This window comes from Glycomyces paridis (genome assembly GCF_004912155.1).
Lineage (GTDB): Bacteria > Actinomycetota > Actinomycetes > Mycobacteriales > Micromonosporaceae > Glycomyces > Glycomyces paridis.
Map to the genome: position 1 here is coordinate 1 of NZ_STGX01000014.1, position 55,951 is coordinate 55,951.

The window sequence follows — 55,951 nt, forward strand, 5'->3', positions numbered from 1 at the left end:
CATCTGCTGGCGCCGCCTCCAAAAGAGTTAGGAACTCTAAGAGGACTTCTTGTTCTGCTGGTAATAGCGGGCGACCCGGACCCGGTTGCCGCATCGCTCCGCCGAGCACCAACGCCGCCGCGGGTGGGTCTGCAGGAAGACCAACCTGCAGTCGTCGGCCTCGCATTGCTTCAACTTCCCGATGCCCGGATTCGCCAACAGCTCTGCGGCCGCCTCCGCCAAGATCGCCGCGAGCCGTTCCGCGCTCGTGCCGGACCGCTCGGTCGTCACCACTGCGATGCCGTCTTCCATCGCCAGCCGCTTGTGCACAGGGGCCGCCCGCAGCGCGCGGTTCAGACCCTCAACGACCCCTGGCGGCACCGGCCGCCCCTCCAAGAGCGCGGTCACCGACTCGTCAACGAGCTCGCGCACTGCGCCCGCCGCCGTCACCGCAGCCGCGGGTATCGCATCGAACCCCGCCAGCTCAGGGTATCGATCGGATTGCCGTGCAAGCCAGTCCGCCAAGCCCTCGGGGCCGTCCAGCAGATCGGCGTCTGCCGGCCGAGTGTTGACCAGGTCCAGGGCGAGCGGCTCGCCGATCAGTGCATCGTGCCTCTTCATGAGGCTAATGGTACACCCACGGAATCATCCATTAGAAGCATGCTATCGTCTTTCTAACGCATGAAACCGAGAAGAAAGCATGTGAATTATGTACGCGGCCCTCCCTCAGATCCACCACCGGCACCTCGACATCGACGGCGTGCGCGTCTTCTACCGCGAGACGAACCCCGGCCCCGACGCTCCCGCCCTCCTGCTCCTGCACGGCTTCCCCTCCGCCTCCCACCAGTTCAGGCGCCTCATCGACGCCGTCGGGAACCGCTACCGCGTCATCGCCCCCGACTACCCCGGCTTCGGCCACACCGAGGCACCTGCCGACTTCGCCTACACCTTCGACAACCTCGCCGACGTCGTCGAGCGCTTCGTCCTCCGCCTCGGGCTCGAACGCTTCGCGCTCTACTTGTTCGACTTCGGTGGCCCCGTCGGCTTCCGCCTCGCCCAGCGCCACCCCGACCGGATCACCTCGCTGATCGTGCAGAACGCCAACGCCTACGAGGAAGGCCTCTCGCCCCTCGCCCGCGACTTCATCGCACTCAGCCCCGAGCAGCCCGGCGCCGAAGCGACCGTGCGCGGGCTCTTCACCCTCGAGTCCACCCGTGGGCAATACGAGGGCGGCACCGCCGACCCCGCCCTCGTCTCGCCCGACGGCTGGACCCTCGACCAGCACTTCCTCGACCTCCCCGGCCGGGCCGACGCTCAAGCCGCGCTCGCGTTCGACTACAAGTCCAACGTCGCGCGCTACCCCGAATGGCAGTCCTGGATGCGCCGACACCAGCCGCCCACGCTCATCCTCTGGGGCGAGAACGACATGTTCTTCCCCGCCGACGGCGCCCGCGCCTACCTCGCCGATCTTCCTGACGCCGAGTTGCACCTGCTCGACACCGGGCACTTCGCACTCGAAGACCGGCTGCACCGCATCGTGCCGCTCATGACCGCATTCCTCGGTCGAACCTCCACCGCCACGACCGTCAAGGAGCACAACGTGAAGCCTAAGAAGATCGCCCTGTTCGGAGCCTCCGGGCGACTCGGCGGCGCCATCGCCGCCGAAGCCGTCGCTCGCGGACACCAGGTCACCCCGCTCGGCAGCGCCGACGCCGACATCACCGACCCGACCGCCGTCGCCAAGGCCGCCACCGGACACGACGCCGTAGTCGCCGCCGTCAAGGGCCCCGACCGCACCGTCTCCAAGGGAGCCGCCGCGCTCCTCGAAGCCCTCCCCTTGGCCGGCGTCGACCGCATGGTCTTCATCGGCGGCGGCGCAAGTCTCGAAGCCGCCCCTGGCACTCGCTACCTCGACTCGCCCCAGTTCCCGGAGGCGTACCGCGACACCGCCACCGACCAGGCCCGCGCCCTCGAACTCCTGCGCGCCACGGACTCAGAGGTGAACTGGACCTACGTCAGCCCGCCCCCGATGCACCTGGTCCCCGGCGACAAAACCGGTCAATACCGCACCGAAGCACGCGACACACCGGTCACGGATGCCAACGGAGAGAGCCGCATCAGCATCGGCGACTTCGCCTCCGCCGTCCTCGACCAGATCGAGAACAGAACCTTCCCGCGAACCCGCATCACTGTCGGCTACTGACCGACGGACCACCAGGACGGCATGAACCCCGTACCGCCACCGACCGCTCGGATCCCCGAACCCCACCCTCCCGACCCTGAGGAACCGCCGTGAACCCTGAACCACGCCCCAACACCCGCCGATGGCCGCGCCGAACCGCGATCAGCGCCGCCACCGCTCTCGCGCTCCTCGCCGCGTTCGTCCTCGGCGCCGCCTACCTCTGGCGGCCCTCGGCCTCCGACTACGACTCCGTCTACCTCGACCAGGTCGCAACCCGGTACGCCGACACCGACCTGGCCCGCTTCCATTACACCGTCACAGGAAGCGGATCCCCGATCGTGCTCATCGCCGGTGGCGCGCTCTGGCAGTACTCCTGGCGCAACACGATCCCAGCGCTCGCCGAACACCACACCGTCTACGCCGTCGACCTGCCCGGCCAGGGATACACCGAAGTGCTCCAAGAGGACTTCGCCTACGACCTGCCGGCGATGGCCGACGCGATCGAAACCTTCCTCGACGCGGTGGGCCTCGACAAGACAGCCCTGGTCGGGCATTCCTGGGGCGGGGCATGGAGCCTCTACTTCGCCGAGACCCGGCCCGACCGCGTCACCCGCCTCGCCCTGCTCGACGCGCCCGCACTCGACGTGGAGCACGCCGACCAGATCAAGCCCTTCGAGATCCCAATCCTCGGCAGCGCCGTCGCGAACCTCACCACCCGCGACCTGTTCGCGGACAGCCTCAAGAGCGCTTTCGTCCACGACGACAGGGTGACCGACGAAATGGTCGACGAGACCTGGGCCTGGTTCTCCCGCCCCGGCCAGCGCGACGCGTTCGTCGCGCTCGCCCACGGTATGGACTACCGGCTCACCGACGCACTTCTCCACCAGGTCTCGGCGCCCGCACTCGTCCTCTGGGGCGGCGACGACGAATGGCTCCCTGCCGCACAAGCGCAGGATCTCGCGGGAAGGCTCCCGCACGCTGACGCCGTCATCCTCGAAGGATGCGGCCATAACGTTCACGAGGACTGCCCGGAACTCGCGATCCCCCTGATCGATGAATACTTCGAGGACTGACCCCGTACCGCGATGACGCGACCGGCCCGGTGCACTGCGCGCCGGGCCGCGCCTCCACACCAACCGCACCTGACCTGCGTTCAGGCCATGAACGAACCCGAACTCCACCCCACCGGCGGCTACGAGCACGTCACCATCGTCGAAGCCAATGCGATAGAGCGGTCGGGTCGACACCGGGGAGTTCATTCAGGGTGTGGCCCTCATGGCTGAGGATGTGCTCGCCCAGTGCGGTGGCGTCGAGTCGTATGTCAAGGCGTGGGGTGGGATTCCGTTCCCTGCCGGCGACCTGGAGCTCCTCCGGCGAGAGCTGTTATTAGGCAATGGGGGAGGACGGGGAAGCGGGCGGGGCGCCCCCACCGACGGCTTGAGCCGTGTGCGCCCCGCCCTGGTCCTCAAGGGTTGCCGGCGCCCTCGTGGAGGTCTGCGGTCTTCGAGGCGATCGCGTCGCGGAGTTCGCGCTGGCCGATGGCGAAGCCGCCGACCCAGAACGGGCGGGCCTCGGGTTCGAGACCCCGGGTCATCACCGTGATCGGCTTCGGCCCCAGTAGCCGGACCTTCAGTTGCGGATCGCCCGGCCCGCCTCGGTATTCGGCGAGTTCGTAACGCGCGCCGGCCACCTCGAAGGTCCTCGGGTCGATCGGCTCGACGCGTGGACGCATCTTCAGCCACTCCCGATCGGGTGGACTCGGAGGCGGCATCGCTCACCCCTCGCAGACTCGGGCTCGGCCGATGTAGCGGTCCGGCAGCTCGGCCTTTCCGGTGTAGAAGACCGTGAATCCCTTGACCTGCATCCATTCATGCCATTCGGGCGACTGCGAGCGCCAGGCCTCTCCCCACGATGCTCGAAGGTTCTCGGAGTTGATCCCCGAGACGATCAGCACCAGGTCGCCTCCCGACTGCTGCTGGTAGACACGGAACGACTCGGGTGCGCACTCTGCCGGTGCGGCGCACACCGAGAACCAGTCGACGCCGTCCGTGAACCGCCCCCGCTCGACTTCCGGCGGCGGATTGCGCCGCGCTTCGGCTGCTGTTGACAAGTCCGATCCTCCCTGCTCTGACTGAGACCGAGACCGGTCTCGCATGCCAGTGAAACCCACCATAAGTGCAGGTCAGGGCGGCGCGCCATAATCACATTCGCCGTCGAATCCGGCCGTCGAATCGACCGGTCGAGAATCGCGGACGGGAAATCCAGTTGAAGTTTCCGATTTCGACTGACCGATAGCCGACAGAATGTTTGTGGCGGTTGGTGGCAGGATGAACCTATGAGTAGCGTGAAATTCCTGAACGGTGAGCTCGCGAAGCTTCTGGTGGAGTGGCGACTCAAGAAGGGGCTCAAGACGATCAAGGATGCGGCGTTCTTTCTAGGAACCTCGCCGGAGATACTGTCCGGGCTGGAGAGCGGTACCCGGCAGTACATGGATGCACCGCTGATTGACGGCATTCTCAGCGCTTACGGTGCACCGCAATACATTCGAGATGACGCTGCAGCCAAGGCCCGCCAGATCCGATTCGGCGACCCGCAGCGGTGGCAGGAGTCCGGACCCTCCTGGTTCAATCGGATGACCCAACTGGAGCCGAGGGCGACGGCGATCGACATCTTTGAGGACACCTACATCACGGGCCTCTGCCAGACGGTGCAGTACGCGCGCGCGATCATGGAGACCAACCCGGATCTCAAGGAGGAGTCGATCGGGACGGCTCTTGAGTTCCGGAGCCATCGCCGGAGAATCGTGGTCGAGAAGGCGGACAACGGCGCGAGGCTCCGCATCATCCAGGCCGAACACTCGCTGTCGGTGATCGAAGGCACCGACCTGTACGCCGAACAGCTTGAGCGCCTTCATGAGGACAACGCTCGCGAGGGCATTGACATCTTCGTCATGCCAACGAAGGTGCTGCACCCTTCGATGGAGGGGCCGTACATGATCCTGTCCTTCGACGACCCGAGCACGCCGGATGTGGTGTATCAGGAGAGTGTCCTTGGCGCTCAATACGAAGCGCGCATCGATCAAGTGGACCGGTGTCGCGGTGTATTCTCAGCCACGCTGGCATCTGCCGTACCGCTAGATGAGTGGAGTAGCAAGAAATGCTGACAACGGAGTGGAAGAAATCTTCCCGCAGTGGCAACCAAGGTGGGGCTTGCGTTGAGACTCGCCTGCTCGGGGCTGGTGTACAGGTCAGGGACACCAAGCTCGGGGAGGATTCCCCCATCTTGAACGCTTCGCACTCGGATTGGGTCGCCATCATCGGCGATCTGAAGCGCTAAAAAGTCCGCAATATAGACGGCCTCCGGCTTGCCGGGGGCCGTTTCGCATCCTCTGCGAAGACGCACATGGCGTCCTTTTTGCGGTAGTACGCTCTCGATGTCTGATCGGCCTACGGCAGTGGAGGCAATTGATGTTGACGTCCGAATGGAAGAAGGCCTCGCGAAGCAGCAACCAGGGGGGCAACTGCGTCGCGGCCCGGGTGTTCGGAACAGATGTGCAGGTCAGAGACACTAAGCTCGGCAGGATCTCTCCAATCCTGAGCGCTTCGCCCGCTGACTGGGCCGCCCTTTTGGGCGGGTTGAGGCGCTGACCGGGAATCGGCCCCCGAGCGCTCGGGGGCCGATCGTCGGCCATTCCATCGAAGCTTCTCGCCGCGTTCTTCGCTTGCGGCCCTTGAGGGTCACAGATTTCGGAGGCCGTGCTCGAAAGCGATTCGTCTACGCGCCCAACGACTTCGGCACCGCAAGATCCTCACTCGCATAGAGCCTGGCGATCGATTCGGGGTCGTGGGCTGCGCAGGTCGCCGCGATGAGGTCCATCAAGGCGTCGTAATCCGGGCCGGTCTCACCTTCGTATGAGGCGGTCATACGGCCCCACTCGTCCCAAGGCAGCGTTTCGACGCGCATCAGCGCGGCGAGGTCGCGGACGGCGTTGCCGCGGATTTCGGCGACTCCCCAGGCGTGGTCGGTGCCAGCCACACCGAAGGCATCCGGGTCGATCGATCCGTCGCGGTAGCGATGCCAGGCCTCACCGCCCGTGAGGAACTGACCTTCGACCAGGTCGGCGTCGTGCTCGACCCGGCCGAGGCCCACGTACTGGGCGTCGATGCGGACCCAGCGGTCCTCGCGCTCGTGGCGGTATTCGAGCACCCAGTGGTCGATGCCCTCGCCTTCCTTGAAGTACGTGGCGAAACCGCAGCGGGCGCGCGCCGCGATGCCGCGCAGACGAAGCAGGGCGCAGCTGACCACCACGAAGTCCCGGCAGGTCCCCACGACGCGTTCGGTCGGCGGTCGCGCGACATGCAGCGGGGCCGGGTTCTGGCGCAGCAGCGAACCGAGGATCTCCTCCGCACCGCGGAGGTCTTTGTCGGCGATGCGCTCGGGCGGCAGGTCGAGCGGGCCGATGTCGATCATGTGGAGCACCAGCTCCTGCACCGTCCGGCAGACCTCCAGCGGATCTGAGGGCACCTCGGAGGCGAGGGCCGCCAGCTCCGGGGAGAGCGTGGTGAAGACGCCGGGCAGGTCGTAGCCGGCAGCGCTTGCGGTCATGGACTCGACGCTACGCGGACCTACCGACATGCCTACCGGCGTCCGCAGTCAGGCGTGGTCCTCCGCCCGGCGGAACGCCGGGCGGAGGACGTCCGACTCAAGCAGATTCAGTGCGCCGCAGCCGAACAGCCCCGAGCCACAGCCGTACCGCGACGACCACCAGCGCGGCCCCGGCCAGCGCGTACATGCCCCAACCGACATCGGGTGCCATGAGCACCAGCAAGACCCGACTCGGGGCGAGCGCGGGCACGGCGACGAGTCCCACGTAAGCCACCGCGAGACCGACTGCGGTCCAAACGGCCATGCCGGTCCACACCCGCCAGCGCCGACCCGCCGCCGGAGCTCCCTTGCGGATGCGCCGGAGCGACTGGACCACGACCGCCACGGCGAACGTCAAGAGCAGGGCGATGGAGACGAGCATGGCCGGGTAGGTCCAGTCGGTCGCGGGCGCCGAAGGGTCCGCTCCGGTCGTGGCGCCCGCGGCCACGCGGGCCGCGCCCAGGGCCGTCTCGACCAGGGCGCCGTCCTGGAAGAACCCGTAGGCGTTCTGCGCGAGGACCACGCCGAGGTCGAGATCCGGCAGCAGGATCACGGCGGCGCTGTATCCGGGTGCGCCGCCGGTGTGCCAGACGGTGGTGGTGCCGAGGTCGGCGTTGCGGTCGTCGAGTTTCCAGCCCAGGCCGTAGTCGACGCGCTCGTTCATCGAAGCGGCCGGGGTCTGCATGAGCGCCTGCGATTCGGGGGTGAGCACGCCCGCCCCTCCCGAGAGGTTCGCGGCGGCGAACGCGGCGAGGTCGGCGGCGGTGCCGCCGAGGTAGCCGTAGCTCGGGCCGGTCGGGTCGAAGGGGGCGTCGATGGCGACGGGCCGCCCGAACGCGTAAGCGTGGCCGTCGGGGACCTCGGCCGCAGCGGCGGCGTCGGCGACCGCGGTGTCCATGCCGAGTGGGTCCAGGACCGCCTCGCGCAGGTACTCCTCATAAGGCATGTCGGCGACGGCCTGGACGAGGGCGCCGAGGACCAGGTAGTTGGCGCTGGCGTACTCGAATCCGGTGCCGGGCTCGGTGGTCGGGGCCGTGTCGGCGAGGTCGGCGAGGGCCCGGCCGTACGGGTCGGCGTCGGCGTCGGCGTCGAAATGGTCGGTGACGCCGCTGCCTTCGGGGATGCCGCTGGTCTGTTCGAGCAGGTGGCGCACGGTGACCTGGTCGGCGTGGTCGGGGTCGGCGAGCGTGAAGTCCGGCAGGTAGGTGCGGGCGGGTTCGTCCAGGTCGATGCGGCCGTCTTCGACGAGGGTCATGACGGCGGTGGCGGTGACCGGTTTGGCGACCGAGCCCCACAGGAACGGGGTCGAGCCGGTGACGGGTTCGCCGTCGCCGTCCTCGCCCCGGTAGGCCTCGTGCGCGGTGCCGTCGGCGTGGACTACGGCCCAGGCGGCGCCGGGGACGGCCGTTGCTTCGAGGCGGGCGGCGATGTAGGCGTCGAGTTCGGCGAAGTCTGCGGCTGGTGCCTGTGCCGGTGGGAGGGGGCCTGGGGTGAGGGCGAGCAGCAGTGCTGCGAAAGCGGTGGTGTGCATGGGGTTTCCTTGCGTGCGGCCGCGGGGTGTCGCGGAGTCGATAACTATATGACCGTATGGTTTCGCCGTAACCATACACCGGTATGGTTAAACCATGCCCAGGACCGCCGACCACGATGTCCGCCGCAAGCAAATGGCCGACGCCACGCACCGGCTGATCGCTCACACCGGACTCGACTCGGCCACGATGGCGGCGGTCGCGCGCGAGGCGGGGTTCTCGGTCGGGCTGGTGCAGCACTACTTCGGCTCGAAGGACGAGCTGCTGCTGTTCGCCTACCGGCAGATGACCGACGACCAGCTGGCCCGCGTGGGACGCCTCGTCGCGGAGGGCGAGGCCGACCGGCAGCCGATCCGCGCGATCCTCCTGCGCTGCCTACCTGAACTGTGGCCTTTGGACGCCGACCGCCGAGGCGAGTACCGGGTCTCGAAGGCCTTCCACGCCAGGGCACTCGACGTGCCGGCGGTGGCCGAGGTCGCGCGCGAGACCGCGTTCGTTGTCCGCGGCCAGATCGCCCGCGCCGTCGCGAACGGCAAGGAATGCGGCGAGGTCGAGGCGTCAACCGACGCTCAGGCTGCGGCGCTCGAACTCTCGGCGCTCATCGCGGGCCTCGCCGACGAGCTCTACCGCGAACCCGAGGACCGGCGCCTAGAGGTGATCGCCGAGGCTCTGTTCGCGGCCCGCCTCGCCGCCTATTTCCCGGGCGAATGCCGCCACTACGGGCGTTGACCCGTCGGCGCCTTGCCTCAGGCGGCCTCGGCGAGGTCGTAGAGCGCCACGCCGAGTTCGTGGAGCAGGTCGGGAAGGTCGCTGGCCGCCTCGTCGTCAGCGCCCATCGTCGTGGCCGAGACCGTTCCGGAGAGTCCCTCCTGGTACCAGATCATCTCCATGCGCGGGCCCGTCTCGACCACACCGCCCATCTCCCAAGGCCTTTCGGTCGACTCGCTGCCGACGAGCACCCCGTTGTAGTCGTAGTCGCAATCGGTGAACGGGCAGAAGGCCCAGCTGTCGGCCGTGGTGCCGACGACCCAGATCGAAAGGCTCGAATACGCGATCGACTCGCTGTCGCGCACGGTCGCTCGGCACGCGTCGTCGTCCTCCTGGATGTCCTCGAACTCCCATGCCGTTCCCAATGCGGTGGCGAACGACTCGGGGTCGAGCAGTTCACAGAGCTCCGCGCTGGACGGGATCGACAGTGAGGACTCCGATGCCGAGCTTTCGTCTCCATCGGACCCAGAGTCCGCGAAGTCGCCGTCGCCGCTCGGCGGCGGGTCGTCGCCGGAGGACAAGACGATCCACAGTGGCACGATCACCAGCAGCGCAGCCACGGCCGCCAAGACGGCGATGACGGGCCTGCTGAGGCGCGGCTTGGACCGGACGGGCACGGGCGGGAAGACGTAGGTCGGGCCCTGGTCGACCATAGTCGGTGCGGGACCGGTGAAGGCGGCCGCCTGCTGTCGCTGGTGCTCGATGAAGGAGACGACGGGCTCGGGCGCTTCGCTCGCGACTTCGCCGGTACCGCTGAGGATCTCGGTCAGTTCGGTGAGCGTCGGGCGGTCCGCGGGGTCCTTCGCCAGGCACGCGCCGATCGGGCCGCGCAGCGCCTCGGGCACCGAGCTGAGATCAGGTTCCTCGTACACGACCTTGAAGAGCACCTGGGGGATCGAGGGCCCCTCGAACGGGACGCGGCCGGTGGCGGCCATCGCCAGGAGGCACCCGAGGCTGAAGATGTCGGAGCGCTCGGTGAGCGGGTTCGACTGCGCCTGTTCAGGGGACATGTAGCCGGGCGAGCCGACGACGCCGCCGGTCTGCGTGAGGGCCACGCTGGTCGAGTAGTCGATGGCGCGGGAGATGCCGAAGTCCAGCAGCTTCGATCCCGTCGAGGTCAGGATGACGTTGGAGGGCTTCAGATCGCGGTGCACTAGCCCCGCACCGTGGATGGCGGTGAGCGCGGCGGCCAGGTCGACGCCGAGGCGGCGCACGTGCGCTTCGGCGAGCGGGCCGTGCGCCTCGACGTGCTGGACCAGGGTGGGCCCGGGGATGAACTCCGAGGCGAGCCAGGGCTGTTCGGCGCCGGTGTCGGCGTCGACCAGGCGGACCGTGTGCGGGCTCGCGACCCGGCGGGCGGTCTCGACCTCGAGGGCGAAGCGGCTGCGGAAGCCCGCGTCGTGCGCCAGATGCGGCAGGACGCGCTTGACCGCCAGCCAGCGCCCGTCCGGTGAGCCCGTGAGGTACACGTGCCCCATGCCGCCCTCGCCGAGCGACGCGACCACCCGGTACGGCCCGATCTGGCGCGGATCGTTGGCGGTGAGGGCGAACATCGGCGGCTCCAGGCGTCGAACGGGCAGGTTCCCTTGCGATTCTAGGCACTTGCCGCCACGGCGAGGTATTCGTCCGGTTCTCGGCCCTCAGAGCGCGGTGGCGCGGCGGCGCAACAGGAGATGCTGCGCGCTGAGGCCGATCGCGATGTAGGCGTACAGGGACGCGGTGCCGAGGAGGCCGACGCCGTCGGCGTGGTCGATCCACAGGCCGAACGCCAGGTGCACGGCGAAGGACAAGAGCCAGAGGCCCGTGGTGCGCACGGTCCCCTTGCGCAGCAGGCGGCCCGAGGAGTCGCGCCAGACGTTCACCGTCCGCGCGCGGGCGGCTCCCAGCGCCGCCGCGACGGCGAGGCTCGCGCCCAGCAGCACGATCGGCAGCGCGGTGAGCGGGTGGAACTTCACGACCGAGGCGACGCCGAACGCGAGCCCGGCGGCGCCCAGGACGCCGAAGACCGCCGGGGCGACGAGCGAGCCGACCGGCCGGAACGGGCGGGTGCGCAGCTGGCGGAACACCACGAACGCGACGACCAGCGCGGCGAGCGTGTAGGCGCTCGTGCTCTCCATGACGACCTCCGAAGGCGAATGCGGCTCGGAACCGAGTCGTCGGCGATCCTAGGGCAGCGGCGGGCCGCCGTCCTCGGCCGATCGCGCGAGAGCGGTGAGTGCCACTGTGGTGTAAGTGAACTCTGCGGCGCCGCCCACGGCGTCGATCGCGGCGCCTATGCCGTCGTGCAGCTCCCGGCGCCGGCTTTCGGAGAGCTGAGCCTGCATGCCGCTGGTGCGCAGGCCTTCCAGCCACTCGTCGCGGGTGTACCGGTGCGTCCACTCGAAGCGCCACTCCTCGGGCTCGGCGAACGCGGCGACCGAGCGGACGCCCGTCGCGGCGTTGTCGAGCATGTGGCGGTAGAGGTCGAGCGCGCGCTTGTTCGCGAGCGCCGCGAACTGCTCGGGCAGGACCCGCCTGTGGACCTCGGCGAACGCCTCGGCCAGCTCGGGCGGCGGCTCGGGGACGTTCCAGAACACGGTCAGGCGCCCGCCGGGTCGCAGGACCGAGGCGGCCTTCGCGGCCCCCGCGGCGGGGTCGATCCAGTGCCAGGTCTGGGCCGCGGTGACGGCGTCGAAGCTCCGGCCCGCGGGCTCCCAGGATTCGAAGGGCGCGATCTCGACCTCCAGGCCCGTGGAAGCGGCGAACCCGGCCATGCGGGGATCCACGTCGACACCGAGGACGCGGCAGCCCGCGGCCTGGAGCTGCCGGGCGGCGATGCCGGTGCCGATCCCCACGTCGAGGACGTCGGGATCGTCGGCGGCGATCCGCTCGATGAGCGCGGCGGGGTAGCGGGGGCGGCTGCGGTCGTAGCGCTCGGGGTCCTCGCCGAAGGACTCGGCCGCCGCGCGGGCCTGGTGGGGCTGGACGTTCGGTAGAGTGGTCATGCGCCCACTATAAATGGGCGAGTGCCCACTCTGTCAACCCTAGGACGGCGACATGCCCACCGGCGTGGCCCTGCGCGACGCGCGCCAACAGCTCTACGACGCCGCCGAGCGCATCCTGCTCCGCGACGGCCCGAGCGCCCTCAGCAGCAGGGCCGTCACCACCGAAGCCGGCGTCGCCAAAGGCGTCCTCCACCGCCACTTCGCCGACTTCGACGCCTTCGTCGCCGAATTCGTCCTCGACCGCGCCGAACGCACCAGCGCCGAAATGGCTTCCCTGCGCGACACCGCCGGCGCCGGCGACATCGCGGCCAACCTCACCAACGCCCTCACGGCCCTGTTCGCATCGGTCGCGGTCGCCGTCATCCCGCTCATCGCCTTCCGCGACGAGGTGCGCAACCGCCTCCGCGACACCTGGCCCGTCGGCGTCCCGGTCCTCACCGAAGCCGCCGAACTCATCGCCGCCTACCTCGCCGCCGAACGCGACCTCGGCCGCATCGCCCCCCGCGCCGACCCCGACACCCTCGCCGCCACCCTCGTCGGCACCGCCCACCTCCTGTACGCGGACAGGGGCAGCCCCGCGCCGCGCACCGAAGACCTCGCCCGCACCGTGGCCGCGATCCTCGAACCGGCCGCACCGAAACGCTGAGGCACCCGGTCAGGCCCCGAGCAGCTCCCCACCGATCGACCGCTCGAACCGGACCACGTGCACCGGCCCCTCGGTCGCCTCACCGCCCCGCTCGCGCCGCCATGCGTCGGCGTCGATTCGCGCAGTGCCCTGCGGCCGCCGCGGGGTGAACGCGACGATGAAACCGAACGTGGTCATCGCCGCGCCGACCAGGGCCAAGAGCGCGGCGAGCAGTACCGGTCCCTCTTGCGACTCCACGCTCCACACCGCGGCGAACGTCAACGCACCGATCGACCCGACTCCCGCCGCCATCGCCCGGACCCTTCGAATGCGAGCGCGAACCGACGCGATCGAGACCAACTCGATCGGCAGCGACGCACCGCACATGCCGCAGTCCAGGCGGACGAGGTCCGTCCCGCGATCAGGCAGACCCACGCCGTGAGGGAACCAGGCGATGTGCCCGGTGTGCTCGAAGGGATTGCTCCGGTCCAGCTCCAGCACGTGCCCCACGGACACGATCGCAGGTACCGTCACATCGGTCCTTCCAAGAGGGCGGCGCTAAGCCGTCAGGATCGTCAGTAGGAACGCCGCCGCCAGGAGCAGCGTTGCCGGAGTCGCGGCGTAGCGTTCGGGCTTGCTGGGGGACAAGAGGTTCAGGACGCTGCCGAGGAAGAGATAGACCGTGATCACCCACATGCCCACCGACAGCAGCGGATCGCCGATCACCGACACGAGGCCGGCCTTGCTCAACAGGAACAGCGCGAACACCACGTAGATCACCACCGCGACCGCACTGCCGATCCGCAGATTGCGCGGCAGCACCTCGTGCTTCCCGCCCCACGCGAAGTGCCCCAACGGCGCACCGGCGGCGAGGGCGATCTGGAGGACGGCGAACGCGGCGAGCACGACCACGCCGACGATTGCGAAGGAGGCCATGACAACACGGTAACCGAAGCGGCCTCGCCTCGGGTGCCGCCCAAATCGCCGGCTCGGCATTCCTTGAGCCGCTCACCGGTTTTCCGGCCGCGTCCAGAGCGCTCGCCAGTCCGGCTATCCGGGCGATCGGCGACGGACGCCCCCGATCGGTGGTTGCCTAGGGGCACCGCCGGGAACCACCGGACCGGGGAACATCCCGGCCCGACCCGGCCAACGAGCGAGGAGCGGACACATGACCGAAGTGCGACCCATCCCCGAGGACTACCCGCGCGTCACCCCGTACCTCCACGTCGACGGCGCCGCCGACGCCATCGCCTTCTACACCCAGGTCCTCGGCGCCACCGAACGCGCCCGCATGGGCGAACCGGACGGCAGGATCGGGCACGCCGAACTGTCCATCGGCGACTCGATCATCATGCTCGCCGACGAGTTCCCCGACCTGGACGTGCGCGGCCCCCGCCACTTCGGCGGCACGCCCGTCTCCCTCCATGTCTACGTCGAGGACGTCGACGCGGTCTTCGCCGCCGCGCTGGCCGCCGGGGCGAGGGAGCTCCGGGCGCTCAGCGACGAGTTCTACGGCGACCGGATCGGGTCCTTCGAAGACCCTTGGGGCCACAAGTGGCACATCGCGAGCCACGTCGAAGACGTCTCCCCGGAGGAGATGGAGCGCCGGGCCGCAAACCAGCGGCAACAGCAGAGTTGAGTTCGGGCGGCGGCGATGCGGACGACTCGGCTTGGGACGCAAGGGACTTGGAGCGGCAATGTGAGCGTCTTGCACCCTTCTGGGTGATGACACCGGTGTGGCCGGGTGTCATCATTGAGATACGCACAGGGATAGGAAATCTGAACAGGCGTCGCAGCGGTGTAGCGCAGACTAAGCCAAGCCTCTGGCCGCTCCGATGTTCTGGCAGGTTTCGAGACGGCGTTGCCGAACGGGTCGGCAGTGGATCGGTCTCATCCCCTGGAGCGCCGCGAGGTGGCTCCTGGTGCTATCGGGTCCGCAGCTGTCCGCCCTGATGCGTAGGGGGCGTGATTGGGTGGAGATCGCCCGGTCGGGATCACCCTGGCCGGGAGGCGGCGTCCTGAACGAGGCGCACCGTCAAGACCCACGATGTCGTATGACCGGTGCATGTTCTGCATTCGGGGACGACCGTCCAGGGTGCGTGTACTGCAACGCACGTCGGCCCAAGAGGCCGATCGGCAGGAGCCATCTGTAGGACGGGCATACGAAGCGTGGGAGAGCGAGGGCCGGCACGGGTTGGCGGCGCGCGCTCCGGGCCAAGCCGGCCGGAGCAGGACGATGCACAGCAGCGCAGAGGAAGGCAGCGCGATGCTGTGCAGACCTGGACCGGATCGAGCCGGGTCGATTCTCATCGGGTGAGGCTGAACCGGGTTGCACCAGGTTGCGCCAAGCCGGAGCGGGTCGCACAGGTCTGGAGCGGAGCAGGCCGGTCCTGGTCGGGTCAGACCGGGCCAGAACGGGCCAGAACAGGCCGGGTCCTGTCGAACCGGATTGGTTCGGGCAGGAGCAGGCCGGGCCCGGTCGGGTCGGGTCGAGTCGGATCGAGTCAGGTCGGGCCGGACCAAACTGGACCCTGTCGGTCCGGACCGGGTCGGAGTGTTGCAGTTGGCTCAACCGGGCCGGCCGGGCCAACCGGTTCGATCGGTACGATCGGGTCACTTGGTCTTCGGGCCGATGGCTCCGAGGACGTAGATCCTCGGGTGGTGTCCCTTCTGGAAGACCTTGTGGACCTCTTCGACCCGCCAGTCGGATCGGAACCGGGGGAGGAGGCGCTCCATCAGGCGGATCTCGTGGGTGAGCACGGTGAGTCGGGCTTGCGGCGCGGCGAGGTTGCGGGCGGCCGTGAGGAGGTGCTCGTACAGGGCTCCGTTGGTCGCGTGGCTGCCGGTGATGGTGCCCCAGGGTGGATCGGCGAGGATCGCGTCGAACTTCCTGCCTTTGAGAAGGCCTGGCTCGGTGATGTCGGCGGTGAGGAGTTGGGCCCGTCCGGTGAGGTTCGCGGCGTTGAGGTTCGCCTTGCAGGCGAGGATCGCGGCTTCGTCGTGGTCGACGCCTACCGATTCTCTTGTCCCGCTGTGCAGGAGGCGCTCGATGAGCAGGGTTCCGGAGCCGCACATGAGGTTGAGGACGCGCGGTCGGTCGGGCACGGTCTGGGCGATTGCCGCCGCGATGGTGGCGTTGGCGGCGCCGGGGTAGTCCGCGACGCGCCAGCGGCGGGCCGAGAGAGGGCGTGTCGTAGTGCGCACCAGGACATCCCAGCCGTCGGCGTCAGGAGAGCGGCGGACCCGTACGACCAGGTCGCCGTTGTGGCGCCGGTACGGCAGGCCTGTAGCCGAGGCGAGGTCCTCCGCGATGCGGCGGAAGACGGCCGAGTCGCTGCCGGCGGCCTCGATGCGGAATGAGCGGGGCGGGTCGTCGTGGCATTGGCGCGCGAGGGCTTCGGCGGCGTCGGCGATGCGGCGCAGGTTCTCGCGGCGCAGCAGTGATGCGGGCTTTGCGATGCCGAAGCGGAGCACGAGGAACGCCGCGACGGCCGTGCGCAGGCGGCGCAGGTCGGTCGTCGGGCCCGGGTAGGCGAATGCGAGGGCGTCGTTGCGGCCGGGCACTGGGATGGGTTCGGTGGCTCGGGGGAGGGTTGAGCGGATCTCGTCGGCCAGCGCGTACCGGAGGCCGGGGAGGAACGTCGCCTCGTACTTGCGGGTGCGGGCGGGACGGTGGATCGGGGACACGAAGGGCCCCTTTCGATGACGAAGAGCGTTGCGGGAGAGCGATGCCGCGTCGGCGGCGGCCCCGGCACGGCCGGGGACTCGGTGAGCGCGAGGAGATCGAGGTCCTCTGGGCGGCCTGAGTGCGGCCGTGGCTCGGGTACGTCGACACCACGCCCGGGGCGGGCCGCTCGGCCCTGCGTTCCGGTACGCGGTCGCTGCTGGTCCCGCTCTAGTTCGTCATTGCGGCCCAACGTAGGCGCAGGGCGTCAGCCGCCGCAACGCATTTTCCGGCGTAGGGGGAGCCATCGAGCGGCTGGTGGTGGCTGAGGTGGGCGGTGGCGGAGGCGGGCGTTGCGGGTTGGGTCTCTGCTCCCGTAAGCGAGCGGTTGGTGCTGGTGAAGGCGGGCGTTGCGGGCCGGGACTTCCCTCGCGCAGGCGGCTCGAAGCGTGTGGCGTGGCGGTGGCGAACGGCGCGCGCGATGCAGCGCCGCTTGTGTAGGCGGGCCGAGAGCGGCTGTGGAGACTGGCGTTGCGCGCGTCGGGGGTGCCGTTCGCGTCGTGGGTGGAGATGGCGCGCCTTACGCGTTGAGACGGCGCTTGTGTAGAGGCGGGCCGAGGGTGGTTGCGGAGACTGGCGTCGCTCGCGTCGGGGATGCAGTTCGCGTCGTGGGCGGCGCGTCTTGCGCGCGCTGAGGCGGCGCTCGCGTGGGCGGGCCAAGGGGCGGCGGTTGCGGAGGCGGGCGTTGCGCGCCGGAGCGCCGTTCGTTCCGTGGGCTGGCGCGGTTGGATACAGGCTTCGCGAGCCCGCTCGCGTTGGCGGACCTCCCGCGCTGCGGTGCTGCTCGTGTCGTCGGGGTGGGTCCGGCTCCTTCTCGCCGTGGCCGATCTGGTGCGGGCGGATTCGCCGATCGACCTGGTGTTTGTGTCGTCGATGCATTTGTCGGTCTGAAGAAGCTGGTCGGGAGCGATTGACAAAGTTTGGTCTCACAACTTAGTCTTTGTATCGAGGACTATCGATAGGGCTGTGCGCCTCGTCCTTCCGGCAGCTACGCGGACATAAGGAGTGCCATGCAAGTCAAGCGTCGAACCAGGAGATGGGTCGCACTGGCGACCATGGCGGCAGCGGTCCTCGCCGCGGGGCTCGGGATGCTCGTGCCCTCGATCGCCTACGCGGACGAGGGCTGCGAGGTCGAGTACACGGTCGCGAACCAGTGGCCCGGGGGCTTCACCGCGAACGTGTCGATCACCAACCTCGGATCGGCCGTGAACGGCTGGGACCTGGTGTGGACCTTCCCGAACGGCCAGCGCGTCACGCAGGCCTGGGGCGCGACCACGACGAACGCCGGCGACCAGGTCACCGCGACGAACGTGAGCTACAACGGCTCGATCGCCAGCTCGGGCTCGGTCTCCTTCGGGTTCAACGGCTCGTGGACCGGCTCCAACAACGAGCCCGCCTCGTTCGCGCTGAACGGCACCGTGTGCGACGGCGGCGTGGTCGAGCCCACGACTCCGCCCACCACGACCCCGCCGCCCACCGGCTCCGTGAACGCCATGGAGACCGTCGCGGCGATGCAGCCGGGCTGGAACCTCGGCAACTCGCTCGACGCGGTCGGCTCCGACGAGACCGCGTGGGGCAACCCGCGGATCACCGAGGCGCTCATCGACAACGTCGCGGCCCAGGGCTACAACAGCATCCGCATCCCCGTCACGTGGGACAACCACCAGTCCAAGTCCGCCCCGTACGCCGTCGAGGACGCCTATCTCGACCGGGTGGAAGAGGTCGTGGGCTGGGCCCTCGACGCGGACCTGTACGTGCTCATCAACATCCACCACGACTCGTGGATCTGGATGGCGGACATGAACACCAACCGCACGGTCGTGGAGGCCCGCTACGAGGCCATCTGGACCGAGCTGGCCGACCGCTTCCGCGACGCCCCGCAGGAGCTGCTGTTCGAGAGCGTGAACGAGCCGCAGTTCAACAATGTGGACGATGCGACCGCGTACGGGCTGCTCGACGACCTGAACACCTCGTTCCACGAGATCGTGCGCGACTCGGGCGGCAACAACGCCGAGCGCGTGCTCGTGCTGCCGACGCTGCACACGAACGCCGACCAGGGCCGTCTGGACGCGCTCAGCGACACCATTGCGGCGCTTGACGACCCGAACATCGCCGCGACGATCCACTACTACGGCTTCTGGCCGTTCAGCGTGAACATCGCGGGGTACACGAAGTTCAACGACGAGGTGAAGGCCGACCTCGAAGGCTACTTCGACCGGGCCTACAACGAGTTCGTTGCGAACGGCATCCCGGTGCTCGTCGGCGAGTACGGCCTGCTGGGCTTCGACGCCCACACGGGCACGATCGAGCAGGGCGAGAAGCTGAAGTTCTTCGAGTACGCCGGGCACTACGCGAACGAGAAGGGCATCACGCTCCAGCTGTGGGACAACGGGCAGCACTTGGGCCGCACCAGCTTCCAGTGGAGCGACCCCGAGCTGTTCGCGATGATGGAGTCGGTGTGGACCGGGCGCTCCTCGACGGCCTCGACCGACCAGGTGTTCATCGCCAAGTCCGGTTCGGTCACGGACGCGACGATCACGCTCAACCTCAACGGGAACACGTTCCAGGGGCTGCGCAACGGCTCGACCCAGCTCGTCCAGGGCACCGACTACACGATCTCGGGTTCGACGCTGACGATCAAGGCGTCCAAGCTGACCAGCCTGCTCGGCGACCGCTCCTACGGCGTCCGGGCGAACCTCCACGCCGAGTTCTCCAGCGGCGCGGACTGGCGGATCAGCCTGGTCTCCTACGACACGCCGACGGTGTCGGCGGCGTCCGGCACGACCGCGTCGTTCGCGATCCCGACGTCCTTCAAGGGCGACCAGCTCGCGACGATGGAGGCGAAGTACGCCGACGGCTCGAACGCGGGCCCGCAGAACTGGACCTCCTACAAGGAGTTCGCGCGGGCCTTCGGACCCGACTACACGGCGGGCACGATCGGCCTGACCGAGGACTTCTTCGCCGAGGTCAACGACGGCCAGAAGGTCACGCTGACGTTCCACTTCTGGAGCGGCAAGACCGTGACCTACTACGTGACCGAGTCCGGCGGCAACGTCACCGGCTCGCTGAGTTAGGCACCATCGCCGCCCCCGACGCGACGCGTCGGGGGCGGCGGCGCGCCCGGGGCCGGTTCGGGGTGTCCGGCGACGGCGTCGAGGAGGCCGGGGAAGGCGGCGTCGATGTCGGTGCGGCGCAGGGAGTTCATGCGGGAGGTGCCGACGTAGTACTGGCGGATGAGCCCGGCTTCGCGCAGGACCTTGAAGTGGTGGGTGCCGGTGGACTTGCTGACGACCATCGGGAAGGTGCCGCAGGCGCGGTCCTCGCCGCTCGCGTAGAGCCCGCGCACGATGGCGCGGCGGATCGGGTCGGCGAGCGCTTCGAGCACCTGCTGCATGGTGACGTCCTCGATCGCGGGGTGCGCGGGCACCCGCGCGTCCTGCCGTGTCTTCGCTGTCACTCGTGCCTCCCTCGCCGATTATACGACCGCGATCGAAGTATGATCGGCGTCGAACTTCGAGAGGGGATGGTCGGCATGGCCAAGACGGTGCGATTCGGCGAGTACGGCGAACCTGAGGTACTGGTCGTCGAGGACGTTCCGGTGGCCGAGCCCGGCCCCGGCGAGCTGCTCGTGCGCATCGAGGCGATCGGCCTCAACCGCGCCGAGGCGCTCTACCGCAGGGGCCTCTACATCGAGCGGCCGAACGCGTTCCCCGCGAAGCTCGGCGCCGAGGCCGCCGGGACCGTCGAGTCGGTCGGCCCGGGCGTCACCGGTTTCGAAGCGGGCCAGGCGGTCAGCGTCATCCCCTCGTTCTCGATGAACGACTACGCGGTGTACGCCGAACGCGCCGTCGTCCCCGCCTCGGCGGTCCTCGACCGCCCCGAGGGGATTGACGCGGCCACCGGCGCCGCCGTGTGGATGCCGTACCTGACCGCGTACGGCGCGCTCGTGCAGGTCGGTGGCCTCAAGGCCGGCGACCCCGTCGTCATCACCGCCGCCTCCAGCTCCGTCGGGCTCGCCGCGATCCAGATCGCGAACCGCCTGGGCGCTAAGCCGATCGCGACAACCCGCACCACCGCCAAGCGCGACGCGCTCCTGGAGGCGGGCGCGGCCGCGGTCGTCGTGACCGAGGACGAGCCGCTCGCCGAACGCGTCCTCGAACTGACCGGCGGCAAGGGCGCCCGCCACGCCTTCGACGCGGTCGCCGGAAGCGCCGTCGCCAACCTCGTGCGCGCCACCGCCCCCGGCGGCACCGTGTTCCTCTACGGCGTCCTCTCGGGCGAGGCGACCCCGTTCCCGAACTTCGCGCTCGGGATGCCCGCCGTGGCGCTGCGGACCTTCCTCGTCCACGAGACCACCCGCTCGCCCGAGCGGCTGCGCGAGGCCGAGGCCTTCATCGTCTCAGGGCTGCGCTCGGGCGCCTTCACGCCGAGGATCGACCGGGCCTTCGCCTTCGACGACATCGCCGCCGCCCACGCCTACCTCGAACGCGGCGGCCAGATCGGCAAGATCATCGCCACCGTCTAGGCCGGGGCCGTGCGTCGACCTCAGGCGGTCGACTCCCGGACGACGAGCTCGAACGGGGCCGTGTGCTCCTCGGGCTCGCGGCCCGGGTCGTCCAGGCGGGCCGCGATGAGCGCCACCGCCTTCGCGGCCATCCACCGGTGGTCGGGGGCCACCGTCGACAGCGACGGGACCATGTAGGAGGCCTCGGGGACGTCGTCGAAGCCGACCACGCGCACGTCCTCGGGGCACCGCAGCCCCACGTCCGCGAGACCGCGCAGCACCCCCTGCGCCACCGTGTCGGTCACCGCGACCACGCCGTCGAACCGCACGCCCGCCGCGTGCAGGTCCCGCACCGCCCTCCGGCCGCTCGCCATGTGCATCCCCGTCAGGGACCAGAGCGCCGGGTCCGCCGCGAGCCCGGCCGCCTCAAGGGCCTCCACGTAGCCGCGGTGGCGGCGCGAGACCACGTGCACCCCTTCGAGGGAGCGGCCGGTAACGATCGCGATCCGCTCGCACCCGCGCGCGATGAGGTGCTCGGTCGCCGCCCGCGTGCCCGCCTCGTTCGCCATACCGACGTGATCGATGCTCGCCCCGTAGTCGCGCTCGCCGAGCATCACGATCGGGAAGTCCCCCCACGCCTGCCCGCGGTCGCGCGGGTCCAGCGCCACCGCGCTCAGGATAAGACCGTCGAACTGGAGCTTGTGCGACTGCGCGATCGCAGCCGCCTCGCCCTCGGCCGCCGCGCCGGTCTGCTCGATCGCGACATGGAAGCCGCGCGCCCGCGCCTCCTCGATGACGTGCGCCGCGAGCATCCCGTAATAAGGCCGGTCGACCTCGGGCACCGCCAGGCCGATCACGCCGGTCCGGCCCGCCTTCAGCGTGCGCGCGTTGACGTTCAAACGGTAGCCGGACTCCTTGATGGCGTCGAGGACCCGCCGCCGCACCGGCTCGCTGACCCCCGCGCGGTCGTTGACCACATTGGAGACCGTCATCTTCGACACGCCGGCCAGCCGCGCCACGTCGCTCATCGTCACCATGTCCAACCGCCCTCCGCGTCCGTCGCCACCCATGTTCCCATCATCCGAAGTGGCGGATCGCCCACGCCGTGTGCGACGTGGGCGATCCCTCCGGGCACAGGCCTACGCGATCGCGCCCGCGACGGTCACGAACGAGTGCGCCGGCAGGTGCACCCGCAGCTTCCCGCCCTCCACGGACACCCCGTCGTGCGCGCGCGGCGCCACCGACTCCGGCGCCTCGGGCGTGTTGTGGTCCTGAAGCGCACCGGCCGTCAGGATCAGCGCCTCGACCCCCTCGACCGACCCGCCGCGCAGGTCGATCTCGACGTCCTGCGCCGCACCCGCGTCCAGGTTCGACAGCGACACCAGCAGGCGCCCGTCCTTGCGGCTCGCCGAGACCGACACCGTCTCCAGCGTCGCGTCCCCGACCTCGCGCGAAGGCTGCTCGCCTACCCGGTCCACGCGCAGGCTCGCCGCGTCCTGGTGGCCCTTGTTCATCCGGAACACGTGGTAGGTCGGCGTCAGCACCAGCGCCTTCGACTCCGGATCGGTGAGGATCATCGCCTGGAGCACGTTCACCGTCTGCGCGATGTTCGCCATCACGAGCCGGTCGGCGTGCTTGTGGAACACGTCGAAGTGCACGCTCGCCACCAGCGCGTCCCGCAGCGTGTTCTGCTGGTACAGGAACCCGGGGTTCGTGCCCGGCTCCACGTCCCACCACGTGCCCCACTCGTCCAGCACGATCCCGATCTCCTTCTGCGGGTCGTACAGGTCCATGACGTTGGCGTGCCCGGTCAGCAGCTCGTCGGTGCGCGCGGCCTTCACCATCGTCGTGTAGTACTCGTCGTCGGTGAACACCGTCGCCGCGCCCTTGTCGGCCCAGGTGCCCGCGATCGTGTAGTAGTGCACCGAGACCGCCTGGTACATCGGGCGCTCCACGCGCTGGCAGCCCAGGTGCGAGAGCTGCTTCATGAGCGTCTCGGTCCAGCCGTAGCTGAAGTCGGAGGCCCCGGCGGCGATGCGGTAGAGCTTGTTGTCGCCGTAGTCGCGGCAGTAGGTCGCGTACCGGCGCGCTTCGAGCGCGTACTGCTCGGCGCTCATGTTGCCGCCGCAGCCCCAGGTCTCGTTGCCCAGGCCCCAGTACTTGACCTTCCAGGGCTCCTCGCGGCCGTTGGCCTTGCGCTGGCGCACGGCGGGGGAGTCGCCGTCGCGGGTGAGGTACTCGACCCACTCGCTCATCTCCTGGACGGTGCCGGAGCCGACGTTCCCGGAGATGTACGGCTCGGTGCCCAGCAGCTCGCACAGGGCCATGAACTCGTGGGTGCCGAAGTGGTTGTTCTCCTCGACCCCGCCCCAGTGGGTGTTGACCATGACCGGCCGGTCCTCCTTGGGGCCGATCCCGTCACGCCAGTGGTACTCGTCGGCGAAGCAGCCGCCGGGCCAGCGCAGGTTGGGGATGTCGAGGGCCTTGAGGGCCTCCACGACGTCGAGGCGGATGCCGCCCTCGTTGGGGATGTCGGAGTCCTCGCCGACGTAGAAGCCGCCGTAGATGCACCGGCCGAGGTGCTCGGCGAAGTGGCCGTACACGTGGCGGTTGATCTTGGGGCCTTCGATGTCGACGTTGATCACGGCGGAGACGGTCATGTGGGGCCTTCCTCGGCGTCCGGCAGAGTATGTTTATCGGTAAAGGAAGCTCACTCTACCCGCCTCCCGCGCCCGCCTGTCAAGCGATCGGCGAAGATCGCCGCCGCGGGTACCGTTGCCGTCATGACCGACGCGTTCACCCGCGACTGGCAGGCCTGGCACGACCGCCGCGAGGCCGCCCTCCAGGAGCCCCACGGCTGGCTCAGCCTCACCGCCCTCCACTGGCCCGGCGACGAACCCGAGGGCCTCGACGGGCTCCCGGGCCTGTGGAGCGCCGAAGGCGCGAAGCTCACCGTCACCGCCGAGGCCGCCGAAGGCCTCGCGATCGACGGCGAGAGCGTCGACGGCACCGCCGTCGTCACCGCCCCCGCCTGGATCGACCACGGCGACCGGCGGCTTGAAATCGCCCTGCGTGGCGGGCGCGCCGCCGTCCGCGTCCGCGACCCCCAGGCGCCCACCCGCACCGGCTTCACCGGCGTCCCCGCCTACGCGATCGACCCCGCCTGGGTCGTTCCGGCCCGCTTCACTCCCGAACCCGACACCCTGACGGTCGGCTCGGTCCGCCCCGGCCTGGAGCAGCCGCTCCGCATCACCGGCAGCGTCGCCTTCGACCTCGCCGGCGAACCCCGCCGACTGACCGCCGCCGACGGCGGTGACGGCCGCCTGTGGCTCCTCTTCCGAGATGCCACCAACGGCGATACCACCGCCGGCTTCCGCCAGCTCACCACCGACGCGCCCGCCGCGGACGGCGCCGTCGCCCTCGACTTCAACCGCGCCCTCAACATGCCGTGCGCCTTCACCGACCACGGCACCTGCCCGCTCCCGCCTCCCGGCAACGCCCTCGACGTCCCGGTCACCGCAGGGGAACTCGCGCCGCGCTAGCGGAGCCGGCCCTCCTCGACGCGCAGGACCCGGTCGGCGAGCCGGTCGGCGGCGGACCGCTCGTGCGTGATGAGCACGATCGCCATGCCGCCCCCGGCCTTCAGCGCGGCGAGCAGGTCGAGCACCCCCGCCGCCGCGGGCGCGTCGAGACCGGAGGTGATCTCGTCGCACACCAGGACCTCCGGACGGGCCGCGAGCGCCCGCGAGAGGGCGGCGCGCTGGAGCTGGCCGCCGGAGAGCCCGCCGGGGCGCCTCGCCGCCGCCGCGAGCGGGAGGCCGGTCTCGGCGAGGAGTCGCCCGGCCTCGGCGCGCGCCGGGCCCTTCGCCATGCCGCGCAGCCGGACCGCGGTGCGCGCCACCTGGTCGAGGATCGGGCGGCGCTCGTCGAAGGAGGCGCGGGCGTCCTGGAAGACGTACTGGACGCGGGCGCGCTCGGCGCGGGTGCGGCCACGCTCGCGCAGCGGGAGCGGCACGCCGTCGAGCAGCAGTGTCCCCGCGGCGGTCCGCAGTCCCGCGACGGCGCGTCCGAGCGTGGTCTTGCCCGAACCCGAAGGGCCGGTGACGGCGACGCACTCGCCGCGCCTGAGCGTGAACGAGGCACCGCCGAGCAGGACCGCGCGCCGTGCCCGCACGGTGAGGCCTCGGGCCTCCAGTCGCACCGGCGCGCCCGGGTCGGCGTGCGGGCCCGGCGTCGCCGTCCGCGCGGCGAGGAGCCGGCGGGTGTGCGGATGCTCCGGAGCCGCGAACAGGTCCGCGGTCGGGCGGTGCTCGACGATCGCCCCCGAGGCGAGGACCGCCGTGTGGTCGGCGATCGCCTCCACCAGGTCGAGGTCGTGGCTGAGGAGGACGACCGCCAGGCCGCCGTCGGAGGCGGCCCTGAGCTCGGCGGCGATCCGGTCGCGGTTCGCGGGGTCCTGGCCGGTGGTCGGCTCGTCGGCGACGAGGAGCCGCGCCCCGCCGAGGAACGCGTGCGCGAGGACGAGCCGCTGCTGCTGCCCGCCGGAGAGCCGGTGCGGGAACCGTCGCATCAGCGCGGGATCGAGGCCGGCGCGGCGCAGCGCCTCATCGGCGGCGCCGGGCGGGCGGCCCGCGGCCTTCGCGAGGTCGGCGAGGATGCCCCCGATGCGCCGCACCGGGTTGAGCACGGCCGCCGGCTGCTGCGGCAGGTGCGCGACCGGCAGCCGACCGCGCGGCCCGGCGAGCATGTCCACGCCGTCGACTTCGACGGTCCCTGTCGCGTGCAGGCGGACCGCGTCGAGGAGGGCGGAGCCGACGGTGGTCTTGCCCGAGCCGGAGGCGCCGACGATCGCGAGGATCCGGCCCGCGTCCACGGTGAACCCGATCCCGGCGACGATCGGTTTCGGCCCGGCCTCGACCCGCAGGCCCTCGACGCGGACGACGTTCTCGGCGTTCATGGCGTGTCCCTTCGCGACAGGAGCCGGTCGAACAGCAGGTTCAGGCCCACCGACAGTGCGACCAGCAGCGCCGCGGGGAGCACGACCCCCCACGGGGACAGGAAGATCCCGCCGCGGTTGGCGTCGACCATGACGGCCCAGTCGTTCGCCTCGGGCCCGGCCACCCCGAAGAAGCTCGCGGCGGCGACCAGGTAGCACGCTCCGACGAGCCTGACTCCGGCGTCGGCGGCGACCGTGGGCAGGATCGAGCGCGCGGTGTGCACGGTCGCGATCCGCCACGGATGCTCGCCCTGGAGCCACATCGCCTCGACCGCGGGCCGGTGCGCCGCGTCGAGGGCCGCGGCCCTCGTGATGCGCGCGATGTCGGGCAGGTTCACCGACGCGGTGACGAGGACGAGCGTCCAGGCCGTCGGCGGCGCGATCGAGGCGAGGATGAGCACCAGCAGCAGCGACGGCAGCGCGAGCAGGAGGTCGAAGGGCCGCATGAGCAGTTCGTCGAGCCAGCGGCGGCGTGTGGAGGCCGCCGCGAGGCCGACCGGAAAGCCCGCCGCGTACGCGAGCGCCGTGGCCGCGACGGCGGTGAGGACGATGCCCCGGCCGCCGTCCAGGACCCCGTCCAGGACGCTCGCGCCGAGGTGGTCGGTGCCGGGCCAGGGCGCCTCGGGATCGAACGGCCGTGCCCGCTCGCCGCCCGCGAACGGCACGAGCGGCCCGAGGAGCGCCAGCGCGAGCGGCACCGCCAGGAGCGTCACGATGACGGCGGTTTCGATGCGGCGCTTCACGAGGCGACCTCCAGTCGCGGTGCGAGCCGGAACGCGACGAGGTCCGCGGCGAGGTTCACCAGGACGGTCGTGACGCCGAAGACCACCGCGATCCCCTGCACCACAGGCAGGTCGCGCGCGTTGACCGCGTCGACGAGGGCGGTGCCGAGGCCGGGGACGACGAAGACGCTCTCGACCACGATGACGCCGCCGAGGAGCCAGTCCGCGGTGCGGGCGATCTGCGCGGCGGCGGGTGCGAGCGCGTTCGGCAGCGCGTGGGCCCAGACCACCGTGCGCTCGGGCACCCCGGCGCGGCGGGCGTGCGCGGTGTACTCGGCGTCGAGCGCCTCGATCATCCCGGCGCGCACCAGTCGCGCGATCGAGCAGATCGGCCGGGCGAGGAGCACGAGCACGGGCAGGACCAGTACGAGCGGTTCGTCCAGGAGCGAGCCTGCGCCGACGGCCGTGGGCGGCAGCCAGTCGAGGCCGATCGCGAAGACGCTCACCAGGAGTACCGCGAGGGCGAACTCGGGGACGGCGTAGAGCCCGACGCTCGTGGTGGTGATGAGGCGGTCGGGCCACCGGCCCCGGCGGCGGGCCGCCGCCACGCCGAGTCCGATCGACATGGGCAACAGGAGGACGAGGGTGACCCCGGCGAGGATGAGCGTCGGTTGGAGGGCGTCGGCGATGATCGCCGAGACGGGGCGCCCGGAGACCAGTGAGGTCCCGAGGTCGCCGGTGGCGAGCCCGCCGATCCAGTCGGCGAGCCGTGCGGGAGCGGGCTCGTCGAGGCTCATGCGCTCGCGGATCCGCTCGATGACGGCGGGGTCGGGCCGGTCCCCGGCGAGCGCGACGGCCGCGTCGCCGGGGAGCAGCTCGACCAGTGCGAACGCGAGCGCGGCGACGGCGGCGACCTGGATCGCCCCCAGGCCGGCGCGGCGGGCCGCGTAGGCGATCACTACTCGGTCCAGACCTTGTCGAAGCGGGCCCAGTCGAGCGTGTTGGCGGGTGCGGGTTCGACGCCGCGGACGTGCGCGGCGGTGCCGACGATCCAGTCGGCGAAGCCCCAGACGAGGTAGCCGCCCTCGTCGTGGAGTCGCTGTTGGAGCTCGTCGTAGAGGGCCTGGCGGTCGGTCTCGTCGGCGGTGGACTGGAGCAGGAGGTACCGGTCGTCGAAGTCGGCGTCGCGCCACGCGGTGAGGTTGGTGGGGGAGTCGGTGAGGAGGCGCTGGGACAGGTGCGAGGCGATGGGCATGGCGCCGGAGCGGTAGGACGCGATCTGGCCCTCGGTGAGGATCTCAGACCAGTAGGTGTCGGCGTTGCGGACGTTGAGTTCGACTTGGACGCCGCCTTCGCGGAGCTGTTCGGCGAAGATCCGCGCGGCCTCGGGGAGGCCCGCGCCGACCTCGGCGGTGTCGAGCACGACGCTCAGGCCGGGGACGCCGGCCTCGGCGAGGAGGGCCTTGGCCGCCTCGACGTCGCGTTCGCGCTGCGGGATGGCGTCGGCGTAGTGCTCGAAGCCGAGTCCGAAGAGGTCGTTGCCGACCAGGCCGCGACCGGAGAGGACGGACTCGAGGAGCGCTTCGCGGTCGCACAGCAGGAACATCGCCTGGCGCACGCGCGGGTCGTCGAAGGGCGCGCGGTCGGTCTTCATGGCGAAGCCGAGCATGTTGGAGCCGGGCGAGGAGAGGAGGGTGATCGCGTCGTCGCCCTCGTTGGCGCGGGCGGTGGTCGCGGAGAGGTCGTGGGCGTAGTCGACCTGGCCGCCGAGGAGGGCGTTGACGCGGGCCGACTCCTCGTCGGCGACGACGATCTCCAGCCGGTCGAGGAGGGCCGGGCCGTCCCAGTGGTCGGCGAAGCGGTCGGCGGCGAAGCTTCGCCCGGGTTCGAAGGCGGCGAACGTGAACGGGCCGGTGCCGACGGGCGCGGTGAAGTCGTCGGCCCCTTCGGGGACGATGTAGGCGCCGAAGGCCGCGAGGGAGGCGGGGAACTCGGCGAGGGGGTGGCGCAGGACGAACTCGACGGTGCGGTCGTCCACGGCGCGGCTGGCGTCGAGGTCGATCGGTGCGAGGTCCTGCCCGGCGCGGAAGGTCTCCTCGGGGTCGGTGATGCGCCGGTAGCTGTAGAGGACGTCGGCGGCGGTGAGCGGCGCGCCGTCGTGGAAGACCGCCTCGCGCAGCCGGACCGTCCATACGGTCAGGTCGGCGTTCCCCTCCCAGCTCTCGGCGAGTCGGGGCACGGCGGCCATGTCGCCGCCGAGGTCGGCGAGCTTGTCGTACATCGCCTTCGCGCGGGCGGCGTCGGCGAAGAGGTTGACGCGGTGCGGGTCGAGGGTCTCGGCGGCGCCGCCGCCGGCGAAGGCCGCGCGGAGGGTGCCGCCGTGTTTCGGTTCGGCGCCGGTGCCGCCGCATCCGGCGAGGAGGGCCGCGCCCGCGAGGCCGAGTGCGCCGCGCCTGGTGATGGCAGTGAGGTGCATGTTCGTTTCCTTTTCGTGGTGTCTCAAGAGGTTCGGACGGTGTTGCGCGTGCCGCGCGCGACCGCGGCCGCGGAGGCGAGGCCGAGGGCCGCGCAGCACAGCCAGGACGCGGCGGTCCCGGCCCGGTCGGCGACCAGCCCCGCGGCGGCGGTGCCGAGGGCCGCGAGGAGCCCGGAGAGGAGGTAGTAGACGCCGAAGTAGGTGCCGGTCAGGCCTGCCGGGGCGGTGTCGGCGACGCGTTCGAGGACGAACGGCTGGGCGATCATGACGCCGACCGACAGGACCAGCGCCGACAGCAGGACCGCCGCGAGGCGGAGGCCCGGTTCGTCGACGGGCGCGGCGAGCGGCGGCAGGAACGCCGCGCCGATGAGGCCCATGCCGATCGCGATGGACGCGGTGGGGCTGCGCCGCCGCCGGAACCAGTCGGTGGCCCGCACCTGGAAGGCGACCGTGGCGACGGTCGCGGCGCCGAAGACCGCGGCGGTGGACCATTCGGTGCCGGTCGCCTCTACGGCGGCCGTCGGCAGCAGGAGGTACAGCTGGTTCTGGAGCGCGAACAGGGCGGCGGTGGCGAGGGTGAACGCCATGAAGCGCCTGTCGGCGAAGGCGTTCCGCCATCCGCCGAGGACGGTGGACGGTGCCGGGGCCGGACGGTGCGCGGGGAGTGCGACCGCCTGCGCGAGCGCGAGGGCCGCGAACAGGACCGCGGCGGTCGCCGCGCCGATCCTGAAGTCCAGCATCGCGAGCGCGGACCCGACGAGGGGTCCGAGGCACATGCCGGCGTTGGCGAACAGGTTGAACAGCGCGAACGCCTCGACCTTGCCGTCGCCGGCGGATTCGGCGACGTAGGCGCGGACGGCGGGGTTGAACAGGGCCCCGGCGGCGCCGCTGACGACGGAGGCGGTGAGGAGCAGCGGCAGCGAGGGCGTCAGCGCGAACAGGCCGAACCCGGCCGCGCGCAGGAGGCACCCGGCGATGATGACGCCGCGGGGGCCGAACCGGTCCGACAGGGTGCCGCCGACGAGGAACAGGCCCTGCTGGCTCAGGTTGCGGACTCCGAGGACGACGCCGACGGCGGCGAGGGAGAACCCGGCGTCGGCTTCGAGGTGGACGGCGAGGTAGGGCACGACCATGTAGAAGCCGAGGTTGACGCCGAGCTGGTTGACCAGGAGGAGCCTGACGGGCAGGGGCTGGGCGTTGAAGGAGCGGGCGGTGCGCACGGGGACCTCGCGGTTGTCGGGGCGGCGGACCTCGAAAATGTAAATGACACCCGTTGTCAATAACAATCGCGGCGGTCCCCTTGTGACCCACGGCGGTCCATGCGCGCATCCGCATGAGCGCATGCGCGAACCTGGTGGAGGCGGCCCCGGACCGGTAGAGTCGTGCATCGCCCCAGCGACACCCCCTCGAAAGGCCCCGATGCTCGACGCCGTCCCCAACCCCGTGCTCTTCAACGCCTTCGGCGTCCCCACCACCCTCATCGAAGTGCTCGGCTTCGTCTCCGGAGCGCTGTGCGTGTGGCTCGTCGCCCGCCAGCACCTCTTCAACTGGCCCCTCGGCATCGTCAACTGCCTCATGTTCATCCTCCTGTTCTCGCAGGCGGGCCTGTACGCCGACGCGGGCCTCCAGCTCGTGTTCATCGCCCTCGGCGCCTACGGCTGGTGGAACTGGGTCAAGGGCGGCGGCCCGACCGCCGACACGCTCCCCGTCAGCCGCACCGGCGCGTTCGAATGGTCCGCGCTCATCGGCGCCGGACTCATCGCCCTCGCCGCCATCGCGGTCCTCCTGACCACCGCCACCGACTCCACCGTCCCGTTCTGGGACGCCCTCACCACCGTGCTCTCGCTCCTCGCCACCTACGGCCAGTGCCGCAAGCGCATCGAGTCCTGGTACCTGTGGATCGCCGCCGACCTCGTCTACATCCCGCTCTACGCCCACAAGGAGCTGTACCTGACCTCGATCCTCTACGTCGGGTTCATGGCCCTGTGCGTCCTCGGACTCTTCAACTGGCGCAAGGACCTCGCCGCGCAGACCCGCACCGCAGAGGCCGCCGCGTGACCCTCCCCGGCCACGGGCTCGTCCTCGGCAAGTTCTACCCGCCCCACGCCGGGCACCATCACCTCGTGCGCGCCGCGCAGGCCCGCTGCGAGCGCCTCACCGTCCTCGTCTGCGCCGCGACGGTCGAGACGATCCCGCTGGAGGACCGCGTCGCCTGGATGCGGGAGGCCCACCCGGGCGTGCGGGTCGTCGGCGCCGTCGACGACGTCCACATGGACGTGAACGACCCCGAGATCTGGGACGCGCACATGGCGGTCTTCGAAGCCGCCGTACCCGAACGCGTCGACGCCGTCTTCACCTCCGAAACGTACGGCGACGAACTCGCCCGCCGCTTCGGCGCCGCCCACGTCCCCGTCGACCCCGGCCGCACCCGCCACCCCGTGTCCGGCACCGCCGTCCGCGCCGACACGGCCGCGCACTGGGGCCACCTGGAGGCGCCGGTGCGCGCCGGGCTCGCCCTCCGCGTCGTCGCCCTCGGCGCCGAGTCCACCGGCACCACCACGATCACCGAAGCGCTCGCCGAGCACTACCGCACCCGAGGCGGCGCCTGGGCGGACACGCGCCGCGTCGAGGAGTACGGCCGGACCTTCAGCGAACAGAAGCTCGCAGCACTCCAGGCCGAGAACCCGGCCGCGACCTGGACCGACGTCGCCTTCGCCTCCGAAGAGTTCCCGCTCATCGCCGAACGCCAACGCGCACTTGAAGAATCAGCCGCCCGTCAAGGCGGCCCCGTCCTGTTCTGCGACACCGACGCCTTCGCGACCGCCATATGGCACGAGCGCTACATGGGCGCCCCGAACCCGGCCGTCGAAGCCCTTGCCACCGGCCACGACCTGTACCTCCTCACCGGCCACGACGGCGTCCCCTTCGAAGACGACGGCCTGCGCGACGGCGAACACCTGCGGCCCTGGATGACCGGCCGCTTCGAGGAGGAACTGCGCCGCACCGGCCGCCGCTTCCTGCGACTCGAAGGCCCCCACGCCGACCGGCTCGCCGCCGCCGTCACCGCCGTGGACGAGCTCATCGCCGAGGCCTGGCACTTCGCCGACCCGCTGCCCGAGCACCGCTGAACGGGGCCTAGTCTCGGCGTGGGGTGTGCCGGGAAGTCTGGTCGGCGACCGACGCCGCCTACCCTGAACGGAGCCGCACCGTGCGGAGCCTCTACAAGTCCCGAGCCGACCGCGAGGTCGTCGCCCGCTGGTGCCGCGAACGGGTCACCGGCCACGAGACCCGGACCGCCGAACTCGGCGACGTCCGCGTCCACCTCACCGTGATCGGCGAAGGCCCCGTCGAGACGGTCCTGGTCCCGGGCACGAACTTCAACGCCGCCACCAGCCTCCGCTTCGCCGCGGCGCTGGCCGAGTGCCGCACCGTCGCCGTCGTGGACCTCCCGGGCCAGCCGGGCCTCAGCAGCGGCCGCCGCCCCCGCGCCCCGCACCGCGGCTGGTACGCCGCGGCCCTGTCCGGGGCGCTCGACGCCCTCGACGCGCGAGGCGTCACCGCGGTCGGGCACTCGCTCGGCGCGGCGGTGGTCGCGGCCTGTGAGAGCGACCGGATCGCGGCGCGGGCCCTGATCTCCCCGGCGGGCTTCACGACCCTGCGCCTCGACGCGCGGATGATGGCGCGCTCGACGGCCTGGCTGCTGGCCCCGTCCCCGGAGCGGACCCGGGCGATGCTGGCGGACTTCACCGCGCCGGGGAACACGGCGCCGGACGAGATCGCCGACTGGCTGACGCTGACGGCCGTGCACTGCCGGTCGACGCTCGCGCCGCCGCCGCTGCCCGACGCTGTCTTTCGGCGGCTGCGCGGCACGCCCCTGGCGGTCGCCGTCGGCGAGCACGACAGGTTCCTGCCGCCCGCCCGGCTCGCACCGGCGGTGCGAGCGGCGCTCGGCGTCGAGCTCCGGGTGCTGCCAGGTGTCGGGCACCTCGCCGTGGACGAGGAGCCGGAGACGATCGCGGCCCTCGTCGGCTCGCTGCGGGAGGGTTAGCCGAGCGCCGTGGACGAGAAGCCGGGTACCGTCGGCTCGCTCAGCGGGCGCTAGTCGAGGGCCGTGGCGCAGGCGAGGAAGCCGCGGTCGTCGTTGACGCGGAAGACGAGGGCCTTGCGGTCGGGGCCTTCGGCGTCGACGTCGCAGGCGCGTTCGAGCCAGCGGCGGGCCGAGGACTCGGAGCTCCAGTCGGCGTGGGCGGGCTCGCTGGTGTAGACCTTCGTGACCTCCCAGTGGGCGGCGGCGTCGGAGCAGTCGATGAACAGGTCGTCGTAGTTCGAGTCGTTCTCGTTGACCTCGCTCGCGAGGCACTGGCCCTCGTACTGGTCGTAGCCGGGGCCGAGGAGCTTGGCGAGGCCCACGACGATCAGGACGACCACGGCGACCAGGCCGATGACGACCGCGACGGCGACGGGCTTGGAGACGTTGGGCTGCTTGGCCACTGGGATGCCGATCTCTCGGGGGGAACTGCCGTGGGGCGCAGGGGACCCGCACCCCGACATACTAGGGCGTGTCCGCCCGAACCGGCGCCGCCGGTGCGGGCCTCAGACCTCGATGTGGGAGCCGACGATGACGGTGCGCTCGCGGGGGAGCCGGAAGTGCTCGGCGGCGTCGGCGGTGATGTGGGCGGTGGCGATGAACAGGTGCTTGCGCCACGCGGACATGGTCGGCTCGGTGCCGGCGCGCAGTTGGATGGTCGACAGGAAGTACACGGCCCGGTCGAGGTCGAGGGGCCGGCCCTCGGACTGGCGGCGTTCGACCGCGCGGAGCGCCTGCGGCACGTCGGGGGTCTCGGCGTAGCCGAACCTGGTGGTGACGTGGATGATCGCGTCCCTGTCGCTGCCGAGGTCGTCGACGAGGATGCGGTCGCTCTCGGCCACGCGCGGAACGGGCTGGGTCTCGACCGAGAGGATCACGATCTGGGCGTGGCGCACGTGGTTGCGTTCGAGGTTCGCGCGCAGCGCCAGCGGCGCGGTGTCCTTGCCGCGCCCCAGGAACACGGCGGTGCCCGGTACGGAGGCGGCCTTCGGCTCGCCTTGGCGCAGCCGCTCCACGAAGGCCCGCAGCGGGCCCTCCTGGCGTTCGCGCTCGGCCGTGACGACCGCCCGGCCGCGCTGCCAGGTGACCATGACGGTGAATGCGGTGATCGCGATGAGGAGCGGCAGCCAGGCGCCGTGGACGATCTTCATCGTGTTGGCGGCCAGGAACGTCAGGTCCACGGCGAGGAGCAGGCCGCCGCCGGTGGCGAGGAGCCAGCGCGGGGTGCCCCAGCGGGTGCGGGCGATGTACAGGAACAGCAGGGTCGTGCAGGTGATGGTGCCGATCGCGGCCATGCCGTACGCGTACGCGAGGGCGCCGGACTCGCGGAACGCGAAGACCAGCACCAGGACCGAGGCCATGAGGAGCCAGTTGATCCACGGGACGTAGATCTGCCCGGCCTGGTGTTCGGAGGTGTGGGCGATGCGCAGGCGCGGCAGGTAGCCCAGTTCGGAGGCCTGCGCGGCGACGGAGAACGCGCCGCTGATGACGGCCTGGGAGGCGATGACTGTGGCGGCAGTGGCGAGGACGAGGAGGGGGATGCGTCCCCATTCGGGCGCGAGCAGGAAGAACGGGCTGGAGAGGTTCGCGGTGTCGTCGAGGATGAGCGCGCCCTGGCCCATGTAGTTGAGGAGCACGGCGGGGAAGACGAGGTAGAGCCAGGCGCGGGAGATCGGTTTGCGCCCGAAGTGGCCCATGTCGGCGAAGAGCGCTTCGGCGCCGGTGAAGGCGAGGACGACGGCGGCGAGCGCGAAGAACGCGATGTCGAAGTGGCCGAACATGAACTCGATCGCGTACCGGGGGGAGAGGGCGCGGAGGATCTGGGGGTGGTGGGCGATGCCGCCGAGGCCGAGGAGGGCGAGGGCGGAGAACCACGCGGCCATGACGGGGCCGAACCATTTGCCGATGACGGTGGTGCCCTTGCGTTGGAACGCGAACAGGAACACGATGATGATCGCGGTGGCCGGGACGATGACGACTTCGAGGTCCGGGTCGATCGTCTTGACGCCCTCGACGGCCGAGAGGACCGAGATGGCGGGCGTGATCATGCTGTCGCCGAGGAAGAGGGCGGCGCCGAAGACGCCGAGGGCCGCGAGCGCGAGGGCGGCCTTGCGTCCCCTTCCGGCGCAGCGGCGGCGCACTTGGGTGATGAGGGCCATGATGCCGCCCTCGCCTTCGTTGTCGGCGCGCATCGCGAAGGCCACGTAGAAGATCGTGACGATGAGCATGAGCGACCAGAACACGACGGAGATGACGCCGTAGACGTTCGCGGTGACGACCGGGACGGGGTGCGGGTCGGCGGGGTTGAACACCGTCTGGAGGGTGTAGATGGGGCTCGTGCCGATGTCGCCGAAGACGACGCCGAGGGCGCCGACGACGAGCGCGAGGCGCGCGGCTCCGGCCGCTGTGGGGTGCCGCGGCGCGTCCGGGGCGGGGGCGAGGTCGTTCCCGGACGGGAGCGTGTTGCTGTGAGCAGTCAAGGGAATGCTCCTTTCCGGAGCTGGACCTTAGCCCATCATGAGCGTGTTTCATCCCTTTCGTCATGATTCTCGGGGCGTCTTTACGGGTTCTTGACGGCGACCCGACGGATACATACGCGTTCTTGACGCGGACGAGACGGCACCGATCGCCCCGCGGTGGGAACCCGCTTGCGCGGGCCCGGACCGGCGAGCACACTGGCCCCATGCGCATCAGGGCCGTGACCGCCGCCGACCTGCCGCTCCTGAGGGAGATCGAACGCTCGGCGGGGGAGTGCTTCCGGACCGTCGGCATGGCCGAGATCGCCGAGGACGAGCCGCTCACGGTCGCCGAGCTCGCGGTCTTCCAGGAGGCCGGCCTCGCCTGGGCCGCCGTCGACGCGGGTCGGCCCGTCGCCTACCTCCTCGCCGAGCCCGTCGACCGGGTCCTGCACGTCGAGCAGGTCTCGGTCCATCCCGACTGGGGCCGGCGCCGCATCGGCCGCTCGCTCCTCGACGTCGCGGCCGCCCGCGCCGCCGCCGACGGCAGGTACGCGCTCACCCTGACCACGTTCGCCGAGGTCCCCTGGAACGCGCCCTACTACGAGCGCTGCGGGTTCGCCGAACTGCCCGACCACGACCTCACCCCCGGACTGCGGGCGATCCGCGACCGCGAATCGGCCCACGGACTCGACCGCTGGCCGCGCGTCGTCATGGCCCGGACGCTGCGCCTCCCGGCCTGATCCGCGGGGGCTTTCGAAGCGCGCTTCGAAGGCCGAAAAAACACGAACACGCTGCGGTTTCGCCGCCTTCGCGGCAGCCGAAAATGTCGTACCCCCGGCCTAGAATCGACATAGGCAAAGGGATGCGGCCCAAGGGAATCGCGTTCCGCGCCGGGGCGCCGCCGCAGCGGCGCCCGACAGCAGCTTCGCCCGCCGATCAGAACGCGAACCCTGCGGAGGGCGAACTCCGAGAAGAGGAGTCGAACTTGCTCGACACTACCCCCAACCGAATCGCACGCGCGAACCCGCCCCAGACCCCCGGCGCCGACGAGGCCGTCCCGCCGTTCGAGGCGGTCAAGCGCACCGACGCGAACGGCGAGCACTGGCTCGCAAGGGAACTCATGCCGATCCTCGGCTACGGGGACTGGCAGCGCGTCAGGGACGTCGTCGAACGCGCCGTCGTGTCCTGCCGCCTCGCCGGGGGCGACCCCGACGCCGAGTTCACCCGCGTCGTCCTCGCCTCCGACGAACCCGGCGGCCTCGAACGGCGCGACCTCCGGTTCACCCGGCGCGCCGCCTGTTTCATCGCCCTCAACGGCGACCCGCGCAAGCCCGCGATCGCCGCCGCGCGGGCCTACTTCGCCATCGACACCGGTGACACCGGAACGGAAGGAGCCCTCGACGAGATCGAAGCGGCCCGCAGGTACCTGGCCGCCCTCGAATCCAAGCGCGACCTCCAGGTCAAGCTCGCCGACCTCGCGCCGGACGCCGCCTCCTGGCAGGTCCTCGCCTCCGCCAACGGCGACTTTTCCGTCGCCGACGCGGCGAAGATCCTCTCGCGCGACGCCGCCATCGAAGTCGGCCAGACCCGGCTCTTCCAGCGCCTGCGCGACATCAACTGGACCTTCCGCCAGTCCGGCGACGGCGCCTGGCGGGCCTACCAGCGGTCCATCGACGGCGGCTGGCTCTCCGAACTGCCGCAGTCGCACTACCACCCGCGCACCGGCGAACTCGTCCTCGACCCCCCGCGCCTGCGGGTGACCGCCAAGGGCCTCGCCGAACTGCGCCGCCGCCTCACCGAATCCGCCCTCGTTCGGGAACGCTCCGCGGGCTCCCGACCGGAGGACAACCGGCCCTAGCAGGCAGTTGGCGGAACCCGTAGGCGGCCGAGGCGTCGAGCCTCGGCCGCCTACGGGCGCGCCGACGCGACGGCGGAGGGTTGTGGTTTGTGGGCGGCGGTCGCGGGCGGGTCATCGGCTCGCCCGGGTGTGCGCGTGTTTCTCAGGCGGCCACGGCATCCGGCCTTGGCCGCTTACCGGCGCGGCGACGCGGTGGCGGACGATCGCGGTTGGTCGGCGGCGGCCGCAGGTTGGTCATCGGCTCGCCCGGGTGCGCGCGAGTTTTGAAGGCGGCCAAGGCTTCCAGACGCGATCGTTCATGGGCGCCCGCGGGTCCGGCGGCGGCCGATCAGGGTACGTGTCGGCGGCCGGGGGCCGGTTGCGCTCGGGTGCGCGTGTCTCGCAGCGAGCCACGGCATCCGGCCTCGGGCGCCCGCGGGCCCGGCGGCGGACCATTGCGTTTCGTCGGCGGCGGCCGGGGGCCGGTCATGCCCGGGCGCGTGCGAGTTTTTCGGGCGGCCAAGGCATCCGGCCTGGGCCGCCAAGGGCGCGTCGACGCGGCGGCAGAGGATTGCGGTTCGTGTGGGCGGCGGCCGCAGGCCGGTCGGCGACTCGATTGGGTGCGTGCGACTCTCAGGGGGCCAAGGCATCCGGCCACGGGAGACCGCGGGACCGGCGGCGGAACCCCGTGGACGCGGGCGGTGGACCGGTACATACTTGGCCGCGCCACCGCGCCACCGCGCCACCGCGCCACCGCGCCATCGCGCCACCGCGCCACCGCGCCACCGCGCGACCGCGCCACCGCGCCACCGCGCCACGGCGCCACCGCGCCACCGCGCCACCGCGCCACCGCGCCACCGATACCCTCTGAGAGGACGCCAGTGCCCACCCTCACCGCCGCCGCGAAGACCGCCCCCGATGCGCGGCGCCGGACACTCGCGCTCCTCGCCCTCGCTTTGGGGGCCTTCGGCATCGGACTGACCGAATTCGTGGTCGTCGGACTCCTCGGCCCGCTCGGCGAGGACCTGCGCGTCTCCATCCCCACCGCCGGACTCCTCGTCACCGGCTACGCCGCCGCCGTCGCGATCGGCGCGCCGATCATGACCGCCGCGGGGACCCGTCTACCGAGGAAGACCATGCTCGTCCTGCTGATGAGCCTGTTCATCGCCGGGAACACGCTGGCGGCCGTCGCCACCGGGTACGGCGTCCTCATGACCGGCCGCATCGTCGCAGCCCTGTGCCACGGCGCTTTCATGGGCATCGGGCCCGTCATGGCCGCCAGCCTCGTCGCCCCCGAGCGCCGCTCCCGCGCGATCGCCCTCATGATGACCGGCCTGACCCTCGCCACCGTGATCGGCGTGCCCTTCGGCACCGCCCTCGGCCAGCAGTTCGGCTGGCGCGCCTCCTTCTGGGCCATCGCCGGGATCGGCGCCGCCGCCCTGGCCGCGATCATCGCCTACGTGCCCGCCCGCTCCGACGACACCGGCACCGACCTCCGCACCGAACTCGCCGTCTTCCGCCGCCCCCAGGTCTGGACCGTCCTGACGATCACCATGCTCGCCTGGGGCGCGGCCTACGCCGCCATCACCTTCATGGAGCCGATCCTCACCGACGTCGCCGGATTCGACGCCGCCGCGGTGCCCTGGCTCCTCGTCCTCTTCGGCGTCGGCCTCACCGCCGGGAACCTCCTCGGCGGGCGCCTCGCCGACCGCGCCCTCACGCCCGCGCTCTTCGGCACCATGCTCGCCGCGACGGCGGCGCTGGCCGTGTTCACCGTCGCCGCCCACCACCAGGCGGCGGCCGGGGTCATGGTGTTCGTGCTCGGCTTCGCCGGGTTCGCGATGGTCCCGGTCCTCCAGACCCGCGTGATGGACGCCGCCGAGGGCGCGCCCTCACTGGCCTCCTCCACCAACGCGGCCGCCTTCAACGTCGGCATCGCGCTCTCGGCCTGGTTCGGCGGCATCGCCATCGACGCCGGCCACGGCCTCCTCGCCCCGGTCCGCATCGGCATCGCCCTGGGCCTGGCCGCGATCGGCGTCGCCGCCGTCGCCTGGCTCGCGGGGCGCCGGGCGCGGCCGGACCGTGCTCACTTGGACCGTGCCCACCTGGACCGCTCCCGCCCCGCCGGGTAGCCGGGCCGCGCGGGTCCAGCCGATCAGCGACGCGGTCGCCAAGGCCGCGTAGCACACCGACGCGAACACCACCGGCACCGAGAGCCAGCCCGCGCCCTCGGCGGCGACCGCCAGCGCGTAGACGGTGAACGTCAGCAGGGCCAAGCCGATCCCGGTGAACGCCACGCCCGCCTGGATCTTGAACGTGCGCGGCTGCGTCCCGAGGTCGCGCACCAGTGCGCCCGCGAAGTGCCCGATCTCGCGGCGCTCGCGCGGGTCGAGCCCGGCCCGCTCGAACAGCTTTTGCTCCAGTATGGACACCGAGCGGGACCTGGTGAGCCCGGCCGCGACGAGTACCTGGTGGTGGGCGTTCATGAACCACAGCGGCGCGGCGCTGAAGGCCGCGACCCACGGTCCGCCGATCGGCCAGGTCCCGCTCAACGCGATGATCGCCAGGCCGAGGTAGGTCATCTGGATCGCCAGCAGCGCGAGCCGCTCGTTGGCGAGCGTGGCGACCTTGTCGCGGTCGGCGCTGTAGAGGGCGATGAGCGCGTCGAGCCGACGGTCAGGGTCGGACGGCGTGACCGGGGAGGCGGGAGAGCCGGAAGCGGCGGCGGAGACGCGGTCGCGAGCGGCGTCGGAGGTGCCCATCTTCGGACTGTACCGACGCCCGGCGACCCGCCCGGCGACTCGCCGAGCCAACGGGATCGGTGAGCGAGACTCCGGTGGCGGGGTGGCGGCCCGTAGCGTGCGGCTTCGGCGCGCGGCCCCGGTCGGCGGTGAGGCGTTGTAGGGGTGTGGCGGTGTCCCCACTGTCGCCCTGTCGCGCTTGCATGTCCGAGGGTCGATCGCGCAGCCTCGACCTCCGCGCAGCGTCCACGGCCTCGACCCTCGGGTTGCCCCACGGCTTCAACCCCTCCGCGGCGCCCGCGGCCTCGACCCCCGAGCAGCACTCACGGCCCGAACCTCCGCGCGGCGCCCACTGCCGTAACCTCCGCGCCGCGCCCGCGGTGCCAATTCGGGGCGCCGCCGGCGTCAACCCCCGGGCCGCGCCCTCGGCCTTAAACGCCACGCTGCGCCCACGGCCTGAGCCCCTGCGCCTGCGGCTTCGACCCCAGGCGGCGTCCGGGGTGTCAACTCGGGGCGGCGTTCACGGCTTCAACCCCGCTCCGCGCCCGCGGCCTCGACCCCCGCGCGGCACCCGCGGTGTCTACTCGGGGCGGCGTTCACGGCCTCAACCCCCGGGCCGCCATCACGGCCTCAGCTCGCCCGGCGCCCGCCGCCCTGGAAACCGCCCGTTTCGTTCCGAGCCCGCGCGGGCGCCGCGCCCGCCTGGAACCGTCGGTCACTCCTGGAGGTAGTCCTGCGCACTGTCCAGGTGCCCCTGCATCTCGGTCTGCCAGGCCACCAGGTCGGTCTCGATCGGCAGGTACGCGTCGACCAGCATCGCCGCCCAGCTCTGCTCGATCGCCTCCCTCAAACCGCTGTCCTGCCCGCAGGCCGCGAAGTCGCCCGCCATCGCCCGCTCCAGTTCGAGCACGCCGAGGAAGTCCGAGGGGACGTCCTCAGGCGGCTCCGGCGTCTCGATGCCCTCCTCGTCGCCGAACTCCTCGAAATAGGCCGGGTCGTACATCCGCCCGAAGTACGTCCACAACGGAGGGAACAGCTCCTCGCCGAGCTCCCAGCCCTCGTAACCGGCGTCGATGAGGCAGGACTCGAAGGCCACGACCTGCTCCGCGACCTCGTCGTACAGCGAGCCGAAGTCCTGGAACTCCCCGATGGTGTATACCGGGCTCGGCCGGTGGGTCACCTGGAACTCGTAGGACTCCTCGCCGTTCTCGCCGTCATCCGTCTCCGTCACCGTGTACGGCTCGCCGTACATCGTCTCGACCATCCGGAGCTCGCACCCGCCCATCGGCGCCTCCGAATCCTCCTGCGGACCCTTCAACGAGTCCTCGATCACTGCGGCGCCGGTGTAGGCCTCGATCCACTCGGCCTGGTACTCCGCCCCCTGGGCGTCCCACTCGCTCGTGTCGGGCTCGACGTAGTCCTCCGCCGGGAGCTCGAACGCGGCCCGCGCCTCCGGGGTGAGCAGCTCGTCCTTGTACTGCTCGTTCTCAGGCGACCACACGTAATCCGTCCACTGGCCGAAGCCCCACTCGGCGGCCTCCTCGGGCGTCGGGACGGCCCGGAGGGGCGCGCCGGTGAGGTATCCGGCCGCGCCGTACAGCGTCGTGTCCGCCGGCGGGAACGCCGACGGCTGGTGGACGTCGAAGCCCTCGTCCTCCATGCAGCGCTTCGCGACCCGTTGTTCGATCTCCTGAAGCTCGCCGTCGATCGCCCTGTTGTCGTTGACGATCTGGTACAGGCGCTGCGCCTCGGTCACGGCGTCGGCGCCCGGCTCGGTGCCGGAACCGGTCGCGTCGGCGTCTGCGCCACCAGGGGAGCAGGCGGCCAGAGCGCCGAGGGCGGCCAGTGCGAGGCCGACGCCTCGGATGCGGCCCGTTCGGGTGCGTGCCAGTGGCGATCGCATTGGGCTGGTTCCCTTCTCAGTGCGGATGTGGTCGCGCTAGATACGCGCGCCGCCGGGCGGGGGTTGCCCGGCCCGCCTCGCCCGCCGCGCGTATACGCTTGCCCGGTTCTCGCCCGCCTCCGGCGGGCCCCACGCGACCGAAGGGCGTCACCGTGAACGACCAGGCGATCGACGAGGACTTCGTGCGAGGCCTGCTGCGCGGGCAGCACCCCGACCTTGCCGACCTGCCGCTCCGGCCCGTCGAAGGCGGCTGGGACAACCAGATGTGGCGCCTGGGCGACGACCTCGCCGTGCGCCTGCCGTGCACCGACCGCGCCCCGGGCCTCCTGGAGAAGGAGCACCGCTGGCTGCCCGGCCTCGCCGCGGGCCTCCCGCTGCCGGTCCCGGTGCCCGTGCGCCTCGGCGTCCCCTCGGACGCCTTCCCCCGCAACTGGATCGTCACCACCTGGGTGCCCGGCGAACCCGCCGACCGGGCCCCGATCAGCGAGGCCCGCAGCGCCGACGTCCTCGCCGACCTCTTCGCCGCCCTCCACCGCGAGGCGCCCGCAGGCGCCCCCGCGAGTCCCGACCGCGGCGTGCCGCTCGACCGCCTCGCCGCGGACATGGAACGCGGCATCGGACGGTTCACCGGGGACGCCGGGCCGCTGCGGGAGGTCTGGGCCGACGCGCTGGCCGCACCGGCCTACGACGGGCCGCCGGTGTGGCTCCACGGGGACCTGCATCCGGCGAACGCGGTCACCGCAGGCGGTGCGCTCACCGGGCTGATCGACTTCGGCGACATGTGCGCGGGCGACCCGGCGACGGACCTGGCGGCGGCCTGGGTGCTCTTGCCCGACGGCGCCGCCGCGCGGTGCTTCGAGCGGTACGGCGCCGACGCGGCGGCCGTGCGTCGGGCGCGTGGCTGGGCGCTCGGGAAGGCCTTGGCGCTCATCGAGGTCGGCCACGCGGGCGACATGGGTTGGGACGGCGGCAAGCCGACCTGGGGCCCGGCCGGGCGGGCCGCGCTCGACCGGCTGCTCAAACCGTGACGGCATGACCGCGGTCTTCTTCACCGGTCTGGCGATCGGCTTGGCGCTCATCGTCCCGATCGGGGCGCAGAACGTGTTCGTGTTCGGCCAGGGCGTGTCCCTGGGGATGCCGCGGGCGCTGTGGGCGGTCGCGGGGGCGGGCCTGTGCGACACGCTGCTCATCGTCCTGGGCGCGACCGGGGCCTCCGCGCTGCTGGACTCGGTGCCGGGCCTGCGCCCGGCGATGCTCGCGGCCGGGGCGCTGTTCCTCGCCTACCTGGGCGTCCGCTCGCTCCTGACGCGGCCCACGGAGCTCGACGGCGAGGACGGCGACTGGTCGCCCGCGCGCACGCTCCGGCGCACCGCGGCGGTCTCGCTGCTCAACCCGCACGCCGTGCTCGACACGGTCGGGGTCCTCGGGGCGGCGATCGCGGCGCAGTCCGCCGGGACGCGCGCCGCGTTCGCGGCGGGCGCGGTCTCGGCCTCCTGGGGCTGGTTCCTGTTGCTCGCGGGCGCGGCGGCGGCGATGCGGCGTCTCATGACGCCGGGGCGGCGGGTCTGGTTCGACCGCGCCTCGGGCGTGATCCTGCTGGTCTTCGCGGTATGGCTGGGCTGGGAGTTCGTGCACGCCGTCGCCTGAGCGCGCGGTGCCCGGTGCGCACTCTTTTGTGAGCGGTGTCGTCTGAGTGATGTCTTGTGCGCGGTCTCGTGTGCTCGGCCTCACCCGCCCGGCTCGGGAACAAACCGCGGGCACCCCCTGTTGAGGTAGATGCAAACGCATGAACATCAGGCCGTGGGAACGGCAGGAGCAGGGGAAATACAATGCAGTTCGGTGTCTTCTCAGTCAGCGACATCACGCGCGACCCGGTCTCGGGCACCACCCCGAGCGAGGCCGAGCGGATCGACGCCATCGTCAAGATCGCGGTCAAGGCCGAAGAGGTCGGGCTCGACGTGTTCGCCATCGGCGAGCACCACAACCCGCCGTTCTTCTCCTCGTCCCCGACCACGCTCCTCGCCCACATCGCCGCGCTCACCGAGCGCCTCATCGTCACCACGGCGACCACGCTCATCACCACCAACGACCCCGTGCGCCTCGCCGAGGAGTACGCGATGCTCCAGCACCTCTCCAAGGGCCGCATGGACCTGATGCTCGGGCGCGGCAACACCGCCCCGGTCTACCCCTGGTTCGGCCAGGACATCCGCCAGGGCCTGCCGCTCGCGCTGGAGAACTACAACCTGCTGCACCGGCTGTGGCGCGAGGACGTCGTGGACTGGGAGGGCGAGTTCCGCACGCCGCTCCAGGGCTTCACCTCCACGCCCCGACCCCTGGACGACACGCCGCCGTTCGTGTGGCACGGCTCCATCCGCACGCCCGAGATCGCCGAGCAGGCCGCGTTCTACGGCAACGGCTTCTTCGCCAACCACATCTTCTGGCCGTCCTCGCACTCCAAGCGCCTCATCGACTTCTACCGCAGGCGCTTCGAGCACTACGGGCACGGCACCCAGGCGCAGGCCGTGGTCGGCCTCGGGGGCCAGGCCTACATCGCGAAGCGCTCGCAGGACGCCGTCAAGGAGTTCCGCCCGTACTTCGACGAGGCCCCCGTCTACGGCAACGGCCCGAGCATGGAGGAGTTCACCAAGGGCACGCCGCTCACCGTCGGCAGCCCGCAGGAGGTCATCGACAAGACCCTGACCTTCCAGGAGACCTTCGGCGACTACCAGCGCCAGCTGTTCCTGCTCGACCACGCCGGGATGCCGCTCGGCATGGTCCTCGACCAGCTCGAACTGCTCGGCGGCGAGGTCGTCCCCGTGCTGCGCAAGGAACTCGCGGCCCGCCGCGACCCCGGCGCGGCCGAGGCGCCCACGCACGCGTCGCTCGTCGCGGCCAAGTACGGCGACGCGCCGGCCCGCCAGCCGCGCCCGAACGCCAACCGCGGCGACAACGTCACCGGCGGCTCGCCCTACCAGGACGGCGACGCCCAGGCCGAGTACCCGAGCCTCGGTTAACGGAGGACCGCCATGACCGCCAGCCGGAGCCGGCGCGCGAACGCCGCGTGGGAGTCGCTCCTGACCGCCCACGCGGCGCTCATGAAGCGCTTCGCCGCCGAACCGATCTGGGGCGAGCTGTCGATGCGCGAGTACGACGTGCTCTACACCCTGTCCAAACACGCAGAACCCCTGCGGCTCTACGAACTCGGACGCGACGTGCTGCTCAGCCAGCCCGCCCTGTCGCGGCTCGTGGACCGCCTCGCCGAGCGCGGCCTCATCGAGCGCGCGGCCGACCCGGCCGACGGCCGCGGGGTGCGCCTGGCGCTCACCGCGGCCGGACGCGAGGCCCAGCGCCGCGTCGGCGGGCGCCACGCCGTCGACGTCGCCCGCGCGGTCGCCGTCCTCACCGACGAGGAGATGCGCCAGCTCGAAGCCATCGGCCGCAAGCTCGCCGCCCGAACCGAACCGTCCACACCCGACCGTCAGGAGGCCTCCCGGTGAACGCCGAAGCCGCCCAGCCGTACCGCCTCGTCGTCGTCTCCGGCGGCACCAGCGACCCTTCCTCGACCAGGATGCTCGCCGACCGCATCGCCGACCGCGTCGCGTCCCTCGCCGAAGCCCGGGACGAGAAGGTCGCCGTGTCGGTGATCGACCTGCGCGAACTCGCCAACGAGATCGCGACCGCCCTCGTCTCGCAGCTCATGGGCCCCAAGATGACCCGCGCGATCGAACTCCTCGGCGCCGCCGACGCGATCGTCGCCAGCGCCCCCGTCTACAAGGCCGCGCCCAGCGGCCTGTTCAGCTCCTTCTTCCACGTCCTCGACAACGACCTCCTCATCGCCAAACCGGTCGTGCTGGCCGCGACCGCCGGAACGGCCCGGCACGCACTGGTCGTGGACGAGCAGATGCGCTCGCTGTTCGCCTACCTGCGCACCATGACCGTGCCCACCTCGGTCTTCGCCGCCACCGAGGACTGGAACTCGCGCGAACTGGGCGAGCGCATCGACCGCGCCGCCGTCGAACTGCTCCTCCTCGTGGAGTCGGGCTTCGCCGAGAAGGTCCGCACCGAATCCTGGAAGAGCTACCAGCACGAGTACGGCAGCGCCGGCGGCACCGAACTCGACATCGACCTGAGCACCGACCTCATGCGCCTCGCCACCGGAGGCTCGGCCGCGCCCAGACGCAAGCCGTAGCGACCGAACCGCAACGCCTTCCGACCCCTTTGGGAGCCGGGAGGCGCTACGGTTCGAAAATGCACCCCCGCAACGTCATCGCCGCGACCGTCGCAGTCCTGCTCTCCTCCGGCTGCGCCGCGGCCGACGAACACACTGCGGAGGGGCCGGACGGCGCCCTCGGCTTCCTCCTCCACGAGGACGCCGTGGACTACCCCGGCACCTGGGCGAACTACGGCAGCGGCCTCCGCGACCTCGTCCCGCTCGGCGACTGCGTCCTCGGCGTCGGCCTGTACGACAACGGCTACCGCGACGTCGGAGCGACCTGGACGGGCGAAGCCGACTGCACCGCCCTGCGCCTCCACCCCGAGCCCGACGACGGCCAGGGCGATCCCGAAGGCTCCCAAGGCTGGAGCGGCGCCCCCTTCGGCGGCGCCACCGGCGTCATCGACCTCGGCGACGGCGTCATGGTCGGACTCTCGGGCGAGTCGGTCCAGCGCCGCGACGCCGACGGCACGGTCACCGAGCTCGCCGACCTCGACCTTCCCGCCAACGCCCCGAAGGGCGAAGGCGGCGACCGGTCCGGCCTGTGCGGTCTGGCCGCGATCCCCGGCGGCCTGCTCGTGAGCGGATTCGTCAACGACGACGCCCTCCTGTGGACTGTCGCCGACGACGGGACCGTCACCGAACCGGCGACCTCCGAGGAACTGACGGGCGAGCCGGAGGGCTTCTGCCGCATGGCCTCCGAAGGCGACACGGTCGTCGCCTTCGGCGCCGACGCGCTCGCCTGGCGCTCCCTCGACGGCGGCCGGACCTGGGAGACCGCCCCGGCCGAAGGACTCCCGGGCGACGCCTGGGTGCTCGACCTGCGGCCGGTCGACGGCGCCTGGAGGGCGCTGGCGGCGACCCCGCCCGGCGACGGCCCGCTCGAAGTCATGCAGCTCGACAGCGCCGACGGACTCGCCTGGACCGTCACCGGTCGCCAGGACGTGGGCGACGGCAAGGCCGTGGACGTCGCCTTCGACGCGGCGGGGTCGCCGATCATCGTCGGCGACAGGATGGTGCGCGAGGACGACCGCAACAGCGCGTGCAACTTCGTGCTCACCGCCGCCGGTCGATGGCCCGACCTCACCTGGGAGCGCGGCGAACTCGGCTGCGCCGCCGACCCGGTCCTGGCGGTCGCGACGCTGGCCGACGGCAGGGTCCTCATCGCCAGCAACCGCCACCTGTGGATCCGGCCCGCCTGAAACGCGCAGGACCGGATCGGACCGAGCGGTCCGAACGCGGGATATCCGGTTGCACCGCAGCGGCGCTGCGACCAGACTCGCCGGTGATGATGACCCTCGACATGATCGACCGCCTGAAGCAGACCGTGGACGAGCGCTGGGAGAGCCCGGTCGCCGACCTCGTCGCCGCCGCCTGGGGCCACCCGGCCGGGACGGCGAAATGGTGGCGCTCCAGCGCCACGCACGTGTTCGTGCTGCCCGACCAGGAAGGGAAGCGCTACCTGCGCTTCGCGCCCGACGACCGCGCGGACGCCTTCGCGGCCGTCGCCGCGCTCGCCGCCCGCCTCGCCGACACCGGCGCCCGCGTCGCGCGGCCCGTGCCCACGACGGCCGGAACCCTCGTCGCCACCGTGGCGACCCCGCTGGGGTTCATGCAGGCCATGATGGTCGAGGCCGCGCCCGGCGAGGCTTTCGACGCCGAGGAGCTGGATGAGCCGGGCGCCCGCGCCTGGGGCCGGGCCCTCGCCGAATTCCACCTCGCCGCCGCCGACGCGAAGGAACCGCTGCCGGGCCCCTTCGCGACCCCGCCGACCTTCCCGGACGACCCCGAACTGGCGGCCTGCGCCGCCGCCCTGACGGCCGCCGCGCGCAAGCTCTCTCGCGAACCGGCCCGCTTCGGCGTCGTCCACGGGGACTTCGAACTCGACAACCTCGCCTGGCAGGACGGGACCGCGACCGCCTTCGACCTCGACGAGGCCCACCGCTCCTGGTACGCCGCCGACATCGCCTTCGCCGTGCGCGACCTCTGCGACCACTCCGGCCGCCCGGCCCCCGAGCATGCCGAGCGATTCGCGGCCTTCATCGACGGCTACCGAGAAGCCCGGCCCCTGACCGCCGACGAGATCGACATGCTCCCGCTCTTCGCGGGCCTCCACGCCCTCACCGCCCTGGGCGACATCGCCGCCGCCCTCGGCGAACCCGATGCGGCCGAAGCGGCATGGAAGGCCGACCTCCGCGCGCACCTCACGGCCCTCGCCGCCGACCACCGCACCCTCGCCCTCGACACCGCCCGCCCGCACCGCACCCTCGAAGACCTCGAAGGCGACGACTGGGGCGACTCGCCGGCGGGTGCCACCACCCTCGTGTCCAAAGTGCACGCACTGCGACGAGTACCGTTGGGGTCGTTGACCGTCGAGCACCTGCGGATGCTCATCGGACAGCGCGTCGGCCTCGACCACCTCCTGCCGATCGCGCTGAAGGTCCTGCGCGCCGACCCGCTCGCCGCCGGCGACATGAGCCCGGGGGCCCTGCTGCGCAGCGCCTTGCACGCCGTAAGCGGCGACTCGGAGTTCGCTCTGGAGCTGCGGGCGCTGGCGGCCGGGGTCGACGATCCCGAAGGACTGCTGCGCGATGAGCTGGACGGGGTCTGACCACGAGGGACACCGCCGGGGCCGGTTCGGCGGTATCGTTCGGGAACGCACGGAATCGCAGGAGAGGCGGCCGGTCTATGAGCGAGTGGGACGGGATCAGCGTCGGTGAGATGGTGAACATCCCGAACATCGAGCCCTCCGAGGTGATCGAGACGGCCGCGATCGTGCCCGACGCGTTCGCGGAGGCGCTGCTCGCCTCGGTGACCGTGCGCGGCAGCGCAGGAGTGGACGAGGACACCGCCGAACTCGACCAGATCGAACCCGAGGACGACTAGCGCCGGTCCCCGAGACTCCGGCCGGTCACTTCCGGGGATGGTCCGCTGTGCACCAGACCTCGGCGTCGGCGATGAACGCGCTCGACATGGGCGCCTTCAGGTCCACACGCGGCCCGCCCGGCAGGGGCGCGCCGCCGACCGAGATCGCGGCCTCCTCACACGGCATCCACACGGTGGAGAGCACGTGCGGGACGCCGCCGAGGTCGTACTCGTCGTTGCGGGTCAGGTACCGCTCGATCGGACCGGCGATCGCCACCGACACGTCCGCCGCCGTGGCCCTGAACCCCTGCGCCAGATCGAGGTCGAACGCGACCGGCGCCGCCACGACCTCGGGCTCCGACCAGCCGACCGTCGCGACGACGGCCGCGAGGTGGCGGTTGAACTCCTCGCCGAGCCACGCGGCCAGAGCGGTGTCGGCGCCGAAGATCCGGGTGCGGCCGGGCGTGCCCAGCACGAGCGCGTTCCCGTTGCCGCGCAGGGACCAGTCGACGCGCCACACTGAAGCGAACGCCGTCGCCCGGTCGCCGTCGTACAGGGTGACGCACGGATTGGCGCCCATGAGGCGAAGGGTCATGCACCGAGCTTAGAACCCGCCCGCATCGCTGAGCCCTCGGTCGTCCTCGAAGCACTGTTGTGCCTGAGGTGCAGACGTACCTCGGGCACTGTCGCACGGGGCCATTATGATCGCGCGATGGCGTACACCCCCGACTTCGCGGCACTGCTCACCCCAGGCTCGGTCTTCGACGTGGGCTGGAAGGACACCGTCGGCAGGGTCCAGCCGGTCGAGTTGGAGAAGGCCGTCTGCCCCACTGGGTCGATCGTCGGATGCGACCCGCTCGTCTGCCCGGACAGCGACCCGTTCACCGTGGCGGTCCCGCCCGGCGTCCACCGGCTCATCGCCTGGGTCGCGACGATCGAGACCGACGGCGAGGCGACCGACCGCCGCGTAGCGGCCTTGGAGCTTCGTATCACCGACCAGCCGACGGCCGCTTGGGAAATGGCCGTCAGCGGCGACGACGACCCGGCCGAGCTCGAAGAGGACGGCTTCTTCGGCTACGCCGTGGACGCGGGTGCGGGCGCCCTCGCCGACCGGGTGGCGACCACGGCGCTCCGAGGCTGGGAGTACGAGGAGACCGAGGAGCGGCTCATCGACGCCACCGACTGGGAGGGCCCCGTGCCGGGCCTCGTCTCCGCCGTCACCGACACCGCGACCGGCGCGAACGTCGTCATCGTGGGCACCGGCTGGGGCGACGGCGTCTACCCGACCTTCATCGGCCGCGACGCCGAGGGCGCCGTCACCCGCCTCGTGACCGACTTCCTGCTCATCGCCGGTCCCGACGAGGACTGAGATGGCCTACGCTCCCGATCTCTCGCGCCTGCTCCAACCCGGGTTCTCCTACCCCGACAAGCATGGTGCGACCGTGACCATCACGCCGCTCCCGATCGGCCCTTCGGTGTGCCCGACCGGTCGCATCGTCGGCTGCGACCCGCTCGTCAACCGCGACGCCGACCCGTTCCTGGTCGCCGTCGAGCCGGGCACCTACCAGCTCACCGCCTGGGTCGCGGTCTTCGTACTCGACGGCGCCGAAGTCCAGCGCCGCAACGCCGCGCTGGAGCTGCGGATCTCCGAGGAGGCAACGGCCGCATGGGAGATGGCGACCACACGGGTTGAGAGCGATGTGGACGGACTCGGAGACGACGGCTTCTTCGGCTACTCCGTCGACGCAGGCTGCGGCACCCTCGCCGACCACGGCGCACTGCGGCCGCTCGTCGAGGACGAGTACGGCGAGCTGGTCGACGAACTCCTCCTTGACGAGATGGACTGGGAAGCGCCGATCAAGGGCATCGCGAACGCGGTCACCGACGAGGCCACCGGTGCGAACGTGGCCGTCGTCGGCTCCGGCTGGGGTGACGGCGCCTATCCGACCTTCATCGGCCGCGACGAAGCAGGGGCCGTAACCTGCTACGTCACCGACTTCCTCGTCATCGCCGATCCTGTCGAGTGATCCGTGGCGGCAAGAGCGCGGATCGGCTGCAGGCGCCGACGTGCGTCACCATGACCGGCCCCGCTCGTTACCCTTGCCGACCCGCCGCCCGCACGCGGCACCGTTACGCACCAGGGGGCTCGACCATGACCCGTACCGTTCGCACACTCGCCGTCTTCGCCGTCGCCGCGGCTATTTTCACCGCGTCGCCGTCACATGCCGCGGCTGCCGTCGGCGGCAAGTCGGGCCCCGGCACGCTGCACCCGACGTACCTCGTCGCGAACGTGTGCGGCCTCACCTCGGTGGTCCTCGGCAACCTCACGCTGTCGGCCGTCCCCGACCGCCTCCCACTCTGCTCCGCCCGGTAGCCGGGCTCGCTCCAGACTCGCGCGCAATGCCCCGATCCGGTCCGCCGGAGCCGAGGCCGGGTACCCGCACCGGTTGTGCGGCAGGGCATTCGATCATCCGAGCCCTCGGTCCCGCCGCCGTGGGCTCGGATGACGGTTTCACGGCCGGTCGACCGTCAGGAGGCGGCCTGGCGGCGGACTCGCACTGCCGCTTCGGTGTCCTCCTCGACCAGCTCCATGTTGATCTGGGCCCCGGCCATCGCGCCCGCGGCCGCCACGTTCCCGACCTGCATCGAGAGGTCGGTGACGTTGCCCGCGACCCACACCCCGGGCACCTCGGTGCGGCCGAACGGGTCCGCCGGGACGTGCTCGCCCATGCCGGACGGGTGCTCCACCGCGGCCAGCCCGAGGTCCCCGATGAACCCGGCCCGCGCCTCGACGCGGGTCGCGACCGCCAGCGCCTCCCGCTCGACCAGTTCGCCGTCCGCAAGCCGCACGCCCACGATCCGGCCGTCCGCGGTCTCGACCTTCGCGATCGGGCCCTCCACGACGCGGATGCCGCGGGCCGCGAACTTCTCCAGGTCCTCCTCGCCCGGCCGGTCCTGCTCACCGAGGAAGAACACGACGTCCTCGCTCCACTGCCGGAACAGCAGCGCCTGGTGCACCGAGAACGGCCCGGTCGCCACGATGCCGATCGCGCGGTCGCGGATCTCCCAGCCGTGGCAGTACGGGCAGTGCACGACGCCCTCGCCCCACTGCTCGCGCAGGCCCGGGATCTCCGGGAGCCGGTCGACCACGCCCGTGGTGACCAGGACGCGCCGGGCCCGCGCCTCGCGGCCGTCGGCGAGCGCGACGGTGAAGCCGTCCTCGCCGCGCTTCGCGGCGGTGACGGTACCGGCGACCACGTGGCCGCCGAACTGCCGCACCTCGGCGCGGCCGCGTTCGAGCAGCTCGGACGGGGGCGTGCCCTCGCGGGCGAACAGCCCGTGGACGGCCTTGGCGGGCGCGTTGCGGGGTTCGCCCGCGTCGATCACGGCCACGGTGCGGCGCGCGCGGGCGAGCATGAGCCCCGCGCTCAGTCCGGCGGCGCCGCCGCCGATCACCACGACGTCGTACCGGTCCTTCAGTTCATCGGTCATCTCGACCACCTCCGCCCCGACCGTAGACCCGATCGCCGAAAAGTGGCAAAGGTTCTTGCCGATCTGGCAAACTCGGAGGATGGACGAAGCGACGGACCAGACCCTGGACTCGGTGGGGCCGCGCCTGCGCGCCCTCCGCAACCGCGGCGAGGCGACCCTCGCCGACCTCTCCGCGCAGACCGGCATCTCGGTGAGCACGCTCTCGCGCCTGGAGTCGGGCTCGCGCAAACCCACCCTGGAACTTCTCCTGCCCCTGGCACGGGCGCACGGCGTGACCCTCGACGAACTCGTGGGCGCCCCCGAGACCGGTGACCCGCGCATCCACCTGCGGCCGGTCACGCGCAACGGCATGACGATGCTGCCGCTCACCAAGCGCCCCGGCGGCATCCAGGCCTACAAACTCGTCATCCCCGGCGGCACCCGCACCGAACCCGACCAGCAGGTGCACGAGGGCTACGAATGGATGTACGTCCTCAACGGACGCCTGCGGGTGCGGCTCGCCGAGCACGACTTCATGCTCAAGCCCGGCGAGGCCGCCGAGTTCGACACGCGCACACCGCACTGGTTCGGCAGCGCCGACGAGCACCCGGTGGAGATCCTCAGCCTCTTCGGCTCCCAAGGCGAACGCGCCCACCTGCGCGCCAAGCCCAAGGGCGCGTTACCTTTCAGGACGATCGGTGGGCGCGACCGGGGGCGCGGAGCCGAGGAGGTCGCCCAGGCGGTCACCGAAGTCGGTCGGCAGCGCCCCGTCGCACGCCACCCCGAGCTGCTGGGAGAGATCGCGGGCGTGCAGCCGGACGGCGGCCTCGACGAGCAGGGCGTAACCGTCCACCGCGGTCCGGAATCCGCGGAACGCGGTCGCACCGAGCACCAGCGCGATGAGACCCGAAGGCCACCAGGCGAACGCCACCGGCAGGTAGAGGATCGCCCACGCGCCGAGCTGGGCGGCCCGGGTGAGGGCGGTCCGTGCCGCGACGACTTCGGCCCGCTGCTGCTCGGGGAGGATCAGCCACAGGTGCGGCCAGGTGCGGTCGAGTTCGAGGCGGTGGTCGCGCCGCAGCCGCACCGCGACCGCGTGGATCCGGTCGCCGCTCCAGGTGGGACGCTGGGGCTGTTCGAGGGCGACGGCCGCTCTGCGGCGGAGGGCGGCCAGCCGGGGCTCGGGATCGTGGGGCTGCCCGAGCGCCCGCGCTTTGGCGGCGGCGGTCCACGCGTCGCTGTACTCCTGATGCGCTGCGTCCCACCGTGTTCGACGGCGGTCGACCTGCCTCGCAGCGATCGCGCGCGGCAGTGCGGGCCATGAGCGCCACCCCGCCGCCAAGGCCGTGCGCTCGATCGCCGAGCCCAGTGCCCGGGCGGCGACACCGGTCGCGCTCGCCGCGACGAGCACGGCCGCGGCCAAGACCACCTGACCGCCCGCAGTGGTCGCCGCCGGGTCGGCGGCGGCGGCCGAGATCCAGTCGATCAGCCGCCGGACGTCCAAGGCGTGCGTCTGGCCCAGGACGTTCGCGGCGGCGCACACGGCGAGGAACGCCGCCCCGCTCAGGACGAGCAAGCTCGCCCACTTGTCGGCGATCCGGGTACCGAACTCGGAGCCGAGCCGTCCGATGAGGTCGGTCATGGCAGGAGCGTCGTGCGTCGGAGCGGACCGCCGGAGACATGGCAGTACTGGACCATGTCCCGACTCGGCCAGGCGAAACGCGCGCACGGCGCGGTGTCCCTGGGGCACAGCAGGACCGGCTCGCCGCCGCCGTCGGCGATCCCCGCCAACGCCAGCATCGAACCGTCACGGGTGTGGCCGAAGACTCCCACCGCGTCCTGCGCCCGGCGCAGCGCCCGATGGACCGCCTCGAGTTGCACGGCGGGATCGGCTCCGGCCCTCAACGCGGTGAGGAGGCGGTCGAGGTCCAGGGGGCCGCCGTCCGGGCCGCGCTCCAAGGTCTCTCGGATCGGTCCGATGTGCTCGCAGACCCGGGCTATGCCCCCGGCTATCTGCTCCGCTGTCCGCTTGCCTGCCACAGGCGCTCTCCCAGGCTGCCGTCCAATCCCCGACATGCAAGCGGGGCAAGGCCATCTTACGATGAAGTGACCCGAATCACGAGGAGGGCTCATGCGCAGCCGCGACGAACTCAACGCACTGCTCGACCAGGCCCTCACCTGGATCAGCGACAGCCGCGACCCCTCGCTCGCCTGGGCACCCGGCATCACGGCCCTCGCCGAGCACCTGAAAGCGAGCCTGGTCGAAACCCGGGCCCCGGACGTCCAGGCCCGGCTCCGACTCGGCTGGCTCGCCTGGCACCAAGCGGCATCCGCGCCCCGCGACGACATCCGTGACGAGAAGATCGCCGAGGCTCTCGAACTCCTCACCGACTGCGCGGTCGCGGCCCTTGGCGTCTTCGAATTCCCCGCGCCCCTGCTGCCCGCGCTCGCCGACCGCGCGGCCCCGCGGATACTCGACATGATCAACTACGCCGTCGCCGAAGCCGACACCCGGCTCTTCACCGACCTGGTCGAACAGTGGCGCTACCTCGTCTCCGTCACCCCCGAGGCCCACCCGGAACTGGCGCGCAGACTCGCCTGGACCTGCGGCATGCTCGTCGCCAGGCACCAGATGACCGCTGCCCCGGCCGACCTCGACGACGCCATCGACATCGGACGCCTCGCCGTGGAACTCGGCGCGAGCGACTCCGACCTGGGCATCCACCTCTCGAACCTGAGCGCCGCCCATAAGACCCGCTACGACCTCCACCGAGAAGCGGCTGACCTGGATTCCGCGATCGACGCCGCCCGCCGCGCCACCGCGATCACCTCCGGACCCGAAGTGCTTGCCCCCGCGACCAACCTGTGCGGCGCGCTCATCCTGCGCTTCGAACGCGACCGCGACGACACCGACCTGGCCGAGGCCGTCCGATTCGGCCGGATCGCCGCCGCACAGGCGCGATCGGGCCTGCGCGACGCCGAACTCGCCCTCTACAACCTCGCCGACGCTCTGAAACACCAATACGATTCGGCCGCATCGCCCTCGGTGCTCATCGAAGCGATCCGGATCGCCGAGGCGGCCGTCCAGGCGGGCGAAGGCAGGCCCGACACGGCCATGCGGCTCGACCTGCTCGCGGACCTCCTCCAGTCCAAGTCCGCTCTCACCTCCTCGAAATCAGACCTCGACGCCGCCATCGCGGCCGCCCGCCGCGCCGCCGAGACCGGACCCGCCACCAGCCGCA

The 55,951-nt window shown here is 71.5% G+C and carries 54 protein-coding genes and 2 pseudogenes (1 of these 56 cut by a window edge); 31 read left to right on the top strand and 25 right to left on the bottom strand.

All coding sequences use genetic code 11. The features are described from left to right. Window positions 1-36: 36 nt before the first annotated feature. Window positions 37-600, bottom strand: coding sequence for a CGNR zinc finger domain-containing protein (locus E9998_RS17765; protein WP_136531041.1), 564 nt, complete (start codon window positions 598-600; stop codon window positions 37-39). 88 nt (window positions 601-688) lie between these two features. On the opposite strand from E9998_RS17765, the pseudogene E9998_RS27145 reads away from it, so the two are divergent. The 3 genes and pseudogenes from E9998_RS27145 to E9998_RS17775 form a co-directional block, all read left to right on the top strand. Next, window positions 689-1,546, top strand: a pseudogene (locus E9998_RS27145) (alpha/beta fold hydrolase); the annotation flags it as partial. Next, a complete protein-coding gene (locus E9998_RS27150) occupies window positions 1,526-2,182 on the top strand; it encodes an NAD(P)-dependent oxidoreductase (RefSeq protein ID WP_420842454.1) in 657 nt (218 codons plus the stop codon). The pseudogene E9998_RS27145 and the gene E9998_RS27150, both read left to right, overlap by 21 nt. Window positions 2,183-2,271: 89 nt before the next feature. Then, window positions 2,272-3,234 carry an alpha/beta fold hydrolase gene (locus E9998_RS17775; RefSeq protein ID WP_136531042.1) on the top strand — a complete coding sequence of 321 codons (963 nt, stop codon included), beginning with the start codon at window positions 2,272-2,274 and terminating at the stop codon, window positions 3,232-3,234. 392 nt (window positions 3,235-3,626) lie between these two features. On the opposite strand, the gene E9998_RS17780 is transcribed toward E9998_RS17775, so the two are convergent. Beyond that, on the bottom strand, window positions 3,627-3,893 hold the full coding sequence (locus tag E9998_RS17780; RefSeq protein WP_136531043.1) for a hypothetical protein: 267 nt from the start codon (window positions 3,891-3,893) through the stop codon (window positions 3,627-3,629). Window positions 3,894-3,935: 42 nt separating this feature from the next. After that, complete coding sequence (locus E9998_RS17785; protein ID WP_136531044.1) at window positions 3,936-4,271, bottom strand: hypothetical protein; 336 nt, start codon at window positions 4,269-4,271, stop codon at window positions 3,936-3,938. Between the two features lie 225 nt (window positions 4,272-4,496). Between E9998_RS17785 and E9998_RS17790 the strand changes: the two genes are divergently transcribed. The 3 genes from E9998_RS17790 to E9998_RS17800 all read left to right on the top strand — a co-directional run bounded on the left by E9998_RS17790 (window position 4,497) and on the right by E9998_RS17800 (window position 5,808). After that, window positions 4,497-5,324, top strand: a complete 828-nt coding sequence (locus tag E9998_RS17790; RefSeq protein ID WP_136531045.1) for a DUF5753 domain-containing protein — start codon at window positions 4,497-4,499, stop codon at window positions 5,322-5,324. Further along, window positions 5,318-5,497: a DUF397 domain-containing protein gene (locus E9998_RS17795; RefSeq protein WP_136531046.1), complete on the top strand. Its 180-nt coding sequence runs from the start codon at window positions 5,318-5,320 to the stop codon at window positions 5,495-5,497. The genes E9998_RS17790 and E9998_RS17795 overlap by 7 nt, the downstream gene beginning before the upstream one ends. A 131-nt stretch (window positions 5,498-5,628) precedes the next feature. Next, complete coding sequence (locus E9998_RS17800) at window positions 5,629-5,808, top strand: DUF397 domain-containing protein (protein ID WP_136531047.1); 180 nt, start codon at window positions 5,629-5,631, stop codon at window positions 5,806-5,808. Window positions 5,809-5,935: 127 nt separating this feature from the next. On the opposite strand, the gene E9998_RS17805 is transcribed toward E9998_RS17800, so the two are convergent. Beyond that, window positions 5,936-6,766 (bottom strand): transglutaminase-like domain-containing protein, encoded by an 831-nt coding sequence (locus E9998_RS17805; RefSeq protein WP_136531048.1) that lies wholly within the window; start codon window positions 6,764-6,766, stop codon window positions 5,936-5,938. Between the two features lie 97 nt (window positions 6,767-6,863). Beyond that, window positions 6,864-8,336 (bottom strand): serine hydrolase domain-containing protein, encoded by a 1,473-nt coding sequence (locus E9998_RS17810; RefSeq protein WP_136531049.1) that lies wholly within the window; start codon window positions 8,334-8,336, stop codon window positions 6,864-6,866. 94 nt (window positions 8,337-8,430) lie between these two features. Here E9998_RS17810 and E9998_RS17815 point away from each other — a divergent pair, with 94 nt between their 5' ends. After that, entirely contained in the window at window positions 8,431-9,063 is a 633-nt protein-coding gene (locus E9998_RS17815) for a TetR/AcrR family transcriptional regulator (RefSeq protein ID WP_136531050.1), read from the top strand. A gap of 17 nt (window positions 9,064-9,080) precedes the next feature. On the opposite strand, the gene E9998_RS17820 is transcribed toward E9998_RS17815, so the two are convergent. The 3 genes from E9998_RS17820 to E9998_RS17830 form a co-directional block, all read right to left on the bottom strand. Then, on the bottom strand, window positions 9,081-10,655 hold the full coding sequence (locus E9998_RS17820) for a serine/threonine-protein kinase (RefSeq protein WP_136531051.1): 1,575 nt from the start codon (window positions 10,653-10,655) through the stop codon (window positions 9,081-9,083). An 87-nt stretch (window positions 10,656-10,742) separates the two neighbouring features. Beyond that, the gene (locus E9998_RS17825; RefSeq protein WP_136531052.1) at window positions 10,743-11,219 is read right to left on the bottom strand and encodes a hypothetical protein; all 477 of its coding nucleotides are present in this window, start codon (window positions 11,217-11,219) and stop codon (window positions 10,743-10,745) included. A 48-nt stretch (window positions 11,220-11,267) separates the two neighbouring features. After that, the gene (locus E9998_RS17830; RefSeq protein ID WP_136531053.1) at window positions 11,268-12,086 is read right to left on the bottom strand and encodes a class I SAM-dependent methyltransferase; all 819 of its coding nucleotides are present in this window, start codon (window positions 12,084-12,086) and stop codon (window positions 11,268-11,270) included. A 52-nt stretch (window positions 12,087-12,138) separates the two neighbouring features. Between E9998_RS17830 and E9998_RS17835 the strand changes: the two genes are divergently transcribed. Further along, window positions 12,139-12,732 carry a TetR/AcrR family transcriptional regulator gene (locus E9998_RS17835; RefSeq protein ID WP_136531054.1) on the top strand — a complete coding sequence of 198 codons (594 nt, stop codon included), beginning with the start codon at window positions 12,139-12,141 and terminating at the stop codon, window positions 12,730-12,732. 9 nt (window positions 12,733-12,741) lie between these two features. Here E9998_RS17835 and E9998_RS17840 read toward each other — a convergent pair whose 3' ends face one another. Then, entirely contained in the window at window positions 12,742-13,212 is a 471-nt protein-coding gene (locus E9998_RS17840) for a hypothetical protein (RefSeq protein ID WP_136531055.1), read from the bottom strand. Between the two features lie 57 nt (window positions 13,213-13,269). Further along, complete coding sequence (locus tag E9998_RS17845; protein WP_204745513.1) at window positions 13,270-13,647, bottom strand: hypothetical protein; 378 nt, start codon at window positions 13,645-13,647, stop codon at window positions 13,270-13,272. A 232-nt stretch (window positions 13,648-13,879) separates the two neighbouring features. On the opposite strand from E9998_RS17845, the gene E9998_RS17850 reads away from it, so the two are divergent. Next, window positions 13,880-14,350, top strand: coding sequence for a VOC family protein (locus E9998_RS17850; protein WP_136531057.1), 471 nt, complete (start codon window positions 13,880-13,882; stop codon window positions 14,348-14,350). A 974-nt stretch (window positions 14,351-15,324) separates the two neighbouring features. Here E9998_RS17850 and E9998_RS17855 read toward each other — a convergent pair. Further along, window positions 15,325-16,398, bottom strand: coding sequence for a TRM11 family SAM-dependent methyltransferase (locus E9998_RS17855; RefSeq protein WP_136531058.1), 1,074 nt, complete (start codon window positions 16,396-16,398; stop codon window positions 15,325-15,327). Between the two features lie 1,047 nt (window positions 16,399-17,445). On the opposite strand from E9998_RS17855, the gene E9998_RS17860 reads away from it, so the two are divergent. Further along, on the top strand, window positions 17,446-19,509 hold the full coding sequence (locus E9998_RS17860; protein ID WP_136531059.1) for a cellulase family glycosylhydrolase: 2,064 nt from the start codon (window positions 17,446-17,448) through the stop codon (window positions 19,507-19,509). Here the strand turns inward: E9998_RS17860 and E9998_RS17865 are convergent. Further along, window positions 19,506-19,829 carry an ArsR/SmtB family transcription factor gene (locus E9998_RS17865; RefSeq protein WP_136531192.1) on the bottom strand — a complete coding sequence of 108 codons (324 nt, stop codon included), beginning with the start codon at window positions 19,827-19,829 and terminating at the stop codon, window positions 19,506-19,508. The two genes, E9998_RS17860 and E9998_RS17865, sit on opposite strands and share 4 nt — an antisense overlap. 138 nt (window positions 19,830-19,967) lie before the next feature. Between E9998_RS17865 and E9998_RS17870 the strand changes: the two genes are divergently transcribed. Further along, window positions 19,968-20,960: a zinc-dependent alcohol dehydrogenase family protein gene (locus E9998_RS17870; RefSeq protein WP_136531060.1), complete on the top strand. Its 993-nt coding sequence runs from the start codon at window positions 19,968-19,970 to the stop codon at window positions 20,958-20,960. 20 nt (window positions 20,961-20,980) lie between these two features. Here the strand turns inward: E9998_RS17870 and E9998_RS17875 are convergent, their stop codons facing one another. Both E9998_RS17875 and E9998_RS17880 read right to left on the bottom strand, forming a co-directional pair. Next, window positions 20,981-21,976: a LacI family DNA-binding transcriptional regulator gene (locus E9998_RS17875; RefSeq protein ID WP_204745514.1), complete on the bottom strand. Its 996-nt coding sequence runs from the start codon at window positions 21,974-21,976 to the stop codon at window positions 20,981-20,983. A gap of 102 nt (window positions 21,977-22,078) precedes the next feature. After that, complete coding sequence (locus E9998_RS17880; RefSeq protein WP_136531061.1) at window positions 22,079-23,599, bottom strand: alpha-N-arabinofuranosidase; 1,521 nt, start codon at window positions 23,597-23,599, stop codon at window positions 22,079-22,081. 123 nt (window positions 23,600-23,722) lie between these two features. On the opposite strand from E9998_RS17880, the gene E9998_RS17885 reads away from it, so the two are divergent. Next, window positions 23,723-24,481, top strand: a complete 759-nt coding sequence (locus tag E9998_RS17885) for a DUF1684 domain-containing protein (protein WP_136531062.1) — start codon at window positions 23,723-23,725, stop codon at window positions 24,479-24,481. Here E9998_RS17885 and E9998_RS17890 read toward each other — a convergent pair. From E9998_RS17890 to E9998_RS17910, 5 genes are read right to left on the bottom strand one after another with little or no spacing between them, the layout of a single operon-like run. Continuing rightward, window positions 24,478-25,896 (bottom strand): ABC transporter ATP-binding protein, encoded by a 1,419-nt coding sequence (locus tag E9998_RS17890; RefSeq protein WP_136531063.1) that lies wholly within the window; start codon window positions 25,894-25,896, stop codon window positions 24,478-24,480. The two genes, E9998_RS17885 and E9998_RS17890, sit on opposite strands and share 4 nt — an antisense overlap. Continuing rightward, window positions 25,893-26,678: an ABC transporter permease subunit gene (locus E9998_RS17895; protein WP_136531064.1), complete on the bottom strand. Its 786-nt coding sequence runs from the start codon at window positions 26,676-26,678 to the stop codon at window positions 25,893-25,895. The genes E9998_RS17890 and E9998_RS17895 overlap by 4 nt, the downstream gene beginning before the upstream one ends. After that, window positions 26,675-27,616, bottom strand: a complete 942-nt coding sequence (locus E9998_RS17900) for an ABC transporter permease (protein ID WP_136531065.1) — start codon at window positions 27,614-27,616, stop codon at window positions 26,675-26,677. Before E9998_RS17900 ends, E9998_RS17895 begins: the two co-directional genes overlap by 4 nt. Next, on the bottom strand, window positions 27,616-29,133 hold the full coding sequence (locus E9998_RS17905) for an ABC transporter substrate-binding protein (protein ID WP_136531066.1): 1,518 nt from the start codon (window positions 29,131-29,133) through the stop codon (window positions 27,616-27,618). The genes E9998_RS17900 and E9998_RS17905 overlap by 1 nt, the downstream gene beginning before the upstream one ends. Before the next feature lie 23 nt (window positions 29,134-29,156). Then, complete coding sequence (locus tag E9998_RS17910; RefSeq protein WP_204745515.1) at window positions 29,157-30,353, bottom strand: MFS transporter; 1,197 nt, start codon at window positions 30,351-30,353, stop codon at window positions 29,157-29,159. A 199-nt stretch (window positions 30,354-30,552) separates the two neighbouring features. Here E9998_RS17910 and pnuC point away from each other — a divergent pair, with 199 nt between their 5' ends. The 3 genes from pnuC (at window position 30,553) to E9998_RS17925 (ending at window position 33,181) form a co-directional block, all read left to right on the top strand. Next, complete coding sequence (gene pnuC / locus E9998_RS17915; RefSeq protein WP_136531068.1) at window positions 30,553-31,191, top strand: nicotinamide riboside transporter PnuC; 639 nt, start codon at window positions 30,553-30,555, stop codon at window positions 31,189-31,191. Then, window positions 31,188-32,261, top strand: a complete 1,074-nt coding sequence (locus tag E9998_RS26805; RefSeq protein ID WP_136531069.1) for an AAA family ATPase — start codon at window positions 31,188-31,190, stop codon at window positions 32,259-32,261. Before pnuC ends, E9998_RS26805 begins: the two co-directional genes overlap by 4 nt. Before the next feature lie 80 nt (window positions 32,262-32,341). Next, entirely contained in the window at window positions 32,342-33,181 is an 840-nt protein-coding gene (locus tag E9998_RS17925) for an alpha/beta fold hydrolase (RefSeq protein ID WP_158299860.1), read from the top strand. Window positions 33,182-33,231: 50 nt separating this feature from the next. Here the strand turns inward: E9998_RS17925 and E9998_RS17930 are convergent, their stop codons facing one another. Then, complete coding sequence (locus E9998_RS17930; protein WP_136531071.1) at window positions 33,232-33,624, bottom strand: hypothetical protein; 393 nt, start codon at window positions 33,622-33,624, stop codon at window positions 33,232-33,234. 102 nt (window positions 33,625-33,726) lie between these two features. After that, complete coding sequence (locus E9998_RS17935) at window positions 33,727-35,700, bottom strand: potassium transporter Kup (RefSeq protein ID WP_136531072.1); 1,974 nt, start codon at window positions 35,698-35,700, stop codon at window positions 33,727-33,729. Window positions 35,701-35,903: 203 nt separating this feature from the next. On the opposite strand from E9998_RS17935, the gene E9998_RS17940 reads away from it, so the two are divergent. From E9998_RS17940 to E9998_RS17950, 3 genes are all read left to right on the top strand, one after another. After that, complete coding sequence (locus E9998_RS17940) at window positions 35,904-36,419, top strand: GNAT family N-acetyltransferase (protein ID WP_136531073.1); 516 nt, start codon at window positions 35,904-35,906, stop codon at window positions 36,417-36,419. A 245-nt stretch (window positions 36,420-36,664) separates the two neighbouring features. Then, complete coding sequence (locus E9998_RS17945) at window positions 36,665-37,537, top strand: phage antirepressor KilAC domain-containing protein (protein WP_204745517.1); 873 nt, start codon at window positions 36,665-36,667, stop codon at window positions 37,535-37,537. 860 nt (window positions 37,538-38,397) lie between these two features. Next, a complete protein-coding gene (locus E9998_RS17950) occupies window positions 38,398-39,648 on the top strand; it encodes an MFS transporter (RefSeq protein WP_240037665.1) in 1,251 nt (416 codons plus the stop codon). Between the two features lie 1,324 nt (window positions 39,649-40,972). On the opposite strand, the gene E9998_RS17955 is transcribed toward E9998_RS17950, so the two are convergent. After that, window positions 40,973-42,160: a hypothetical protein gene (locus tag E9998_RS17955; RefSeq protein WP_136531075.1), complete on the bottom strand. Its 1,188-nt coding sequence runs from the start codon at window positions 42,158-42,160 to the stop codon at window positions 40,973-40,975. A 152-nt stretch (window positions 42,161-42,312) separates the two neighbouring features. Here E9998_RS17955 and E9998_RS17960 point away from each other — a divergent pair, with 152 nt between their 5' ends. The 8 genes from E9998_RS17960 to E9998_RS17990 all read left to right on the top strand — a co-directional run bounded on the left by E9998_RS17960 (window position 42,313) and on the right by E9998_RS17990 (window position 49,259). Then, on the top strand, window positions 42,313-43,188 hold the full coding sequence (locus E9998_RS17960; RefSeq protein WP_136531076.1) for an aminoglycoside phosphotransferase family protein: 876 nt from the start codon (window positions 42,313-42,315) through the stop codon (window positions 43,186-43,188). Between the two features lie 4 nt (window positions 43,189-43,192). Further along, window positions 43,193-43,807 (top strand): LysE/ArgO family amino acid transporter, encoded by a 615-nt coding sequence (locus tag E9998_RS17965; RefSeq protein WP_136531077.1) that lies wholly within the window; start codon window positions 43,193-43,195, stop codon window positions 43,805-43,807. A 182-nt stretch (window positions 43,808-43,989) separates the two neighbouring features. After that, entirely contained in the window at window positions 43,990-45,174 is a 1,185-nt protein-coding gene (locus E9998_RS17970; RefSeq protein ID WP_136531078.1) for an LLM class flavin-dependent oxidoreductase, read from the top strand. 12 nt (window positions 45,175-45,186) lie between these two features. Continuing rightward, a complete protein-coding gene (locus E9998_RS17975; RefSeq protein ID WP_136531079.1) occupies window positions 45,187-45,657 on the top strand; it encodes a MarR family winged helix-turn-helix transcriptional regulator in 471 nt (156 codons plus the stop codon). Further along, window positions 45,654-46,349, top strand: coding sequence for a CE1759 family FMN reductase (locus E9998_RS17980; RefSeq protein WP_136531080.1), 696 nt, complete (start codon window positions 45,654-45,656; stop codon window positions 46,347-46,349). The genes E9998_RS17975 and E9998_RS17980 overlap by 4 nt, the downstream gene beginning before the upstream one ends. A 59-nt stretch (window positions 46,350-46,408) precedes the next feature. After that, entirely contained in the window at window positions 46,409-47,575 is a 1,167-nt protein-coding gene (locus tag E9998_RS25450; RefSeq protein ID WP_158299861.1) for a hypothetical protein, read from the top strand. A gap of 86 nt (window positions 47,576-47,661) precedes the next feature. Next, entirely contained in the window at window positions 47,662-48,984 is a 1,323-nt protein-coding gene (locus tag E9998_RS17985; RefSeq protein WP_158299862.1) for a contact-dependent growth inhibition system immunity protein, read from the top strand. A 77-nt stretch (window positions 48,985-49,061) separates the two neighbouring features. Beyond that, window positions 49,062-49,259 (top strand): hypothetical protein, encoded by a 198-nt coding sequence (locus E9998_RS17990; protein WP_136531082.1) that lies wholly within the window; start codon window positions 49,062-49,064, stop codon window positions 49,257-49,259. A 25-nt stretch (window positions 49,260-49,284) separates the two neighbouring features. Here the strand turns inward: E9998_RS17990 and E9998_RS17995 are convergent, their stop codons facing one another. After that, window positions 49,285-49,833 (bottom strand): hypothetical protein, encoded by a 549-nt coding sequence (locus tag E9998_RS17995; RefSeq protein WP_136531083.1) that lies wholly within the window; start codon window positions 49,831-49,833, stop codon window positions 49,285-49,287. A 117-nt stretch (window positions 49,834-49,950) separates the two neighbouring features. On the opposite strand from E9998_RS17995, the gene E9998_RS18000 reads away from it, so the two are divergent. From E9998_RS18000 to E9998_RS18010, 3 genes are all read left to right on the top strand, one after another. After that, on the top strand, window positions 49,951-50,607 hold the full coding sequence (locus tag E9998_RS18000) for a DUF4241 domain-containing protein (protein ID WP_136531084.1): 657 nt from the start codon (window positions 49,951-49,953) through the stop codon (window positions 50,605-50,607). A 1-nt stretch (window position 50,608) separates the two neighbouring features. Next, on the top strand, window positions 50,609-51,265 hold the full coding sequence (locus E9998_RS18005) for a DUF4241 domain-containing protein (RefSeq protein WP_136531085.1): 657 nt from the start codon (window positions 50,609-50,611) through the stop codon (window positions 51,263-51,265). Window positions 51,266-51,390: 125 nt separating this feature from the next. Further along, on the top strand, window positions 51,391-51,612 hold the full coding sequence (locus E9998_RS18010) for a hypothetical protein (protein ID WP_136531086.1): 222 nt from the start codon (window positions 51,391-51,393) through the stop codon (window positions 51,610-51,612). Window positions 51,613-51,767: 155 nt separating this feature from the next. On the opposite strand, the gene E9998_RS18015 is transcribed toward E9998_RS18010, so the two are convergent. Continuing rightward, window positions 51,768-52,730, bottom strand: a complete 963-nt coding sequence (locus E9998_RS18015; protein ID WP_136531087.1) for an NAD(P)/FAD-dependent oxidoreductase — start codon at window positions 52,728-52,730, stop codon at window positions 51,768-51,770. 79 nt (window positions 52,731-52,809) lie between these two features. On the opposite strand from E9998_RS18015, the pseudogene E9998_RS27155 reads away from it, so the two are divergent. Beyond that, window positions 52,810-53,382: pseudogene (locus E9998_RS27155) on the top strand (helix-turn-helix domain-containing protein); the annotation flags it as partial. A 965-nt stretch (window positions 53,383-54,347) separates the two neighbouring features. On the opposite strand, the gene E9998_RS18025 reads toward E9998_RS27155, so the two are convergent. After that, the gene (locus E9998_RS18025) at window positions 54,348-54,749 is read right to left on the bottom strand and encodes a hypothetical protein (RefSeq protein ID WP_136531088.1); all 402 of its coding nucleotides are present in this window, start codon (window positions 54,747-54,749) and stop codon (window positions 54,348-54,350) included. A gap of 91 nt (window positions 54,750-54,840) precedes the next feature. Here E9998_RS18025 and E9998_RS18030 point away from each other — a divergent pair, with 91 nt between their 5' ends. Continuing rightward, window positions 54,841-55,951 carry the start of a CHAT domain-containing protein gene (locus tag E9998_RS18030; RefSeq protein WP_136531089.1) on the top strand. It continues 3,161 nt past the right edge of the window, so 1,111 of the gene's 4,272 nt are visible here — the first part of the coding sequence; it begins with the start codon at window positions 54,841-54,843; its stop codon lies beyond the right edge, outside the window.

Excerpts from the sequence above, each read along its gene's own strand:
- E9998_RS17790 (WP_136531045.1), top strand. The coding sequence starts at position 4,497 with ATGAGTAGCGTGAAATTCCTGAACGGTGAGCTCGCGAAGCTTCTGGTG.
- pnuC (WP_136531068.1), top strand. The coding sequence starts at position 30,553 with ATGCTCGACGCCGTCCCCAACCCCGTGCTCTTCAACGCCTTCGGCGTC.
- E9998_RS18005 (WP_136531085.1), top strand. The coding sequence starts at position 50,609 with ATGGCCTACGCTCCCGATCTCTCGCGCCTGCTCCAACCCGGGTTCTCC.
- E9998_RS17860 (WP_136531059.1), top strand. The coding sequence starts at position 17,446 with ATGCAAGTCAAGCGTCGAACCAGGAGATGGGTCGCACTGGCGACCATG.
- E9998_RS17825 (WP_136531052.1), bottom strand. The coding sequence starts at position 11,219 with ATGGAGAGCACGAGCGCCTACACGCTCGCCGCGCTGGTCGTCGCGTTC.
- E9998_RS17905 (WP_136531066.1), bottom strand. The coding sequence starts at position 29,133 with ATGCACCTCACTGCCATCACCAGGCGCGGCGCACTCGGCCTCGCGGGC.
- E9998_RS17990 (WP_136531082.1), top strand. The coding sequence starts at position 49,062 with ATGAGCGAGTGGGACGGGATCAGCGTCGGTGAGATGGTGAACATCCCG.
- E9998_RS17795 (WP_136531046.1), top strand. The coding sequence starts at position 5,318 with ATGCTGACAACGGAGTGGAAGAAATCTTCCCGCAGTGGCAACCAAGGT.
- E9998_RS17815 (WP_136531050.1), top strand. The coding sequence starts at position 8,431 with ATGCCCAGGACCGCCGACCACGATGTCCGCCGCAAGCAAATGGCCGAC.
- E9998_RS18010 (WP_136531086.1), top strand. The coding sequence starts at position 51,391 with ATGACCCGTACCGTTCGCACACTCGCCGTCTTCGCCGTCGCCGCGGCT.
- E9998_RS17820 (WP_136531051.1), bottom strand. The coding sequence starts at position 10,655 with ATGTTCGCCCTCACCGCCAACGATCCGCGCCAGATCGGGCCGTACCGG.
- E9998_RS17890 (WP_136531063.1), bottom strand. The coding sequence starts at position 25,896 with ATGAACGCCGAGAACGTCGTCCGCGTCGAGGGCCTGCGGGTCGAGGCC.
- E9998_RS17970 (WP_136531078.1), top strand. The coding sequence starts at position 43,990 with ATGCAGTTCGGTGTCTTCTCAGTCAGCGACATCACGCGCGACCCGGTC.
- E9998_RS17765 (WP_136531041.1), bottom strand. The coding sequence starts at position 600 with ATGAAGAGGCACGATGCACTGATCGGCGAGCCGCTCGCCCTGGACCTG.
- E9998_RS18000 (WP_136531084.1), top strand. The coding sequence starts at position 49,951 with ATGGCGTACACCCCCGACTTCGCGGCACTGCTCACCCCAGGCTCGGTC.
- E9998_RS17835 (WP_136531054.1), top strand. The coding sequence starts at position 12,139 with ATGCCCACCGGCGTGGCCCTGCGCGACGCGCGCCAACAGCTCTACGAC.
- E9998_RS17995 (WP_136531083.1), bottom strand. The coding sequence starts at position 49,833 with ATGACCCTTCGCCTCATGGGCGCCAATCCGTGCGTCACCCTGTACGAC.
- E9998_RS17805 (WP_136531048.1), bottom strand. The coding sequence starts at position 6,766 with ATGACCGCAAGCGCTGCCGGCTACGACCTGCCCGGCGTCTTCACCACG.
- E9998_RS25450 (WP_158299861.1), top strand. The coding sequence starts at position 46,409 with ATGCACCCCCGCAACGTCATCGCCGCGACCGTCGCAGTCCTGCTCTCC.
- E9998_RS17780 (WP_136531043.1), bottom strand. The coding sequence starts at position 3,893 with ATGCGTCCACGCGTCGAGCCGATCGACCCGAGGACCTTCGAGGTGGCC.
- E9998_RS18015 (WP_136531087.1), bottom strand. The coding sequence starts at position 52,730 with ATGACCGATGAACTGAAGGACCGGTACGACGTCGTGGTGATCGGCGGC.
- E9998_RS17875 (WP_204745514.1), bottom strand. The coding sequence starts at position 21,976 with ATGGTGACGATGAGCGACGTGGCGCGGCTGGCCGGCGTGTCGAAGATG.
- E9998_RS17870 (WP_136531060.1), top strand. The coding sequence starts at position 19,968 with ATGGCCAAGACGGTGCGATTCGGCGAGTACGGCGAACCTGAGGTACTG.
- E9998_RS17850 (WP_136531057.1), top strand. The coding sequence starts at position 13,880 with ATGACCGAAGTGCGACCCATCCCCGAGGACTACCCGCGCGTCACCCCG.
- E9998_RS17810 (WP_136531049.1), bottom strand. The coding sequence starts at position 8,336 with ATGCACACCACCGCTTTCGCAGCACTGCTGCTCGCCCTCACCCCAGGC.
- E9998_RS17845 (WP_204745513.1), bottom strand. The coding sequence starts at position 13,647 with ATGGCCTCCTTCGCAATCGTCGGCGTGGTCGTGCTCGCCGCGTTCGCC.
- E9998_RS17975 (WP_136531079.1), top strand. The coding sequence starts at position 45,187 with ATGACCGCCAGCCGGAGCCGGCGCGCGAACGCCGCGTGGGAGTCGCTC.
- E9998_RS17865 (WP_136531192.1), bottom strand. The coding sequence starts at position 19,829 with ATGCAGCAGGTGCTCGAAGCGCTCGCCGACCCGATCCGCCGCGCCATC.
- E9998_RS17965 (WP_136531077.1), top strand. The coding sequence starts at position 43,193 with ATGACCGCGGTCTTCTTCACCGGTCTGGCGATCGGCTTGGCGCTCATC.
- E9998_RS17800 (WP_136531047.1), top strand. The coding sequence starts at position 5,629 with ATGTTGACGTCCGAATGGAAGAAGGCCTCGCGAAGCAGCAACCAGGGG.
- E9998_RS17830 (WP_136531053.1), bottom strand. The coding sequence starts at position 12,086 with ATGACCACTCTACCGAACGTCCAGCCCCACCAGGCCCGCGCGGCGGCC.
- E9998_RS17985 (WP_158299862.1), top strand. The coding sequence starts at position 47,662 with ATGATGACCCTCGACATGATCGACCGCCTGAAGCAGACCGTGGACGAG.
- E9998_RS27150 (WP_420842454.1), top strand. The coding sequence starts at position 1,526 with ATGACCGCATTCCTCGGTCGAACCTCCACCGCCACGACCGTCAAGGAG.
- E9998_RS17880 (WP_136531061.1), bottom strand. The coding sequence starts at position 23,599 with ATGACCGTCTCCGCCGTGATCAACGTCGACATCGAAGGCCCCAAGATC.
- E9998_RS17940 (WP_136531073.1), top strand. The coding sequence starts at position 35,904 with ATGCGCATCAGGGCCGTGACCGCCGCCGACCTGCCGCTCCTGAGGGAG.
- E9998_RS17885 (WP_136531062.1), top strand. The coding sequence starts at position 23,723 with ATGACCGACGCGTTCACCCGCGACTGGCAGGCCTGGCACGACCGCCGC.
- E9998_RS17955 (WP_136531075.1), bottom strand. The coding sequence starts at position 42,160 with ATGCGATCGCCACTGGCACGCACCCGAACGGGCCGCATCCGAGGCGTC.